Source organism: Embleya sp. NPDC008237, assembly GCF_042956465.1.
Taxonomy (GTDB): domain Bacteria; phylum Actinomycetota; class Actinomycetes; order Streptomycetales; family Streptomycetaceae; genus Embleya.
Window position 1 is genome coordinate 57,672 of the sequence record NZ_JBIBGL010000025.1, and the last position, 53,002, is coordinate 110,673.

46 protein-coding genes, 2 tRNA genes and 1 pseudogene are annotated in these 53,002 nt (G+C 71.0%); 20 read left to right on the plus strand and 29 right to left on the minus strand.

All coding sequences use genetic code 11. The features are described 5' to 3' along the window. Positions 1 to 157: 157 nt before the first annotated feature. The 3 genes from purM to ACFZBU_RS42670 all read right to left on the minus strand — a co-directional run bounded on the left by purM (position 158) and on the right by ACFZBU_RS42670 (position 3,726). Positions 158 to 1,231: a phosphoribosylformylglycinamidine cyclo-ligase gene (gene purM / locus ACFZBU_RS42660; RefSeq protein ID WP_391589176.1), complete on the minus strand. Its 1,074-nt coding sequence runs from the start codon at positions 1,229 to 1,231 to the stop codon at positions 158 to 160. A gap of 112 nt (positions 1,232 to 1,343) precedes the next feature. Further along, positions 1,344 to 2,900 (minus strand): amidophosphoribosyltransferase, encoded by a 1,557-nt coding sequence (gene purF, locus ACFZBU_RS42665; protein ID WP_391589177.1) that lies wholly within the window; start codon positions 2,898 to 2,900, stop codon positions 1,344 to 1,346. A gap of 37 nt (positions 2,901 to 2,937) precedes the next feature. Then, positions 2,938 to 3,726 carry a sterol carrier family protein gene (locus ACFZBU_RS42670; RefSeq protein WP_391589178.1) on the minus strand — a complete coding sequence of 263 codons (789 nt, stop codon included), beginning with the start codon at positions 3,724 to 3,726 and terminating at the stop codon, positions 2,938 to 2,940. A gap of 105 nt (positions 3,727 to 3,831) precedes the next feature. Between ACFZBU_RS42670 and ACFZBU_RS42675 the strand changes: the two genes are divergently transcribed. From ACFZBU_RS42675 to ACFZBU_RS42685, 3 genes are read left to right on the plus strand one after another with little or no spacing between them, the layout of a single operon-like run. Next, the gene (locus tag ACFZBU_RS42675; protein WP_391589179.1) at positions 3,832 to 4,182 is read left to right on the plus strand and encodes a hypothetical protein; all 351 of its coding nucleotides are present in this window, start codon (positions 3,832 to 3,834) and stop codon (positions 4,180 to 4,182) included. Then, on the plus strand, positions 4,167 to 5,048 hold the full coding sequence (locus ACFZBU_RS42680; protein WP_391589180.1) for a hypothetical protein: 882 nt from the start codon (positions 4,167 to 4,169) through the stop codon (positions 5,046 to 5,048). The genes ACFZBU_RS42675 and ACFZBU_RS42680 overlap by 16 nt, the downstream gene beginning before the upstream one ends. A gap of 36 nt (positions 5,049 to 5,084) precedes the next feature. Further along, positions 5,085 to 5,726, plus strand: coding sequence for a hypothetical protein (locus tag ACFZBU_RS42685; protein WP_391589181.1), 642 nt, complete (start codon positions 5,085 to 5,087; stop codon positions 5,724 to 5,726). Between the two features lie 42 nt (positions 5,727 to 5,768). On the opposite strand, the gene purL is transcribed toward ACFZBU_RS42685, so the two are convergent. The 3 genes from purL to purS are packed head-to-tail and all read right to left on the minus strand — an operon-like array spanning position 5,769 to position 8,964. Further along, a complete protein-coding gene (purL, locus tag ACFZBU_RS42690; protein ID WP_391589182.1) occupies positions 5,769 to 8,033 on the minus strand; it encodes a phosphoribosylformylglycinamidine synthase subunit PurL in 2,265 nt (754 codons plus the stop codon). Next, positions 8,033 to 8,710: a phosphoribosylformylglycinamidine synthase subunit PurQ gene (purQ, locus tag ACFZBU_RS42695; protein WP_391589183.1), complete on the minus strand. Its 678-nt coding sequence runs from the start codon at positions 8,708 to 8,710 to the stop codon at positions 8,033 to 8,035. The genes purL and purQ overlap by 1 nt, the downstream gene beginning before the upstream one ends. Further along, the gene (purS, locus tag ACFZBU_RS42700) at positions 8,707 to 8,964 is read right to left on the minus strand and encodes a phosphoribosylformylglycinamidine synthase subunit PurS (protein WP_391589184.1); all 258 of its coding nucleotides are present in this window, start codon (positions 8,962 to 8,964) and stop codon (positions 8,707 to 8,709) included. Before purS ends, purQ begins: the two co-directional genes overlap by 4 nt. 497 nt (positions 8,965 to 9,461) lie before the next feature. Between purS and ACFZBU_RS42705 the strand changes: the two genes are divergently transcribed. The 3 genes from ACFZBU_RS42705 to ACFZBU_RS42715 all read left to right on the plus strand — a co-directional run bounded on the left by ACFZBU_RS42705 (position 9,462) and on the right by ACFZBU_RS42715 (position 10,238). Then, positions 9,462 to 9,788: an Lsr2 family protein gene (locus tag ACFZBU_RS42705; protein WP_126636576.1), complete on the plus strand. Its 327-nt coding sequence runs from the start codon at positions 9,462 to 9,464 to the stop codon at positions 9,786 to 9,788. 211 nt (positions 9,789 to 9,999) lie between these two features. Then, positions 10,000 to 10,071, plus strand: a tRNA-Gly gene (locus tag ACFZBU_RS42710). A 91-nt stretch (positions 10,072 to 10,162) separates the two neighbouring features. After that, a tRNA-Gly gene (locus tag ACFZBU_RS42715) sits at positions 10,163 to 10,238 on the plus strand. Positions 10,239 to 10,400: 162 nt separating this feature from the next. Here the strand turns inward: ACFZBU_RS42715 and ACFZBU_RS42720 are convergent. The 7 genes from ACFZBU_RS42720 to ACFZBU_RS42750 all read right to left on the minus strand — a co-directional run bounded on the left by ACFZBU_RS42720 (position 10,401) and on the right by ACFZBU_RS42750 (position 18,932). Beyond that, positions 10,401 to 11,303 (minus strand): phosphoribosylaminoimidazolesuccinocarboxamide synthase, encoded by a 903-nt coding sequence (locus ACFZBU_RS42720; protein ID WP_391589185.1) that lies wholly within the window; start codon positions 11,301 to 11,303, stop codon positions 10,401 to 10,403. A 117-nt stretch (positions 11,304 to 11,420) separates the two neighbouring features. After that, entirely contained in the window at positions 11,421 to 12,797 is a 1,377-nt protein-coding gene (locus ACFZBU_RS42725) for a hypothetical protein (protein ID WP_391589186.1), read from the minus strand. A 192-nt stretch (positions 12,798 to 12,989) separates the two neighbouring features. Further along, positions 12,990 to 14,270 (minus strand): phosphoribosylamine--glycine ligase, encoded by a 1,281-nt coding sequence (gene purD, locus ACFZBU_RS42730; RefSeq protein WP_391589187.1) that lies wholly within the window; start codon positions 14,268 to 14,270, stop codon positions 12,990 to 12,992. 200 nt (positions 14,271 to 14,470) lie between these two features. Next, on the minus strand, positions 14,471 to 15,073 hold the full coding sequence (locus ACFZBU_RS42735) for a hypothetical protein (RefSeq protein WP_391589188.1): 603 nt from the start codon (positions 15,071 to 15,073) through the stop codon (positions 14,471 to 14,473). A 74-nt stretch (positions 15,074 to 15,147) separates the two neighbouring features. Next, positions 15,148 to 15,870, minus strand: a complete 723-nt coding sequence (locus tag ACFZBU_RS42740; RefSeq protein ID WP_391589189.1) for a GntR family transcriptional regulator — start codon at positions 15,868 to 15,870, stop codon at positions 15,148 to 15,150. Between the two features lie 287 nt (positions 15,871 to 16,157). After that, complete coding sequence (locus ACFZBU_RS42745; RefSeq protein WP_391589190.1) at positions 16,158 to 17,510, minus strand: aspartate aminotransferase family protein; 1,353 nt, start codon at positions 17,508 to 17,510, stop codon at positions 16,158 to 16,160. A gap of 129 nt (positions 17,511 to 17,639) precedes the next feature. Next, positions 17,640 to 18,932 carry an adenylosuccinate synthase gene (locus ACFZBU_RS42750; protein WP_391589191.1) on the minus strand — a complete coding sequence of 431 codons (1,293 nt, stop codon included), beginning with the start codon at positions 18,930 to 18,932 and terminating at the stop codon, positions 17,640 to 17,642. A 124-nt stretch (positions 18,933 to 19,056) separates the two neighbouring features. Between ACFZBU_RS42750 and ACFZBU_RS42755 the strand changes: the two genes are divergently transcribed. Further along, the gene (locus ACFZBU_RS42755) at positions 19,057 to 20,043 is read left to right on the plus strand and encodes a diacylglycerol kinase family protein (RefSeq protein WP_391589192.1); all 987 of its coding nucleotides are present in this window, start codon (positions 19,057 to 19,059) and stop codon (positions 20,041 to 20,043) included. 118 nt (positions 20,044 to 20,161) lie between these two features. Here the strand turns inward: ACFZBU_RS42755 and ACFZBU_RS42760 are convergent, their stop codons facing one another. Further along, positions 20,162 to 20,578: a DUF3151 domain-containing protein gene (locus ACFZBU_RS42760; protein ID WP_391589193.1), complete on the minus strand. Its 417-nt coding sequence runs from the start codon at positions 20,576 to 20,578 to the stop codon at positions 20,162 to 20,164. Positions 20,579 to 20,698: 120 nt separating this feature from the next. Beyond that, entirely contained in the window at positions 20,699 to 21,721 is a 1,023-nt protein-coding gene (gene fbaA, locus ACFZBU_RS42765; protein WP_391589194.1) for a class II fructose-bisphosphate aldolase, read from the minus strand. Positions 21,722 to 22,128: 407 nt separating this feature from the next. On the opposite strand from fbaA, the gene ACFZBU_RS42770 reads away from it, so the two are divergent. Both ACFZBU_RS42770 and ACFZBU_RS42775 read left to right on the plus strand, forming a co-directional pair. After that, positions 22,129 to 22,749, plus strand: coding sequence for a SigE family RNA polymerase sigma factor (locus ACFZBU_RS42770; RefSeq protein WP_391589195.1), 621 nt, complete (start codon positions 22,129 to 22,131; stop codon positions 22,747 to 22,749). Next, positions 22,746 to 23,732 (plus strand): hypothetical protein, encoded by a 987-nt coding sequence (locus ACFZBU_RS42775; protein WP_391589196.1) that lies wholly within the window; start codon positions 22,746 to 22,748, stop codon positions 23,730 to 23,732. Before ACFZBU_RS42770 ends, ACFZBU_RS42775 begins: the two co-directional genes overlap by 4 nt. A gap of 100 nt (positions 23,733 to 23,832) precedes the next feature. Here the strand turns inward: ACFZBU_RS42775 and ACFZBU_RS42780 are convergent, their stop codons facing one another. After that, on the minus strand, positions 23,833 to 25,200 hold the full coding sequence (locus ACFZBU_RS42780) for an FAD-dependent oxidoreductase (protein WP_391589197.1): 1,368 nt from the start codon (positions 25,198 to 25,200) through the stop codon (positions 23,833 to 23,835). A 184-nt stretch (positions 25,201 to 25,384) separates the two neighbouring features. On the opposite strand from ACFZBU_RS42780, the gene ACFZBU_RS42785 reads away from it, so the two are divergent. Continuing rightward, positions 25,385 to 26,056, plus strand: a complete 672-nt coding sequence (locus tag ACFZBU_RS42785) for a DedA family protein (protein WP_391589198.1) — start codon at positions 25,385 to 25,387, stop codon at positions 26,054 to 26,056. Positions 26,057 to 26,644: 588 nt separating this feature from the next. Here ACFZBU_RS42785 and pyrE read toward each other — a convergent pair. The 3 genes from pyrE to murJ all read right to left on the minus strand — a co-directional run bounded on the left by pyrE (position 26,645) and on the right by murJ (position 29,721). Next, complete coding sequence (gene pyrE / locus ACFZBU_RS42790; protein ID WP_391589199.1) at positions 26,645 to 27,184, minus strand: orotate phosphoribosyltransferase; 540 nt, start codon at positions 27,182 to 27,184, stop codon at positions 26,645 to 26,647. Between the two features lie 11 nt (positions 27,185 to 27,195). Further along, positions 27,196 to 27,954 carry a hypothetical protein gene (locus ACFZBU_RS42795; RefSeq protein WP_391589200.1) on the minus strand — a complete coding sequence of 253 codons (759 nt, stop codon included), beginning with the start codon at positions 27,952 to 27,954 and terminating at the stop codon, positions 27,196 to 27,198. An 87-nt stretch (positions 27,955 to 28,041) separates the two neighbouring features. Beyond that, complete coding sequence (murJ, locus tag ACFZBU_RS42800; RefSeq protein WP_391589201.1) at positions 28,042 to 29,721, minus strand: murein biosynthesis integral membrane protein MurJ; 1,680 nt, start codon at positions 29,719 to 29,721, stop codon at positions 28,042 to 28,044. Between the two features lie 309 nt (positions 29,722 to 30,030). On the opposite strand from murJ, the gene ACFZBU_RS42805 reads away from it, so the two are divergent. Further along, complete coding sequence (locus ACFZBU_RS42805) at positions 30,031 to 31,239, plus strand: lipid II:glycine glycyltransferase FemX (RefSeq protein WP_391589202.1); 1,209 nt, start codon at positions 30,031 to 30,033, stop codon at positions 31,237 to 31,239. Positions 31,240 to 31,299: 60 nt separating this feature from the next. On the opposite strand, the gene ACFZBU_RS42810 is transcribed toward ACFZBU_RS42805, so the two are convergent. The 3 genes from ACFZBU_RS42810 to ACFZBU_RS42820 all read right to left on the minus strand — a co-directional run bounded on the left by ACFZBU_RS42810 (position 31,300) and on the right by ACFZBU_RS42820 (position 34,264). Continuing rightward, positions 31,300 to 32,907 (minus strand): polyamine aminopropyltransferase, encoded by a 1,608-nt coding sequence (locus tag ACFZBU_RS42810; protein ID WP_391589203.1) that lies wholly within the window; start codon positions 32,905 to 32,907, stop codon positions 31,300 to 31,302. Between the two features lie 354 nt (positions 32,908 to 33,261). Continuing rightward, positions 33,262 to 33,687: a DUF350 domain-containing protein gene (locus tag ACFZBU_RS42815; RefSeq protein ID WP_391589204.1), complete on the minus strand. Its 426-nt coding sequence runs from the start codon at positions 33,685 to 33,687 to the stop codon at positions 33,262 to 33,264. Positions 33,688 to 33,757: 70 nt separating this feature from the next. Beyond that, the gene (locus ACFZBU_RS42820) at positions 33,758 to 34,264 is read right to left on the minus strand and encodes a DUF2617 family protein (protein ID WP_391589205.1); all 507 of its coding nucleotides are present in this window, start codon (positions 34,262 to 34,264) and stop codon (positions 33,758 to 33,760) included. Between the two features lie 230 nt (positions 34,265 to 34,494). Between ACFZBU_RS42820 and ACFZBU_RS42825 the strand changes: the two genes are divergently transcribed. Further along, positions 34,495 to 35,652 carry a pyridoxal phosphate-dependent aminotransferase gene (locus ACFZBU_RS42825; RefSeq protein WP_391589206.1) on the plus strand — a complete coding sequence of 386 codons (1,158 nt, stop codon included), beginning with the start codon at positions 34,495 to 34,497 and terminating at the stop codon, positions 35,650 to 35,652. A gap of 78 nt (positions 35,653 to 35,730) precedes the next feature. On the opposite strand, the gene ACFZBU_RS42830 is transcribed toward ACFZBU_RS42825, so the two are convergent. Beyond that, on the minus strand, positions 35,731 to 36,222 hold the full coding sequence (locus ACFZBU_RS42830) for a YbjN domain-containing protein (protein WP_391589207.1): 492 nt from the start codon (positions 36,220 to 36,222) through the stop codon (positions 35,731 to 35,733). A gap of 73 nt (positions 36,223 to 36,295) precedes the next feature. Continuing rightward, complete coding sequence (locus ACFZBU_RS42835; RefSeq protein WP_391589208.1) at positions 36,296 to 37,384, minus strand: RNA ligase (ATP); 1,089 nt, start codon at positions 37,382 to 37,384, stop codon at positions 36,296 to 36,298. A gap of 115 nt (positions 37,385 to 37,499) precedes the next feature. Between ACFZBU_RS42835 and ACFZBU_RS42840 the strand changes: the two genes are divergently transcribed. Continuing rightward, on the plus strand, positions 37,500 to 37,862 hold the full coding sequence (locus ACFZBU_RS42840; RefSeq protein ID WP_391589209.1) for a cupin domain-containing protein: 363 nt from the start codon (positions 37,500 to 37,502) through the stop codon (positions 37,860 to 37,862). Between the two features lie 66 nt (positions 37,863 to 37,928). On the opposite strand, the gene ACFZBU_RS42845 is transcribed toward ACFZBU_RS42840, so the two are convergent. The 4 genes from ACFZBU_RS42845 to ACFZBU_RS42860 all read right to left on the minus strand — a co-directional run bounded on the left by ACFZBU_RS42845 (position 37,929) and on the right by ACFZBU_RS42860 (position 41,870). Next, positions 37,929 to 38,879 carry a hypothetical protein gene (locus tag ACFZBU_RS42845; protein ID WP_391589210.1) on the minus strand — a complete coding sequence of 317 codons (951 nt, stop codon included), beginning with the start codon at positions 38,877 to 38,879 and terminating at the stop codon, positions 37,929 to 37,931. A 43-nt stretch (positions 38,880 to 38,922) separates the two neighbouring features. Continuing rightward, the gene (locus ACFZBU_RS42850; protein WP_391589211.1) at positions 38,923 to 39,693 is read right to left on the minus strand and encodes a hypothetical protein; all 771 of its coding nucleotides are present in this window, start codon (positions 39,691 to 39,693) and stop codon (positions 38,923 to 38,925) included. Between the two features lie 147 nt (positions 39,694 to 39,840). Then, complete coding sequence (locus tag ACFZBU_RS42855) at positions 39,841 to 40,815, minus strand: hypothetical protein (RefSeq protein WP_391589212.1); 975 nt, start codon at positions 40,813 to 40,815, stop codon at positions 39,841 to 39,843. After that, the gene (locus ACFZBU_RS42860; protein ID WP_391589213.1) at positions 40,812 to 41,870 is read right to left on the minus strand and encodes a hypothetical protein; all 1,059 of its coding nucleotides are present in this window, start codon (positions 41,868 to 41,870) and stop codon (positions 40,812 to 40,814) included. The genes ACFZBU_RS42855 and ACFZBU_RS42860 overlap by 4 nt, the downstream gene beginning before the upstream one ends. Positions 41,871 to 42,196: 326 nt before the next feature. Here ACFZBU_RS42860 and dnaK point away from each other — a divergent pair, with 326 nt between their 5' ends. The 5 genes from dnaK (at position 42,197) to ACFZBU_RS42885 (ending at position 48,382) form a co-directional block, all read left to right on the plus strand. After that, positions 42,197 to 44,047: a molecular chaperone DnaK gene (dnaK, locus tag ACFZBU_RS42865; RefSeq protein ID WP_391589214.1), complete on the plus strand. Its 1,851-nt coding sequence runs from the start codon at positions 42,197 to 42,199 to the stop codon at positions 44,045 to 44,047. Continuing rightward, positions 44,044 to 44,637, plus strand: a complete 594-nt coding sequence (grpE, locus tag ACFZBU_RS42870; RefSeq protein WP_391589215.1) for a nucleotide exchange factor GrpE — start codon at positions 44,044 to 44,046, stop codon at positions 44,635 to 44,637. Before dnaK ends, grpE begins: the two co-directional genes overlap by 4 nt. Before the next feature lie 121 nt (positions 44,638 to 44,758). Then, positions 44,759 to 45,934: a molecular chaperone DnaJ gene (gene dnaJ / locus ACFZBU_RS42875; RefSeq protein ID WP_391589216.1), complete on the plus strand. Its 1,176-nt coding sequence runs from the start codon at positions 44,759 to 44,761 to the stop codon at positions 45,932 to 45,934. A gap of 1 nt (position 45,935) precedes the next feature. After that, entirely contained in the window at positions 45,936 to 46,409 is a 474-nt protein-coding gene (locus ACFZBU_RS42880; protein ID WP_391589217.1) for a heat shock protein transcriptional repressor HspR, read from the plus strand. Positions 46,410 to 46,552: 143 nt separating this feature from the next. Further along, positions 46,553 to 48,382, plus strand: coding sequence for a TIGR03767 family metallophosphoesterase (locus ACFZBU_RS42885; RefSeq protein ID WP_391589218.1), 1,830 nt, complete (start codon positions 46,553 to 46,555; stop codon positions 48,380 to 48,382). A gap of 72 nt (positions 48,383 to 48,454) precedes the next feature. On the opposite strand, the gene ACFZBU_RS42890 is transcribed toward ACFZBU_RS42885, so the two are convergent. Continuing rightward, the gene (locus ACFZBU_RS42890) at positions 48,455 to 49,120 is read right to left on the minus strand and encodes a nucleoside/nucleotide kinase family protein (RefSeq protein ID WP_391589219.1); all 666 of its coding nucleotides are present in this window, start codon (positions 49,118 to 49,120) and stop codon (positions 48,455 to 48,457) included. A 165-nt stretch (positions 49,121 to 49,285) separates the two neighbouring features. Here ACFZBU_RS42890 and clpB point away from each other — a divergent pair, with 165 nt between their 5' ends. Then, complete coding sequence (gene clpB / locus ACFZBU_RS42895; protein ID WP_391589220.1) at positions 49,286 to 51,907, plus strand: ATP-dependent chaperone ClpB; 2,622 nt, start codon at positions 49,286 to 49,288, stop codon at positions 51,905 to 51,907. A 313-nt stretch (positions 51,908 to 52,220) separates the two neighbouring features. Beyond that, positions 52,221 to 53,002 (plus strand): annotated as a pseudogene (locus ACFZBU_RS42900) (Fe-S oxidoreductase); the annotation flags it as partial.

Here is a 53,002-nt window from a genome sequence, read left to right on the forward strand (position 1 = left end):
CACTTCAGCCGGGGCGCCCGTGCGCTGTGACACCGCCCGGTCCGGGACCGAGTAGGACGACTACTCGACCCCGGGCCGTTTGGCGTGCTCGCGAACGCGCCCACGGGGGCGCCGCCGTCCCGATCCGGGACGACGGCCACCGCCGCGGGTGCCTTCGTCATGCCCGGTGATCGCCGTTCAGTACGGCCCGGCCGGAGCCGGTGACGATGTCGCCGAGGATCCAGGCCGGCACGCCGCGCTCGGCGAGCACCGCCAGCGCCGCGTCGGCCGCCTCCGCGGCGACCACCGCGACCATGCCCACGCCCATGTTCAGCGTCTTCTCCAACTCGGCGCGGGGCACCCGGCCGAGCGCGCCGACCAGGCCGAAGACCGGGGCCGGTGTCCAGGTCGAGCGGTCCAGGCGCGCGTCCAGGTGGGCCGGGAGCACGCGCGCGAGGTTGGCCTCCAGGCCGCCGCCGGTGACGTGCGAGAAGGCGTGCACGTCGGTGCGCCGGGCCATGTCGAGGCAGTCCAGCGAGTAGATCCGGGTCGGTTCGAGCAGTTCCTCGCCGAGTGTGCGGCCCAGTTCCGGGACGTCCCGGTCCAGGCTCCAGCCGGCGAGCGTGAAGAACACGTGCCGGGCCAGCGAGTAACCGTTCGAGTGCAGACCGGAGGCGGCCATCGCGATCACCACGTCGCCTGCGCGCACCCGCTCCGCGCCGAGCAGGCCGTCGGCCTCCACGACCCCGGTGCCGGCGCCCGCGACGTCGTACTCGTTCGGGTCGAGCAGGCCGGGGTGCTCGGCCGTCTCGCCGCCGACCAGCGCGCAGCCGGCCAGTACGCAGCCCTCGGCGATGCCCTTGACGATCGCCGCGATGCGCTCGGGGACGACCTTGCCGGTGGCGATGTAGTCGGTCATGAACAGCGGCTCGGCGCCGCACACGACCAGGTCGTCGACGACCATGCCGACCAGGTCGTGGCCGATCGTGTCGTGCTTGTCCATCGCCTGCGCGATGGCGACCTTGGTTCCCACCCCGTCCGTCGCGGTGGCCAGCAGGGGGCGTTCGTACCGCTTGAACGCGGACACGTCGAACAGGCCCGCGAAGCCGCCCAGGCCGCCGACGACCTCGGGCCGGGTGGCCTTGCCGACCCATTGCTTCATGAGTTCGACGGCGCGATCACCGGCCTCGATGTCGACGCCGGCCGCGGCGTAGGTCGCGGTGCTGGGGGTGGGGGTGGACTGGTCGCTCACGGCGGCGGCCCTTTCGGGTCGGGTCGGTGGATCTCCTCGGACACCCCGCCGCGCCCCCGGGTGGGGGACACGACGCGGCGATCCGAAGAAGAGAACTCGGGGACTCGGCTGATCAGGGACGGCGGAGCGCGTCCTCGGCCCCGCCGCCGCCGAGGAGGGCCTGCACGCCGTCCACGTCGGTGCGGACGGTCTGCTCGATGCCTTCGAGGAGGTGCTTGCCCAGCCGCTCGGGGTCGGGCAGTTCGATCGGGTATTCCCCGTCGAAGCAGGCCCGGCACAGCCGGTCCTTGGGGATGGTGGTCGCCTCGACCATCGCGTCGATCGAGATGTAGGCGAGCGAGTCGGCCCCGAGGGACTTGGCGATCTCGTCGACCGAGAGACCGTTGGCGATCAGCTCGGCCCGGGTGGCGAAGTCGATGCCGAAGAAGCACGGCCACTTCACCGGCGGCGAGGAGATCCGCACGTGCACCTCGGCCGCGCCGGCCTCGCGCAACATGCGCACCAGCGCACGCTGGGTGTTGCCGCGCACGATCGAGTCGTCGACGACGACCAGTCGCTTGCCCTGGATGACCTCGCGCAGCGGATTGAGCTTGAGCCGGATGCCCAGCTGCCGGATGGTCTGGCTGGGCTGGATGAAGGTCCGACCCACGTAGGAGTTCTTGACCAGGCCGTTTCCGTACGGAATGCCGGACTGCTCGGCGTAGCCGATCGCGGCCGGGGTGCCCGATTCCGGGGTCGGCATGACCAGGTCGGCGTCGACCGGGAACTCCTGGGCCAGCCGGCGGCCCATCTCGACCCGGGACGCGTAGACGCCGCGGCCGGCGATCGTGGTGTCCGGGCGGGCCAGGTAGACGTATTCGAAGACGCAGCCCTTGGGCTTGGCCTCGGCGAAGCGTCGGGTGCGCAGGCCGTGCTCGTCGACCGCGATCAACTCGCCCGGCTCGATCTCGCGAATGAACGAGGCGCCGACGATGTCCAGGGCGGCGGTCTCGCTCGCGACCACCCAGCCGCGTTCCAGCCGACCGAGCACGAGGGGCCGGATGCCCTGGGGATCGCGCGCGGCGTAGAGCGTGGTCTCGTCCATGAAGACCAGCGAGAAGGCGCCCTTGACCTCGGGCAACACCTGCATCGCGGTCTGTTCCAGGGACAGGTCCGGGCTGCCGGCCAGGAGCGTGGTCAGCAGATCGGTGTCGCTGCTGGCCTCGATCCGGCCCTGGTAGGGATGGTTCGATTCGCCGCGATCGGGGCCCTGCTCGGCGACCAGACGGGACAGCTCACCCGTGTTGGTGAGGTTTCCGTTGTGGCCGAGCGCGATGCTGCCGGTCGCGGTGGCCCGGAAGGTCGGCTGGGCGTTCTCCCAGACCGACGAACCGGTGGTCGAGTAGCGGGCATGGCCGACGGCCATGTGCCCGCGAAGCGAGCCCAGGGTGGTTTCGTCGAAGACCTGGGAGACCAGGCCCATGTCCTTGAAGACCAGGATCTGGGATCCGTTGCTCACAGCTATGCCGGCGGATTCCGTTCCGCGGTGCTGCAATGCGTAGAGACCGAAGTAGGTGAGTTTTGCGACCTCTTCGCCGGGGGCCCAAACGCCGAAGACGCCGCAGGCATCCTGCGGGCCCTTCTCGCCGGGGAAGAGATCGTGGTTGAGTCGTCCATCGCCACGTGGCACGTGATCGAGTCTACGACAGCGCCGGATCCGTCGCGGTTCACCCCATCAGTGGCAGGTTTCCGGACAAGTCGCTGCGTTCGCCACTGGCCAGCACCCGGCCGTCCTCGACCGCGTCCGCCCAGGTCAGGCGGCCGGTGGCGAGGCGGATCCAGGTCCTTGGGTCGGTCTCGACCACGTTGGGCGGAACGCCCCGAGTGTGCCGGGGGCCTGTGACGCACTGCACTACGGCGAACGGCGGGACGCGGACCTCGACCGAGTGCCCGGGCGCCCGGGTCGCCAGCGCGTCGGCCAGCGCCCGCACCACGGTGCCCAGCGCCTGCCGGTCGTGCGGGAACGGTTCGCCGATGGCGCGTTCGAGGTCGTCCGCGTGCACGACGCCTTCGATCAGGCGGGTCACGAGCATGTCGGCGACGCGCATCGGACCGATCCGGGTGACGGTGACCCGGGTGTCCGGGACGCCGTCGAGGGCGGCGATCGCGGCGTCCGCGTAGTCGGCGGGGGTGTGGCCGGCCTCGGCCATCTCGTCGGCGATGGAGGAGACCACGGCGGCGTAGGCGGAGGTGCCGTTCGCCCACTGTTCGACGGTGATCACCGGGCCGGTCGGGGCGGGCTCGGCGAGCCAACGCGGTACCGCCTGGATGCTCGCGGCCAGGTGTCCGACCAGGTTGGCGGTGGACCAGCCGGTCAGGCCGGAGGGAGCGGCCAGTTGGGCCGGGGTCAGCCGGGCCGTGACGTCCACGATCGCGCGCCACTGCGCGATCAGCGCGGCACGCACCTTGACCGGGTCGACCTTGCGAGGGCGGGGGGCGGCGGGACGGCTCGTCATGGGTGCAGATTAGAGCGCGCGACCGAGCGCGGGTAGCCGATTCGTTTCTGCACAGATTCGGCTCCGGGCCGCCCGGGCCGACCGCCGAATCGTGACGCTGGGCCCATGAGCAATTACGGGGATCCCGGCCGGGTCGACACGATCGCGGCCGAGTTGGCGGCGGCGAGCGAGCGGGTGCGGCCCGGGCCGATCATCGCGACCGATTGGCAGGGCGGCGCGGCGGACGCCTTCGCGGTCCGCGCGCAGACGTGGCGGCGGGAGTGCGCGGCGACGGAGCCGGCCGTGCTCGCCGTGGTCGAGGCGCTGCGGGCGCACGCGGCCGCGATGCGGGCCGCGCTCGCCCGGATCGCGGCCAACGAGCGGGCCGCCCGGGAGGCGGCCGGGGCCGGCCCGCACGAGCGGTTTCCGGCCGACGGCAGCGCGGCCTGGCTGGACGAACGGTGGGCACCGCGGTGACCGCCGGGTTCACCGCGACGCCGGGTGCGCTGGTGGCCCTCGCGGGCCGGTTGCGGGCGGTCGCCGGCGAGATGTGGGCGCTGCGCGAGCGCGTCGCGGCCGTCGACGTGGCGACGAGTCGGCCGCTGGCTCCGCAGACCTTCGAGGCGGTGCGCGCCCGGCTGCGCGAGGCGGTGGAGACGCTGGATCGGGCCGAGCGCACCGGGGTGGACCTGGCCGGCCGGCTGGTCGAGAACGCGCGGGCGTACGCGGAGGTGGACGAGGTCGCGGCGACCCGACTGCTCGACCTGGCCGCGCCGGCCACCGCTCCGCCGCCGGCCGCCGCCTCGGTCCGCGTCGCCGAGCCGCCGTTCGCGCTGCCCGAGGCGTACGACGGACCGGTCACGGTCCGGCCGATCGGTCGCGGCGCGGGCATCGCCCGGGTCACACCGGTCGCATCGGCCCCACCCGTGGCACCGGTCACCCCGGCGGCCCCGGACGGGGACGAGATCGTGGCCCGCGCGAAGCGGTGGGCCGACCTGCGGCTGGGCTACAGCATGAGCGGGCTGCACGACGGCTACCGCACGGACTGCTCGGGGCTGGTCTCGATGGCCTGGGGGCTGTCGCCGCCGGGGCTGACCACGGTGACCCTGCCGGAGGTGTCCCACCCGATCGGCCGGGACGACCTGCGGCCCGGCGACATCCTGCTGAACCCCGCGCCGGGGGCGGCCGGACACACGCTGATCTTCGCGGGCTGGGCGGATGCGGCGCACACGACCTACTTCGCGTACGAGGAGAGCGCCTCGAAGGGCGCGCACCACGCCACCGTGCCCTACCCGTACTGGCCCGGCCACGGTACGTTCCGGCCGTACCGGTTGGGGACGTAGTGGCCGCGGGCGCACCGCGGGGCGGGGGGTGGGGCGATGCGCCTCGGGACGAGGTCCGGCACGCACGTGGGCACGGGCCCCGCCGCCGCACGGCGCCCGGTCCGCGTCGCGGTGATCGTGCGCAGGACGCTACTGCTGGGATCGGCCCTCGTGGCGTTGCCCACGTGGCGGATCGCGGCGGCCAACCCGTGGAACCTGGACGTGTTCGACCGAGGGATCCTGATCGGCGGGGTGGTTCCGGCCGCGTTCGGATTCTGCCTGATCGGGATCGAGGTCGCGCTCACGTTCCGCGGCTTCTTGGTCCGCGTGGCGGCACTCGGCCTCGCGTTCGTGGCCGGGCTGGTGATGGCCCTCGGCGCCGTGGTCGCCGTGCTCACCCGGGACGACCGCCCGGCCGGAGAGGTCGTGGCGGTATCGCCGGACGGCCGGATTCGGGCGGTGCGGGTGGACGAAGCGGCCTCGTACACGATCGAACCGAACTACGACCTGGACATTCGCCTCAGTGCCGGGCTGAACCGGAGCACGAGCATCCTGCGCCAGTGCGAGAGCCGCAGGGCAACGATCACGAGCGTGCGCTTCCTCGACAACCGCACGCTGGAGTACACCCCGTCGCGGGGGGCGCCGGTGCGCGTGAGCTTCGATCGGAACCTGAACACCGAGGAGCGGAAGTGCCCGTGAGGGGTGCACGAGGCACCCCGCACGGGCACAGGATGTCGCCGATCAGCCGAACAGACCCTCGAGGGTCCCCTCGTGGGCGGTGCGCACCTCGCTCAGCGCCACCGTGAAGTGGCCCTGGAAGTCGAGCGTGTCGCCGTCGACCACGCCGATCCGGGCGCACGGCAGACCGCGCACCTTGCACATGTCGCTGAAGCGCAGTTCCTCGCTCCGCGGCACCGCGACGATCGCCCGGCCCGCCGACTCGCTGAACAGCGCGACCGTCGGGTCGAGGTTCTCGGCCAGCACGACCCGGGCACCGTGGCCACCGGCCAGGCACGCCTCGACCAGCGCCTGGGCCAGGCCGCCGTCGGCGAGGTCGTGCGCGGCGTCGATCATGCCGTCCCGCGAACCCGCGATCAGGATCTCGGCGAGCAGCCGCTCGCGCTCCAGGTCGACCCTCGGCGGCAGGCCGCCGAGGTGGTCGTGGGCCACCTGGGCCCAGGCCGAGCCGGAGAGCTCCTCGTGCGTGTCGCCCAGGAGCAGGATGATCTGCCCCTCCTCGGCGAAGCCGATCGGCGTGCGCCGCTCGACGTCGTCGATCACGCCCAGCACGCCGACCACCGGCGTCGGGTGGATCGCCGTCTCGCCGGTCTGGTTGTAGAACGACACGTTGCCGCCGGTCACCGGCGTGCCCAGGACCTGACACGCGTCCGCGAGACCACGCGTGGTCTCGGCGAACTGCCACATCACCGCCGGGTCCTCGGGCGAGCCGAAGTTCAGGCAGTCGGTGACGGCCAGCGGCTTGGCACCGGTGGTGGCCACGTTGCGGTAGGCCTCGGCCAGCGCGAGCTGTGCGCCGGCGTACGGGTCCAGCTTGCAGAAGCGGCCGTTGCCGTCGGTGGCGAGCGCGACGCCCAGGCCGGTCTCCTCGTCGATCCGGACCATGCCGGAGTCCTCCGGCTGGGCCAGCACGGTGTTGCCGAGCACGTACCGGTCGTACTGCGCGGTGACCCACGACTTGTCCGCCAGGTTCGGCGACGCGACGACCTTCAGCAGGGTGGCCTTGAGCTCCTCGGCCGTGCCCGGGCGCGGCAGCCGCTCGGCGGCGTCCGCCTGGAGGGTGTCCTGCCACTGCGGGCGGGCGTACGGGCGCTCGTAGACGGGGCCCTCGTGCGCGACCGTGCGCGGCGGCACGTCGACGATCTGCTCGCCGTGCCAGTAGATCTCCAGCCGCTCGCCCTCGGTGACCTCGCCGACGACGGTGGCGATCACGTCCCACTTGTCGCAGATCTCCATGAAGCGGGCCACGTGGGCCGGCTCCACGACCGCGCACATGCGCTCCTGCGACTCGCTCATCAGGATCTCTTCGGGCGAGAGCGTGTGGTCGCGCAGCGGAACGGTGTCCAGCTCGACCCGCATGCCGCCGGAGCCGGCCGAGGCCAGCTCGGAGGTGGCGCAGGACAGGCCCGCGCCGCCGAGGTCCTGGATGCCCGCGACCAGGTGCTCGCGGAACAGCTCCAGGGTGCACTCGATCAGCAGCTTCTCCTGGAACGGGTCGCCGACCTGGACGGCCGGGCGCTTGGCCGGGCCGGACCCGCCACCATCGTTTTCGGTGAAGGTCTCCGAGGCCAGGACCGAGACGCCGCCGATTCCGTCGCCGCCGGTGCGGGCGCCGTACAGGATCACCAGGTTGCCCGCGCCGGACGCCTGCGCGAGGTGGATGTCCTCGTGCTTCATCACGCCCACGCACAGGGCGTTGACCAGCGGGTTGCCCTGGTAACAGGGGTCGAAGACGATCTCGCCGCCGATGTTGGGCAGGCCCAGGCAGTTGCCGTAGCCGCCGATGCCCGCGACCACGCCGGGCAGCACGCGCCGGGTGTCGGGGTGCTCGGCCGCACCGAACCGCAGCGGGTCCATCACCGCGACCGGGCGGGCGCCCATCGCCAGGATGTCGCGCACGATGCCACCGATGCCGGTCGCGGCGCCCTGGTAGGGCTCCACGTAGGAGGGGTGGTTGTGCGACTCGACCTTGAAGGTCACCGCGTAGCCCTGGCCGACGTCGACGACGCCGGCGTTCTCGCCGATGCCCACGAGCATCGCGTCGTTCTCGGGCATCTTGTCGCCGAACTGGCGCAGGTGCACCTTGCTCGACTTGTACGAGCAGTGCTCGGACCACATCACCGAGTACATCGCCAGTTCGGACGAGGTCGGCCGGCGGCCGAGGATCTCCCGGATGCGCGCGTACTCGTCCGGCTTGAGGCCGAGTTCGGCGAAGGGCTGCTCGACCTCGGGGTGGTCGAGCGCGTTCTTGACGGTGTCCAGGCTCATCAGGCGTTCACCAGGCGCTTCAGGATCGAGGTGAAGAACGGGAGGCCCTCGGTCGTCGGACCGGTCAGCGGCTCGACCGCGTGCTCGGGGTGCGGCATCAGACCGACCACGTTTCCGGCGGCGTTGCTGATACCGGCGATGTCGCGACGCGATCCGTTCGGGTTGACGTCGAGGTATCGCGCGATCACGCGGCCCTCGGCCTCCAACATGTCCAGGGTGCGCTCGTCGGCGACGAAACCGCCTTCACCGTTCTTGAGCGGAACGGTGATCTCCTGCCCCTGCGCGAAGTCCGACGTCCATGCGCTGGACACGTTCTCGATGCGCAACTTTTGGTCACGGCAGATGAAGTGCAGGTGGTCGTTGCGGGTGAGCGCGCCCGGCAGCAGGTGGGATTCGCAAAGAATTTGGAAACCGTTGCAGATGCCCAATACCGGAAGGCCGGCCTGTGCCTGCTCGATCACCGATTCCATGACCGGCGAGAAGCGCGAGATCGCGCCGCAACGCAGGTAGTCGCCGTACGAGAATCCACCGGGCAGGACGACCGCGTCGACCTGCTGGAGGTTCTTGTCCTTGTGCCACAGGGCGACCGGCTCGGCACCGGCGATACGCACCGCGCGCCGGGCGTCGCGGTCGTCGAGCGAGCCGGGGAAGGTGACGACGCCGACGCGGATCGTCACTTCCCCTCCTCCGCCTCGACGCGGACCACGAAGTCCTCGATCACGGTGTTGGCGAGGAACGACTCGGCGGCTTCGCGGATGCGGGCGAGGGCGGCCTCGTCGACCGGTCCCTCCAGCTCCAGTTCGAAACGCTTGCCTTGGCGGACGTCGGTGATTCCGTCGAATCCCAGACGCGGCAGCGCGCGCTGCACGGCCTGTCCCTGGGGGTCGAGGATTTCCGGCTTGAGCATGACGTCGACGACGACGCGTGCCACAGGCACTCCCACTGTGATGGTTCGGGCCGGTCCGTATCCGGGATACGGGGGTTCGGACCCTGCTGCTGGATCGGGTCGGTCGACGCCGGGACCCGATGGATCGGCGGTATCAGGGTACCGGCCGCCTCCGGGGGACCGCCCCGACGCCAAGTTATCCACAGCTTTGGGGTTGTCCACAGGCAGGTTCGGCAGGTCTCGATGTTAATAAATCGTCTCGAAACGGGCAATGTGCCCTACCCCGCCCCACTCGACCGCGGATGCGGCCGAATGTTGTCCACAGGCTGTGGATGCCTGCTCGGCCGACGGACGGACACGCCCACCCGCGCGCGGCGAGAGGAATATCTCGCGTATCGTGAAAACGAATCGCCGACCGGTAAATTAGCGCCTACCGAACCGAAGAACAGCGGACCACACCGCAACGGTTCGCGTTTAGCGCTTAGAATCGGCAATGTAGTTTTGTTTTTCGCCTCGGTGCTATCACCCGAGAGGACACCGCCATGGCCCAGCGTGTAGTCGTCAGCCTGCACGACGACATCGACGGAAGCGAGGCCACGGAAACCATCCGTTTCGGCCTCGACGGCAAGTCGTATGAAATCGACCTTTCGGAAGAGCACGTTCAGCAGATGCGGGATGCCCTGGCTCCTTATCTCGCGGTCGCGCGGCGAACCGCGCGCACGGGAAAGCCGTTCCGTCAGACCACCGTCACCTCCGACCCGGCGGCGGTGCGGGCCTGGGCCCGAGCACGCGGCATGGACGTGCCCGCCCGCGGGCGCATCCCGGCTCGCGTGTACGCGGAATTCGAGGCCGCCAACACCGCCAACTGACGGCACCACCCTCCCGGCATCCGGCGCGATCCACGTCCGGCCGGGCCTTCCGGCCCCCGTCCTGCGCCAGTCGGCAGGACGGGGATCGGGACCCCACGGAAGAACTTTTCCGGCAAAGCCGGACATCTGTAGCGATCCGACTCCGGAGCGTACTTGGCACCTCCCGGGGTCCTATAGAGTTCTCTTGCACCCGGGAAACCGGGGAACACACGCAGGCGTAGCTCAGTGGTAGAGCGCCCCCTTTCCAAGGGGGAGACGCAGTGTTCGATTCCTGTCGCCTGCTCTGCTCGACCCCTCGAACCGAGGTTGGTGGCAACCACCTCCGCGGATCGGGTAGGGTTGGGACACAACGCGGGGCCGAAACCCCGAGTCGTGCGGACGTGGCTCAGTTGGTAGAGCATCACCTTGCCAAGGTGAGGGTCGCGAGTTCGAATCTCGTCGTCCGCTCCATGAGAAGGCCGGATCACCCAGGTGATCCGGCCTTCTTGCTGTGCGCATACGGCAGCTCCCGGGCCCGCGGGGCCGGGCATCCGGATGCCCGGCCCCGCGGGTGTGCCGGGACACGACACCGCCGGGCCCCGGCAGGAGCCCGGCGGTGATCGGGTGCGGTGCTCAGGCCCAGCGGCGGCCGGTCAGTCGCTCGTACGCCTCGACGTACTTCTCGTGCGTACGCCGGACGACCTCCTCGGGCAGGGCCGGCGGCGGGCTGTCCGCCGCGCGGTCCCAGCCGGAGTCGGGCGAGGCCAGCCAGTCGCGCACGTACTGCTTGTCGAAGGACGGTTGGGCGTGCCCGGGCTCCCATTCGTCGGCGGGCCAAAAGCGCGACGAGTCGGGCGTGAGCACCTCGTCGGCCAGCACGAGCCGGCCCTCCGGGTCGAGGCCGAACTCGAACTTGGTGTCGGCCAGGATGATCCCGCGCTCGCGGGCGATGTCCCGGGCCCGGCCGTAGACGGCCAGCGTGGCCTGGCGCAGCGTGGTGGCCAGCTCGGCGCCGTGGTGCTCGACGACGTAGTCGTACGACACGTTCTCGTCATGCTCGCCGACCTCGGCCTTGGTGGCCGGGGTGAAGATCGGCGCGGGCAGTTCGGAGCCGTCGGTCAGGCCCTCGGGCAGCGCGATCCCGCATACCGTGCGCGCCTCGCGGTATTCCACCAGGCCGGAACCGGCCAGGTAGCCGCGCGCGACGCACTCGACCGGCACCATGTCCAGGCGCCGGCACACCAGCGCACGGCCGGCCCAGTCGGCGGGGGCACCGGCCGGGACCTCGGTGGAGATCACGTGGTTGGGATACAGGTCCGCGAGCAGTTCGAACCACCACAGCGACATGCTGGTGAGGATCCGACCCTTCTCCGGGATCTCCGGGTCCAGGACCCAGTCGAAGGCCGACATCCGGTTGCTCGCCACCATCACGAGGTTGCCGTCGGTGTCGGTGTACAGATCACGCACCTTGCCGGTGTGGATGTGGGTCAGGCCGGGAACCTCGACCGGCTCGGGCTTGGTGACGAATCCGCTCACTGAAACCAGCACTTTCTCGGGTCGTGGGCTCGCCGCTTCTGCGCCGGGGCGAGGCGAGCCGAGTCTTTCACGACCCCCGTCGGGGCCGGAATGTGCCGGCCCACCGCCGGACACGGCCTACGCGGCGGAGCCGCCCGGGTGGACCGGTTCCCGGGTGGGGATGCCGATGCGGGCCAGCCACGTGCGCAGCGGGGCGTCGTTGCCCTCGTCGACGGCGCGGGTGATCAGGGTCGCCAGGTCGACCGCCCGGCCGGCTCCGTCGACCAGGACCGGGCCGTCCAGCCAGTCCACCGCCGGCCGCATCCGGCCGGTGTCCAGGGCCGCGCACGCGACCACCGCGAACAGGTGGTCGGCGGCCCTGCGCCGGCCCTCGTCCGGGTCCCGGCGCAGCCCCGCCAGGGCGTCGTCGACCGGGGCCGCGAAGGCCGCTGCCCGGGCCCGCCAGACCGGCTCGATGACCGCCTGCGGGTAGTCCGCCCAGCGGACCGGGTCCGGGGTCGGGTTGTCCGCGAAGATGCCCGCCGCCAGGCGGGAGATCTCGCCGTCCATGGCGTCCGGGTCGGTGAGCAGGTCGCTGGCGGGCCGCTCGGTCAGGCGCGCACCGAACGCGTTCGCGAGCTTGTCCCGCCGGGACAGCTCGGTCAGTGCCGACACCACACCCGCCATCAGCGCGTCCGGCCGCCGCCCGATCGTCCAGGCGGGGGCCGCGAGGCGGGTCAGCAGCCGGTCCCAGCCCGCGTAGGCCAGACCGACCTGTTCGTGCGCGGCGGCCCGCAGCTCCGGCTCCAGCGGGATGGCCAGGGCCGCCGCGCCGACCGCGATCTCGCGTTCCATCAGCTCGGCGTGGCCCTGGCACAGGCCCAGCAGTTGGCGGGCGAACGCGCGGGAGACGCGGCGGGCCGGGCGCAGCGGGAGCGGGCCCAGTGAGCGGCGCACGTCGGCGACGGCGTCCAGCCTGCGCACCCAGCGCCGCGCACCCGCGACGGCCGGTTCGGCCGATGCCTCGGTGCCCGCCACGACCGGGGCGAGCAGGGCGCGCAGTTCACCCTCTCGCAGCCACCACAGGAACGGTGCGCCGATCACCAGCACGGTGCGCCGGGCCCGTCGGGGGTCGGGCTCCAGCCAGCTGTCGCATTCGGGGCACAGTCGGATGCCGTCCGGCATCGGAACGTGCAGCTCCTCGGCCAGTTCGCGGACCATCGTGTGCAGCTCGGGGGCGTCCCGCGCGCTCAGCGTGATCGCCGGGACGCCGGTCCTGCGTACCAGCGCGAGATCGAGCGCGACCCAGGCGAGCACGGCCACCAGGGCCACCGCCGAGGCGGCGAGCAGCGTTCCCGGCGCACTCGCGCCGAATGTGCGCGAGGCGCCGTACAGCAGCAGGCCGGCGGCCGTAAGCGCGGCAAGGACGGCGCCGTTGCGCACCCACAGCACCGCGCGCGCCCGCGCGCGCGCCTCGGCCAACGCCAGTGGTTCGGCCGACTCGCCCACACGCATCGCCCTCATCCGATCCTGGATCCGGGGATCACTCGTCCGGGTCGTCGGTCACGACCCGCGGTGCTCGCACGATAATGCGACGAGTTCGGGTGTTCAGCCCCTTCGGGCCGAACACCATCCCTGCGAGTGAGATCCGGGGCCGGACGGCTGTGTGTGTTCGAGCCGACCGGTGACGACTGCAAACGGCCGAATTCAGCTGTTCGCGACCCCGCCGGCGACGCTGATCTCGCCCCGGATCGCCTTGGCCGCGATGTCGGTGCGGTGGTGCGAGCCGGGCAGGCCGATCAGCGCGACGCCCTCGTACGCACGTTCGCATGCCTGTTCCAGGGTCGCCCCGGTGCCGATCACCGAGAGTACCCGGCCGCCGGAGGACAACACGTCGCCGGCCTCGCCGCGGCGGGTGCCGCCGTGCAGGACGTAGGTGTGCGGGAGCTTGGCCACCTCGGCCAGGCCCTTGATCGGGTCGCCGGTGCGCGGGGTGGCCGGGTAGTTCTCCGCGGCGATCACGACGGTCACCGCCGCGCCCTCGTGCCAGCGCAGCGGCTCCAGCTCGCCCAGGCGGCCGGTGGCGGACGCGTGCAGCACGCCCGCCAGCGGGGTGGCCAGGCTCGCCAGCACGACCTGGGTCTCCGGGTCGCCGAAGCGGCAGTTGTACTCGATCACGCGCGGGCCGCGCGAGGTCAGCGCCAGGCCGATGAACAGCACGCCGGAGAACGGGGTGCCGCGGCGGCGCATCTCGTCCACGGTGGGCTGGGCGACGGTGCGCACCAGGTCTTCGGTCAGGCCCTCGGGGGCCCACGGGAGCGGGGTGTAGGCGCCCATGCCGCCGGTGTTGGGGCCGGCGTCCTGGTCGCCGACCCGCTTGAAGTCCTGGGCGGGCTGCAGGGCCACCACGTCGTTGCCGTCGCACAGCACGAACAGCGAGACCTCGGGGCCGTCCAGGAACTCCTCGATCACCACGCGGTCGCAGGACGCGGCGTGCGCGCGGGCGGCCTCGATGTCGTCGGTGACCACGACACCCTTGCCGGCGGCCAGGCCGTCGTCCTTGACCACGTAGGGCGGCCCGAACGCGTCCAGCGCGTGGTCGGCCTCCTCGGGGGTGGTGCACACGTAGCTGCGCGCGGTGGGCACGCCGGCCGCGGCCATCACCTCCTTGGCGAACGCCTTGGAGCCTTCCAGCCGGGCGGCGGTGCCGGACGGGCCGAAGCAGTCGATGCCGCGGGCGCGCACGGCGTCCGCGACACCGGCGACCAGCGGCGCCTCGGGGCCGACGACGACGAGGTCGACGCCGAGCCGTTGCGCGAGGTCGGCCACGTCCCCGGCGTTGAGGGCGTCGACCTGGCGCAGCTCGGCCACCTGGGCGATGCCGGCGTTGCCGGGCGCGCAGTAGACGGCGGAGACCGCGGAGTCGAGGGAGAGCGAGCGGCACAGCGCGTGCTCACGGGCACCGCTGCCAATCACGAGGACCTTCACACCGGCAGCCTAGTGCCGTGCGCCGGCAGGGTTTGACCCGGCGCGGTGTCCGGTGCGGTGCCTCGGTGTGCCGCCGGAACGTTCTCGTACCGGAGTACTCGGACGTTTCGGCGGTGCGGCGAGGGGCCGTGCCGGGCGCCGCGCCCGGGGTGAACCCTGCCGGCGCACGGCACCGGTGGGGTGCGGCACGAGCACCGAACTCAGGCGAAGACCACCATCGCGCCCAGGGTCACGCTCTCCTGCGCCGCGGCGTACAGGGTCGCCCACACGAAGCGCTCGCGGGCGAACGGCGCTCCGTCGTAGGTGGGCGTGGGTCGGGGCGGGTCGAGCAGGTCCACCCCGATGTAGGGGGCGAGGTCCTCCAGCTCGCGCAGCATGCCCAGGCTGGAGCCCAGCGGCCCGCCGTCCTCGGGCAGCGGGTCGTCCATCAGCGGCTGCGGGAAGTCGATCGGCAGGTAGGCGCCCGCGTGGTCGTAGTGCCAGACCAGGTGGGAGAACTGGGCGGCGGCCTCGAAGGTCTCCAGGAGCCGGTCGTAGTCCTCGCCCAGCCGCTCCACCGGGGTGACCGGGAACCCCGTGCGGTGCAGCAGATAGGCGCGGCGCAGGTAGTGCAGCGATTCGTGGTCGAACGCGCCGGCCAACCGCACCTCTGCGGTGCCCGGCTGCCACGTGCGCACCGGCACGGCAGGCAAGCCGTTGCCGACGAGCGCGGCGTCGTAGGCGGCCAATTCGTCGCGGAACGGATTCTCCGGGTTGTGACACAGCGCGTCCACCAGCGGAACGAGCCAGACGTCGCAATCCACGGTGCAGCTCCCGGTCTTGTCGGTGCGGGTGGCGGGTCAGGGCGCCACCGTACCGTCCTGGGGCGGGGCGATCGTCAGCGCGCGTCCGCGAGTTCGCGGGCGAGCCGGCGGCCCACCGAGGTGTAGTCGCGCATCAGGGCCATCGCCGCCTCCGCGTCGCGTCGCGCGACCTTGTCGGCGAGTTCGCGGTAGCGGCCCCAGCCCGACGCGGTCGGCGGGGCGTCGCGCAGGTAGGGAACGATGTACATCCAGGCCTGGACCCGGAGCACGGCGAGCACGTCCGCCAGTCGGCGATTGCCGCTCCAGCGCCCGAGTTCGGCGAAGAAGCGGCGATCGAGCAGGGCCACCTCGGACACGTCGCCGTTCCATCGCGCGGCGTCGAGCCGATCGCCGAGCGCACACAGCGCGGGCATCGCCTCCTCCGGCGCGGTGCGCGCGACCCGGCCGATCAGCGGGACGCCGAGCAGTCGACGGGACTCGACGATCTCGGCGAAGTCGGTCCAGGTGAAGGTGCACACCTGGAAGCCGCGGTGGTGGCCGCCGAGCAGCAGGCCCTGCGCGGCCAGTTGGATCAGCGCCTCCCGTACCGGAGTTGCCGAGACGCCGAAGCGTTGCGCGGTCTCGTTGACGGTGAGCGAGGTACCGGCGGCGAGCCGCCCGGTCACCAGGTCGTCACTGAGCACCTCGGCGATCTCCTGGCGCAGGCTGGTTCGCCGCAACGGGGCGCCTGCGCCGATGGGATCGGCCGAGCCGAAAAGCAGGCCGCCGTCTAAAACACTGCCCTGTGCCGACTGCACGCGGTCTCTTCCCGCCGGCCGTCGGCGCCGTCGCGCCGACGGGCATCCGTCCGATCAAGTCGATCGCGTCGATCATATGAACGGATATCCGATTTGGGGAACAACGTGCCCATCCGATTTCGCCCGCGACGTCGGGAGTTCGACCGCCGGATCCGCGAACGACCGGCCCGCGGAGGCGGAAAGAGCCGTACCCGCACCGGTCGGGGTGCGGGTACGGCTCGTTGCGAAGCTCCGAGCGGGACCGCCCGAACCGGTCGGGCGGATCCTCAGGAGGGGTCAGCGGGTGCTCACGCGCAGAAGGCGTCCGCGACGGTCAGCGCCTCGTCCAGGATGGCCAGGCCCTCCTTGACCTCGCCCTCGGTGCTCGTGCACGGCGGCACCACGTGGGTGCGGTTCATGTTGACGAACGGCCACAGGCCGCGGGCCTTGCACGCCGCGGTGAACTCGTTCATCGGCTGCGCGGCCGGGCCGGCGGCGTTGTAGGCGACCAGCGGCTCGCGGGTCTCCTTGTTCCTGACCAACTCGATCGCCCAGAACACGCCGAGGCCGCGGACCTCGCCGACGCTCGGGTGCCGCTCGGCCATCGCGCGCAGTTCGGGGCCGATCACGCTCTCGCCGAGCCACTTGGCGTTCTCGACGATCTTCTCCTCGCGCATCGCGGTGATCGTCGCGACGGCGGCGGCGCACGCGAGCGGGTGACCGGAGTAGGTCAGGCCGCCGGGGAAGGGGCGCTCGCGGAAGGTCTCGAAGATGCGGTCGGAGATGATCACGCCGCCGAGCGGGACGTATCCGGAGTTGACGCCCTTCGCGAAGGTGATCAGGTCCGGGGTGATGCCCCAGTTGTCCACCGCGAACCACGCACCGGTGCGGCCGAAGCCGGCCATCACCTCGTCGGCGATGAAGATGATCCCGTACTTGTCGCACAGCGCCCGGACCCCGGCAAGGTAGCCGGCCGGCGGCACCAGGATGCCGGCGGTGCCGACCACGGTCTCCAGCACGATCGCGGCGATCGTCTGGGCACCCTCGAACACGATGGTGTTCTCCAGGTGCGCCAGCGCGCGCTCGCACTCCTGCGCCTCGCCGTCGGCGTGGAAGGCGGAGCGGTAGGCGTAGGGGCCCCAGAAGTGCACGATGCCGGACACGCCGGTCTCGTTCGGCCAGCGGCGCGGGTCGCCGGTCAGCGCGATCGCGTTGGCGGTGGCGCCGTGGTACGAGCGGTAGGTGGAGAGCACCTTGTGCCGGCCGGTGTGCAGGCGCGCCATCCGGATCGCGTTCTCGTTCGCCTCGGCGCCGCCGTTGGTGAAGAAGACTCGGTCGAGGTCGCCGGGCGCGAGCTCGGTGATCAGCCGGGCGGCCTCGCTGCGGGCGTCGTTGGCGAAGGCCGGCTGGATCATGCACAGCTTGTCGGCCTGCGCCTTGATCGCCGCGACGACCTTGGGGTGCTGGTGGCCGATGTTGGTGTTGACCAGCTGGGACGCGAAGTCGAGGTATCGGTTGCCGTCGTAGTCCCAGAAGTAGGAACCTTCGGCACCCGCGACCGCCAGCGGGCTGATGAGCCCCTGTGCGGACCAGGAGTGGAAGACGTGGGCGCGGTCGGCGTCGTAGACGGCCTTCCCGGCCGCCGGGTCCAGAGTGCTCATGCGGCCACCCTACGGCCGGACAAACGCCGCTCCACCCGTCAGGTTGTCAACGATCACGGGGCCCGGCCGACAGTGTGTCGGCCGGGCCCCGCATCGTGTCCTCGGCCCCTGCGAGCCGCCGCCTGCCCGCTACTTGCCGCGGAGCAGGCTGTTGATCTCGATGGTCTGCGTGCGGCCGGGGCCGACGCCGATCGCCGAGATCGGCGCGCCGGACATCTCCTCCAGGGCGCGGACGTACGCCTGCGCGTTCTTCGGCAGATCGTCGAAGCTCTGCGCGCCGGTGATGTCCTCGGTCCAGCCGGGGAGCTTCTCGTAGATCGGCTTCGCGTGGTGGAAGTCGGTCTGCGACATCGGCAGTTCGTCGTGCCGCACGCCGTCGATGTCGTACGCGACGCAGACCGGGATCTCCTCCCAGCCGGTCAGCACGTCCAGCTTGGTCAGGAAGAAGTCGGTGAGCCCGTTGACCCGGGTCGCATAGCGCGCGATGACCGCGTCGAACCAGCCGCAGCGCCGGTCGCGACCGGTGGTCACCCCGCGCTCGTGGCCGATCCGGCGCAGCGCCTCGCCGTCCTCGTCGAAGAGTTCGGTCGGGAACGGTCCGGCACCCACGCGCGTGGTGTACGCCTTGAGGATGCCGATCACGCCGGTGATCTTGGTCGGACCGATGCCCGATCCCGCGCACGCGCCGCCCGCGGTCGGGTTGGAGGACGTGACGAACGGATAGGTGCCGTGGTCCACGTCCAGCAGCGTGCCCTGGCCGCCTTCGAGCAGGACGACCTTGCCCTGGTCCAGGGCCCGGTTCAGGACCAGCGTGGTGTCGGCGACGTACGGCTTGAGCTGCTCGGCGTAGCCGAGGTATTCCTCGACCACCTCCTCGACCCGCAGCTCGCGGCGGTTGTACATCTTGACCAGCATCTGGTTCTTGTCCGACAGCGCGCTCTCGACCTTCTGGGTCAGGATGCCGACGTCGAACAGGTCCTGGACGCGGATCCCGACCCGGTTGATCTTGTCGGCGTAGGCCGGGCCGATGCCGCGCCCGGTGGTGCCGATCCTGCGCTTGCCGAGGAACCGTTCCGTCACCTTGTCGAGAGTGCGGTGGTACGGCGTGATCAGGTGCGCATTGCCCGAGATGAGCAACTTGGAGGTATCGATGCCGCGTTCGACCAGGGTGCTGATCTCGTGGAGCAGCACCCCCGGGTCGACCACGACACCGTTGCCGATGACGGGCGTGCACTCGGGCGTGAGGATGCCGGAGGGCAACAGGTGGAGGGCGTACTTCTGATCGCCGATGACAACGGTATGGCCGGCATTGTTGCCGCCCTGGTACCGGACCACGTAGTCGACGGATCCGCCGAGCAGGTCGGTAGCCTTCCCCTTGCCCTCGTCTCCCCATTGGGCGCCGACGAGTACGAGTGCGGGCATGAGGCGTACACCCCTTCCAGGCGGGGCATGTTTGACAACGGGAGCCCCGGACGGTCCAAGCCCCTTGACGCGGTGCGCGGCAAGGGGCTCTTGCGGGGAGAGGTTACCTGAGGAAGGACGACCGGTGTCGGCCGAGCGCTCGCTGCTCGTGATCACGGACCCTGCGGCTCGCTCGGCGGACGGCGAATCCGTCCGGGTCGCGCTCGATGTTCTGCGGGCCTGCGCCCCCAGCAAGATCGTCATTCCCACGGACACCGCCGACCTGCAACGCGCACTCGCGCGGCGGGGCCGTCGGCGTGTCGTGGTGATCGGCGGGGATGCCGGAGTGCACGCCGTGGCGCGGTTACTGGATCGCGCGGGCGAGCTCGGCGACACGCCCCTGGGCATCGTCCCGGTGGACACCGGACGCGGCCACGGACTGGCCGAGGCACTGGGCCTGCCGGCCGAGCCCGCCAAGGCCGCACGGGTGGCCCTGGGCGAGAACGAACGTTCCTTCGACCTGATGTCGGACGATCTGGGCGGGCTCGCGCTGCGCTCGGTCCGGATCGGTCACGGCGTGCGCTCGACCCGTTCGGCGCCGGCACGGCCGACGCTCGGGCGCGGCTGGCGCATGCTGGTCGACCACGCCGTGCGGACCGTGTCGAGCACCGTCGGCGCGGCGGTGGGGCCCTCGGGTCACCGGCTGCGGATCGAGGCGGACGGGTGTGTCGTTGCCGACATGGATCGGCCGGTGTTGTCCGTGCATCTGGGTTGCGACGGCTCGGTGACACCGGGGCCGAAGATGACGGAAGTCACGTCGAACGGGTCCGACGGCACCGATGGAATGAACGGGACGAACCGGACGAACGGTGCCAATGGCGCACACGCCCTCCAGGACGCGGACGTCGCGGACGGCGTCGGTACGGCGAGTGTGATGATCACCGGGCATCCGGGAGCCGCCCGGTTCGGCGCGGCCCAGGCCCGTGACGCACTGGTGCAGTTGCGCGCACACGAAATCACGGTGTGCGGTCGCGACTTCACCTACGCGGCCGACGGCATGGCGACCGGACCGGTCCGTCTGCGCACCTGGACGGTGCGCCCGACCGGATGGCGGCTGTTCGTACCGGCGTAGCCGCACACCGCAGCCGCGGGCAACCGGCTTCCGGGACCGCGGCCGAAACGCCGGCCGGGCCGAAAACATTCGGCCCGGCCGGCCTTCGAGGCCACCTCGGCCGCAGGCCGGGTCCGACTCAGCCTTCGAGCGCGTCGGCACCGGCCGGGCTGCTGTCCCGCAGGAAGATCGTGCAGCGCGAGTACTCCTCCTCCTCGCCGATGGCCCCCGCCGCCCGCGCCAGCGCATGCAGCGAGCGCAGGAAGCCGCGGTTCGGCTCGTGCTCCCACGGCACCGGGCCGTGGCCGCGCCAGCCGGAGCGGCGCAGTGCGTCCAGGCCGCGGTGGTAGCCGACCCGGGCGTAGGCGTAGGACTCGATCACGTTGCCCTTGGCGAACGCGTCGTCGGCCAGGTCGGCCCACGCGAGCGAGAAGGTCGGGAACTTCGCGGCCACCTCGGCCGGCGGCACTCCGTCCACGAGCAGCGCCAGCGGCTCGGATTCCTCGGGCAGATAGGTGGGGTCGGGTCCGCCGAAAAGGTTCTGATCGATGGTCATGGTCCCCATGATTGCCCATCACGGCCGATCGCCCGTCACGACGCGAAGCCCGCGACCTCGTGGTCGCGGGCTTCGACGGGACGGGTGCGGCCCGGCGCCTGCTGCTCGAGCCGGGGCCCGCTACTTGAGCCGGGTGCCCGCGGAGCGCAGGTCCTGGCAGGCCACGACCACGCGGTCGGCCATCCCGGTCTCCGCCGCCTTGCCGTACGAACGCGGGTCGTACAGCTTCTTGTTGCCGACCTCGCCGTCCACCTTGAGCACGCCGTCGTAGTTGCGCAGCATGTGGTCCACGACCGGGCGGGTGAAGGCGTACTGGGTGTCGGTGTCGACGTTCATCTTGACCACGCCGTAGTCGAGCGCCTCGCGGATCTCCTCCAGGAGCGAGCCCGAGCCGCCGTGGAAGACCAGGTCGAACGGCTTCTCCCGGCCGTACTTGGCGGCGACCGCGTCCTGGATGTCCTTGAGGATGCTCGGACGCAGCTTGACGTTGCCCGGCTTGTACACGCCGTGCACGTTGCCGAACGTCGCGGCCAGCATGTAGCGGCCCTTCTCGCCCAGGCCGATCGCCTCGACCGTCTCCAGCGCGTCGGCCGGGGTCGTGTAGAGCTTGTCGTTGATCTCGTTGTCGACGCCGTCCTCCTCGCCGCCGACGACGCCGATCTCCAGCTCCATGATGATCCGCGCGGCGGCGCACTTGGCGATCAGCTCACGGGCGATCTCGAGGTTCTCGTCGAGCGGCACGGCCGAGCCGTCCCACATGTGCGACTGGAACAGCGGGTCCCGACCCTTGGCCACGCGCTCGGCCGAGATGTCGATCAGCGGGCGCATGAACCCGTCGAGCTTGTCCTTGGGGCAGTGGTCGGTGTGCAGGGCGATGTTCACCGAGTACTTCTCCGCGACCACCTTCGCGTACTCGGCGAACGCGACCGAGCCCACGACCATGTCCTTGACGGTGGTGCCGGACAGGAACTCCGCGCCGCCCGTGGACACCTGGACGATGCCGTCGCTCTCCGCCTCGGCGAAGCCGCGCAGCGCGGCGTTCAGGGTCTGGGACGAGGTCACGTTGATCGCCGGGTAGGCGAATCGACCGGCCTTCGCCCGGTCGAGCATCTCGGCGTAGACCTCGGGAGTTGCGATGGGCATGCGTCTGCTCCTCGTTGCTCAGCCAAGCGGTGATATGAGGGTTTTCGGACACGGACGGCCGTATCCCCGCTTGCCGCCCATCCTGGCAGACCGCTCCGGACGACACCGCATCCCGTCCTCCCCGTTCGGGGGAGCGAATGCAATATCTGACGAAGCGTCAGGTCGATGCGGCCGGGCCGCACCGGGCTCTGGGGATACCCGCGGGGAGCGGCACCGGCCTTCGCGGCGCCCTGGTCGCGGTTCGTCCTCGGTTCTTTGTCCACAGCCTCCCCAGTGGTCGCGTTCGTCATGCACACCCGGAACTTCGGGTGGACACGCAACCTGTCGGCCCCCGGGACGTCACCAGGACACAGGCTGTGCACGGAGGGTGGGGGCGGTCTCATGACAGCGAAGGGGGCGGCGGGGCTGTGGCGCTGCTGAGCATGCCGGCATTCGGGGGCGACCAGTCGTCCGGCTCTCCGTCGGAGAACGCGACGGCGCCGGAGGCACCACGTCGGTCGCGATTTCGAATCCTGCGCGGCGGCGGGGAACCGCCGGCCCGCCCGACGTTGACCGAGCTGTATCACGCCCAACGGCTCGGCATGGTCCGGCTGTCCATCCTGCTCGTCGACGACCTCGGCACCGCGGAGGATGTCGTCCAGGACGCCTTCACCGCGCTGTACCGGCGCTTCGGCGAGGAACTGGAGGACGTCGACAACGCGCTGGCCTACCTGCGCACCTCGGTGGTCAACCTCTCCCGCTCGGTACTGCGCCGCCGGCGTACCGCCCGTGCCTACGTGCCCCCGCACGAACCCGACGCCTCCTCGCCCGAGGACGCGGTGGTCCTGTCCGAGGAGCACCTGCGGGTGCTCGGGGCGGTGCAGCGTCTGGCTCCGCGACAGCGCGAAGTGCTGGTGCTGCGTTATTGGTCCGATATGACGGAGGCCCAGATAGCCGAGACCCTCGGGCTTTCCCGTGGAGCGGTGAAGTCCACGGCAAGCCGTGCCATCGACGCCCTCGAAAAACTCATGAAGGACGAACAGTCGTGACCGAACGCGATGCGCGCGACGAATCGATGGAGGATCTGCTGCGCGCGGCCCTGGCCTCGCGCGCGGACTCAGTCACGCTCGGCTCGCTGCGACCGCCGGGCCCGCCCACGTCGAACGAGGATCGCCGGAGTCGGGTCGGGAGGATCGGCATCCCGCTCGCGGTGCTGGCCGCCGTGGCCGCGGCCTTCGGCGGGGTGTCCCTGATCGGCGCGCCGGAGCACACCGCGGGTGCGCCCGCGAACCGGCCGATGTCGGTGAGCGCACTGCCGACCACCCCGGAGCCCACCGCGGTGTCCCTGGCGCCGCCGCTCGCGGCGACGTCGCCGAGTGCGCCCGGGACCACGGCTCCCCCGTCGGTGCCGGACTCGGAGCCGCCGGACGAGAGCACTCCGTCGAGGACGCCCCCGACGCGCGCCGGCACGCCGAGCGTGCCGACGAGCACCCGGCCGCCGAGCAAGTCCTTCGGGGCGCAGGCGATCAGGGTCGCCGTGCCGTCCGGGTGGCGTGACCGGCCCGGCACTCCCCTGAGCGACGGCACGCTTTCCAGCCGCTGCTTCTCCGCGCCCGTGACGGGGGACGTCAAGTACCCCTGCGATCTCGACTCCGCGCGGATCCTGGTCGGCCGGGTCGGCGATCCGGACGTGTGGAGCTACGCGAAACTGCTGGACGTCTCCGCGTACAACTACGCCACTCAGCCGTTGTGCGCGAAGGATGGGCACCTGTTCCCGATGGACAGCACGGAGACGATCACTCCCGAGGTGGTGACCCGGGAGAAGCGCACGGTCGGTGGGCACGGCGCGGAGTATCGCGTGGTCTCGGTGACCTGCAAGGGCGGTCAGGACTTCAGGGTGCGCACCTGGTCGATGCCGGATCTGGGCATCGAGATCTTCGCGACCAGTGCCGGGCCGAAGGCGGACACCGACATCGACCACGTGGTCGCGTCCGTGGACCTGTCGGGCTTCAAGCCCCGCACGACCGGCTGATCCACGCCGCCGACCGGACAAGACCACACCGCACCCACGGCACGCACCGGCGGCGGCGCGTGCCGTGGGAATGTGCCGTGCGTGCGTGCCGTGGGGGTGGTCAGTGGCCCTCGGCCACCTTCTGGGCCGCCTTCCTGGCCGCGACCAGGATCGGGTCCCACACCGGCGAGAACGGCGGCGCGTAGCCGAGGTCCAGGGAGGTCATCTCCTCGACCGACATCCGGTGGGTGAGCGCGACCGCCGCGGTGTCGATCCGCTTCGCGGCGCCGTCCCGGCCGACGATCTGCACGCCCAGGAGCCGACCGGTGATCCGCTCCGCGATCATCTTGACCTTCATCGACCGCGCGCCCGGGTAGTAGCCGGCCCGGCCGGTGGACTCGATGGTCGCGCTCACGAACTCGTAGCCCGCGGCCGCCGCGTCCTTCTCGCGCAGCCCGGTCCGGCCGATCTCCAGGTCGCAGACCTTGCTCACGGCGGTGCCGACCACGCCGGGGAAGGTCGCGTAGTCGCCGCCGATGTTGGTGCCGATCACCCGGCCGTGCTTGTTCGCGTGGGTGCCGAGGGCGATGTGTTGGCGCCGACCGGAGACCAGGTTGAGCACCTCGACGCAGTCCCCGCCCGCCCAGATGCCGTCCGCGGTGACCCGCATCCGCAGGTCGGTGCACAGACCACCGCTCGCACCCAGCGGCAGGCCCGCCTCGCGGGCCAGTTCGGTGGCGGGACGCACACCCAGGCCGAGCACCACGATGTCCGCGGGAAAGCGGCCGTCGGCGGTCAGCACGGCACTCGCGCGACCGTCCACCACCTCGATCCCCAGCACCTCGGTCTCGGTCACCACCTCGATGCCCAGACCCTCCATGGCCTCCTGGACCAGCGCGCCCATGTCCGGGTCGAGCGTGGACATCGGGTGCGCCGAGCGGTCCACGACGGTGACCCGCAGGCCCTTGCGGACCATCGCCTCGGCCATCTCGATGCCGATGTAGCCGCCGCCGATCACCACCGCCGTACGGTGCTCGGGAGCCAGCCACCCGGTCAGCTCGCGGGCGTCCTCCAGCGTCTGCACGCCGTACACGCCGGGCGCGTCGATGCCCGGCAGCGGCGGCCGGATCGGCACCGCGCCGGTGGCGAGCACGAGTTGGTCGAAGCCGATCCGGTCGGCCCGTCCGGTGGCCAGGTCGCGGACCGCGATCTCGCGCCGATCCAGGTCGAGCCCCTCGGCCTCGACCCCCATCCGCAGGTCTATCCCGCGCTTGCGGTGCTCCTGTGGCGTGCGCGCGATCAGCGCGTCCGGGCCGTCCACCTCGCCGGACACCAGATACGGGATGCCGCACGCGGAGTACGAGGAGAACCGGCCGCGCTCGACCACGACGATCTCCAGGTCGTCCTCGGCGCGCCGGCGCCGGGCCTGGGACGCCGCACTCATTCCGGCGGCGTCGCCGCCGATCACCACCAGCCGCTCGATGCCCACGTGCTACCCCTGACTCTGTGTGCGTGCGTGTGTCCGTGTGTGCCCGGGCGCGGGCGTCCGCCCACACCGTTCGTCGTCGGCCCGGCCCACGATTCCCGCCGGCAAGGTCCCGACCCGGTAATGATGCGCGGTTCGGGACGGGGACGGGTGACGAGGCACGCTTCGCGCGGACTACCCTCCAGAGGTGGAATTCCAAGCTGTCAACGTCCTCGACGCGACGTCCCTCATCTCGACGTTCGGACTCATCGGCATCCTCGCGATCATCTTCGCGGAGACGGGTCTGCTGGTCGGGTTCTTCTTCCCCGGCGACTCGATGCTGTTCCTGGCCGGCGTCGCCGCGTCCTCGTCGGCGGAAGAGATCGTCGGCACGTCCATCTCGCTTCCCTGGTTGCTCCTGGGCGCACCGCTGTGCGCGATCGCCGGCGCCCAACTCGGCCACTTCCTCGGCGCCCGGTTCGGCACGAAGATGTTCAACAAACCGGACTCCAAGCTGTTCAAGGCCGAGTACGTGACCAAGGCCGAGGAGTACTTCGAGAAGTTCGGCCCGGCCAAGGCGGTGCTGCTCGCCCGGTTCATCCCGATCGTCCGCACCTTCCTGAACCCCGTCGCCGGCGTCCTGGAGATGCCCGCGCGGACGTTCTTCCTGTGGAACGTCATCGGCGGCCTGGTGTGGACCGACGGAATCATCCTGCTCGGCTACAAACTGGGCGACACGATCGGCAGCAGTATCGACAAGTACCTGCTGCCGGGGGTGTTCGTCATCGTGCTGATCTCGTTGCTGCCGATCATCATCGAGGTCATTCGCAGCAAGCGGGAGGCGAAGCGCGAAGCGGCGTCATCGTCGTCGAGTAACTGAACACATACGCTGCGAAGCGGTGGTGCACCAATGGTGCACCACCGCTTTTCGTTGTCCGCGCCGACGCCTCGATCGGCCGAATTGAAATGCTCGGGCGTGCAACCTTTTCGCGTCGCCGTGCGTCGGGCCGGCGCACGACTATTACCCGGGGACGAAAACACCCTGCCCCCGGACGGGGACCGGGAGCAGGGTGGCTTTCGATGCGGCGTCCGCCCTCGGGTGGGACGCCGCTCCCGCGGGGCACGAGGCGCCGCAGGAGACCCGGACACGCTACGGGAGCGATACCGGCGGTGGTGTTGGCCGCCGGGTCGGACGGGGAACCGACCCGGCGGCCCGAGGGGAAAGGGCAGGGGTGCTCACGTCCTGTTCGGCGCGAATTGACTCGGCCGCGGGATCGCGGCGAGTGCGCAGGACGACATACACGACGAATTCATACTTCCCCCCCGGGAAGTCCGGTCGGCGGATGCGCCGACGTCGGAACCGGGTCCGACAATATCCGAGACCGCGAAAAAAGCAACGGCCGCTCCGTGAATGCGCAAGGCATCACACGGTGCGGCCGTCGGTGGAATGGCTCCGCGGGGATTTGATTCAGTTCAGTTCGAGGTCTTCCAGGTGGTAGGCGACCCGGTACTCCAGGCCGGCCTTTTCCACCGTCGGCGCGGCCCCGCGCTCGACGATCACCGCGACCGCCACGACCTCGGCGCCGGCCTCGCGCAGCGCCTCGACCGCGGTCAGCACCGAGCCGCCGGTGGTGGAGGTGTCCTCGACGGCCAGGACCCGGCGACCCTTGACGTCCGGACCCTCGATGCGGCGCTGGAGGCCGTGCGCCTTTCCGGCCTTGCGCACCACGAATGCGTCCAGCTTGCGCCCCTGCGCGGCGGCGGCGTGCAGCATCGCCACGGCGACCGGGTCGGCGCCCAGGGTGAGCCCGCCGACCGCGTCGAACTCCAGATCCGACGTGAGTTCCAGCATGACCCGGCCGACCAGCGGCGCGGCCTCGCCGTCCAGGGTGATCCGGCGCAGGTCGACGTAGTAGTCCGCCTCCCGGCCGGAGGAGAGGACGACCTTGCCGTGCACGACGGCCTTGGTCTTGATCTGGTCGAGGAGCGCATCGCGGTCGGAATTCATGGCACCGGAGCCTAACCGGCGCGACGGCGGCGTACGTGGACCAGACGCCAGACGAGCAGCGCGCCGAGCGCGGGCACCAGTACCCGGACCGCGCGCCGCGCGGCACGACCGGTGCCGTGGCCGGCCTCGGACCACAGATCCGGCTCGGCGTCGACCGCGGCCGGCCGCGGCGCCGGCGGTTGCGGCTGCCGGGGCCGGGCCTGCGGCGTCGCGAATGGGTCCGCGATCGGCTCGACCGGCTCGAACGGGGTGTCCGCCGCCGGCACCGGGGCCAATTCGTCGGCCAGCGCCGCGGCGAACAGGTCGGCGGCTCGGGCGAATGCGGCGGCCGGGCGCGCCGGGTCGCGCACGGCCGCCGCCGCATCGTCGGCGTCGGTCGGCTCCGGCGGGTCGGCGAACACGATCCGGGTCTCGCCCGGCCCGTCCTGCTCGTCAGCCGCCAGGTCGTACAGCCGCACGGTGAACTCCGCGGCGAACCGGCCCGCGCCATCGCCGTCGCCGTCCGCGCCCTCGGTGGCCTCGGTGCCCGCCACGCTCGCCACCAGCGCCAGCGGCTCGACCGCGTCCGCGAGCCGCAGCCTGCCGCGATACGTGACCGTGTCGGCGCCGACCCGCAACCGCCACCGACCGATCAGCTCGACCCCCTCGGCATCCACCCGGGCCGGCTCGTCCAACAGCAGGCCGGGCACGCATTGGGCCAGTCGTTCGGCATCGTGGAAGGTGTCCCAGACCGATCGGACCGGGATCGGCACGACGACTTCGTACTGCATCCGTTCTCCCCGTTCATGGCAGCGGACGGTGCTCGACCGGCGCGCCCGTGGACCGACCCGTGCGGTCGGCGGCTACCGCCCACCCCATCACACCCGCCGGTGCCGCCCGGTCGGCGCGTCGGGGTCGATCACCCGCGGCGTCGTGCCGGGATCGGGAGCCGGGATCGGCGGCCCCTCGGGCAACCGCAACCGGCGTGCCCGCGGGTAGGCGACCGGCACCACCAGCCCCGCGAACAGCACCGCGGCACCCGCCAACGCGACGGCCGCGCCCGACGGCCCGGAGCCGAGTGCGTGCGTACACCAGCGGGCGAACAGCCACGAGCCGCCCGCCGCGCCGGCGGAGACGATCGCCAGGCCCAGGTGGGTACGCGCCACCCGGATCGTGTCCAGGCCGCGCAGCCGCCGGCGCAGCACCAGGGCCAGCCATACCAGGCCGATCAGCTGGGCGAGGCCGTACCCGGCGGCCATCCCGGTGACCGCCCACTCGGCGGGCAGCGTCCAATAGGCCACCAGCGAGAACAGCGCCCCGGCCGCGGTCATCGCGACATTGGCCCAGAACGGCGTGCGGGCGTCCTGGACCGCGTACAGCCCGCGCTGGATCAGGTATTGCGCCGAATACGCGATCAACCCGGGCGCGAACGCGGTCAGCATCAGCCCCATCGCGCGGGTGTCCGCCTCGGTGGTCACCCCGTGCTGGAAGACCAGCGCCGTCACCTGCGGGCCCAGCGCCAGGAACAGGAACGACACCGGCACGATCACCAGCGCGTTCAGCCGCAGGCCCCGGGAGATCAACTCGCGTACCTGCGCCGGGTGTCCGTCCGCCGCGGCCCGGCTGATCCGGGGCATCAGCATGGTCACGATCGACACGGTGACCACGCCGTGCGGGACGATCCACAACAACTGGGCGTTGGCGTAGGCGGTATAGCCCACGCCGTGGCCGAGCCCGGACTCGACCGCCTTGTCGGAGACCTCGACCGCGAGCCGGGTGACCAGCCAGTACCCCAGTTGGGAGACGCCGACCATGGCGACCGCCCAGCCGGCCATCCGCAGCGGCGTGCCGAGGCCGTGCCCGCGCCAGTCGAAACGTGGCCGCCAGCGCACCCCTGCGGCGCGCAGATACGGCACCAGCGCGGCGGCCTGCACCACGATCCCCAGCGTGGTGCCCAGGCCGAGCAGGCGGGTCTGCGCGGGGGTGATGCCCGCCGCGTCCCGGACGTCGTGCGCGACCAGCAGGAAGGACCCGAAGACCGCGATCACCACGATGTTGTTCAGGATCGGCGTCCAGGCCATCGGCCCGAACCGGCCGCGGGCGTTGAGCACTTCGCCGACCAGGGCGAACACGCCGTAGAAGAGGATCTGCGGCAGGCACATCCGGGCCAGTGCGATGGTCAGTTCGCGCTGCGCGCCGGCGTAGTCCGCGTACGCCGACACGATCGCGGGTGCGGCGAGCACGCCCGCGACGGTGAGCACGAGCAACACGCAGCCGACCGCGGTCAGCAGCCGGTCGGTGTAGCCGGCTCCGCCGTCCGCGTCGCGCCGGGCGGCGCGCACCAGTTGCGGCACCAGCACCGAGTTGAGCGCGCCGCCGACGAGCAGGATGTAGAGGATGTTGGGCACCGTGTTCGCGACGTTGTACCCGTCCGCGAACAACCCCGTGCCCAGCGCCGCGACCACCGTCGCGCTGCGCGCGAAGCCGGTCAGCCGGGACACCGCGGAGCCCAGCGCCAGGCTCGCACCACCGCGCAACACCGAGCGGCCGGCGCGCACGGCCTCGCCCCCTTCGGCCGGACCGCGGGCGGGCGCCCGCGAGCGTGCCGACCGTGCGGCGGGTGTCCCGGACGCGCCGTCTCGGCTCTCCTCGTGAGCGTGCCTGCCCTGCGGCGGCGCCGAGACGACATGGCTCACAAACGGCTCCGATTCGGCCTCGATCGGGGTTCGCGACATGCTCCCCCGTTGTCTGAGTCCTCGGGAGGCCACTTCCGTTGCATCCGAATTTCTTGGTGACGAAACCCGCTGCCACGGGCTCTTACAGGAAGCGGGGCTCCCCGCATCCCTCCGTCCCCGAGGAGACGTCCCGTGGTCACGCTGCTCCCGGCGCCGCCCGCGCGCTCGAACGTTCCCGCCGCGGCACCCACCGCGCCCGCCGCCGGCACCCTCGCCTCCGCCGTGCCGGGCGATCCGAGGCTGAGGGTCGCCCGACTGACGTCCGACGCGCACCTGGCCCATCTGGACGGACGCGGCGACGCGGGCTTCCTGCAATACCCGTCCTGGGCCGTGGTCAAGGAAGGTTGGCGCAGCGAGGGGATCGGCTGGTACGACGCGAACGGGGTGGTGGTCGGGTCGGCCCTGGTGCTGTACCGCAAGATGCCCAAGGTGCCGTACTGGTTCGCCTACCTACCCGAGGGCCCGGTGATCGACTGGACCGATCCGAATCCGGAGCGCTGGCTCACCCCGCTGATCGAACTCCTGCGCAGGCGGAACGTGTTCACCGTGCGGATGGGTCCACCGCTGGCGCACCGGCGGTGGCAGGCGCAGACGGTCAAGGACGCGGTCAGGCACGGTCTCAAGCACCTGGACCGGGTCACCCCCGACGAGATCGACCCGCTCGGCGCCACCGTCGCACTGCGGCTGGGCGACCTGGGCTGGCGTACATCCGGCGACGGCGCGGACGCACAGCCCCGGTACACCTTCGAGTTGCCCTTCGAGAACCGACCGCTGGACCGGATCCGGGCGGGCTTCAACCAGGAGTGGAAGCGGGCGATCACCAAGGCGGGCAAGTCCGGCGTGGACATCACCGTGGGCGGCTACGAGGACCTGCCCGCGTTCTTCGAGTTGCTCCAGGTCACCGAGCGCCGCAACGGCTTCCGACTGGGCCGCGAACTTCCCTACTACGAACGGCAGTTCCGCGCCCTCAACACCGAGTCGGCGGGCCGGATGAAGCTCTACCTGGCCCGCTTCGAGGACCGACTGCTCGCCGCGCACACGCTGATCAGCGCGGGCTCGCGGGTGTGGTACCAGACCGGCGCGTCCACCGACCACGGGCGCGGGGTGCGCCCCAGCCACGCCCTCCAGTGGCGGATGATCCAGGACGTGCACGAACGCGGCGTGCCGGTCTACGACATGCGCGGGGTCAGCCCGGTGATCGACCCGGACGACCGGCTGTTCGGCGTGCTGCGCTGGAAGCTGGGTACCAACGGGCGGGTCGTGGAGAACCTGGGCGAATGGGAGTACCCGGTGGTGCCGGCGCTGCACAAGGCGTTCCGGGCGTACATGTCGATCCGCTGAGCACCGGACGAGGGCTGTACGAGGGCTGCGGGAGGGCCGGATCGGCCGTACGCGGGCTGTTCACCCGCGCGCGTAGTCGGCGATGCGCGGGTTGGTCAGGGTGGACGGCGGCACGTCCACGCGCGCCTCGTGCGGCGGGAACCAGACGGCCCGGACCAGTCGGTCGGCGGCCAGGAACGGCACCACGGTCGGGTCCGGCGCGTCGTCGGCGGCCCGCAACCCGGTGCCGGCGGCGAGCGCGGCGAGGACGAAGCCGCGATCTGCCGGGCCCGGCACGGTGACCCGGTACGGCACCGTGCGCAGGCCCGCGGCGCGCAGGCCGGCCTCCGCGCACCAGTAGGCGCGCGGGTGTGCGTCCGGTGCGGGCGCGTGCACCACGATCCGGCCGGCCGGGCGCAGCACGGTCCGGGTCAGGCCGTAGAACTCCTGCGTGTACAGCCGCGCGGCTGCGCCCGTGGCGGGCCCCGGCAGGTCGGCCACGACCACGTCGAAGCGCTCCGCGGCGGCCCGCACCCACGCGAAGGCGTCGGCGCCGACGACGCGCACACGCGGATCGGCGAACGCGTCGCCGGCCGGCGCACGCAGCGCCGGATCGGTGCGCGCGGGCGCGGTCTCGGCCACACGTGCCACCACGAGCACCACCTCGCGCACGGCCGGGTAGCGCAGCACCTCGCGCAGCGCCAGCCCGTCGCCGCCGCCGAGCACGAGCACCCGCTCGTGCCGACCGGCCATCGCGGGGTGCACGAGCGCCTGTGCGGCCTCGCTCGCCCCCGGGGCCGCCACCCGCCGTTCGCCGTCCACGTACAACTCGGGGCCGGCTCCCGTGTGGGTGAGCACCACGCCCTCCCGCGCGGACACCACGTCCCCGTCGAAGAGCGCGTCGCGCGCGGCCCGTTCGAAGGCGGGAGTGTACAGCCAGGTGCCGGCCAGCAGCGCGAGCACCGCGCCCGCCGACGCATACATCCCCACCCGCAGCCGAAGCCGCAGATCGGTGCGGAACAGCCACAGGACCACGAGTGCGCCCGCGATCGCGTTGACCACGCCCGCGAGCAGCACGGTGCGCAGTTGGCCCAGGTGCGGCAGCAGCAGGAACGGGAAGAGCAGCCCGCCGATCAGCGCGCCCACGTAGTCGGCCGCGAACAGGTCGGCCACCGCACTGCCCGCCTCCTGTGGACGGATCCGCTGCACCAGCGTCATCAGCAGCGGAATCTCGGCCCCGATCAGCAGCCCGAGCACGGCCGAGACGGCGATCATCGGCCAGCGGTAGACGTCGTACCAGGCGAAGGCGGCGTACAACCCGGTCGCGCACATCCCGCCGCACGCCGCGAGCAGGATCTCGGCGGCGATGAACGCCGCCGCGGCCCGGCGCGCGAGCGGCTTGGCGGCCAGCGCACCGACACCCATCGCGAAGACCATCACCGAGAGCACGATCGAGGTCTCCACGACCGGGTCGCCGCCGAGCGTGCCGCCGAGCGCGGCCAGCGCGAGTTCGTAGACCAGCCCACACGCCGCGCAGACCAGTACGGCGATCAGGACCACGAACCGCGCCGGCCCGGGCGCGATCGCGGCCGGGCGCGGCCGGGCCGCGGACACGCGCGCGATGGTCGCGGCGCGCGGTGCGGGGGAGTTCACCCCGAGCACGGTAGGCGCGAAGCACCCGGGCGGCATCGAACGCGCCGACGGTTCACCCGAACCGGCGAGTGCGGGGGGCGGGGCCGGGGCCGAGGCCGGGAGGCGGAGGCAGGGCCGGGGGCAGGGCGGTGCCGGGCCCGGGAGCAGAGCCCGGAGCCCGGAACCGAGGCCGGGCCGGCGCCGGAGGCGGAACCGGAAGCCGGAACCGAGGCCGGGCCGGAGCCCGGAGGCGAAACCGGAGCCGAGGCCGGAGCAGGCACACGATCATGGACGCGACGCCGACCCCGCCCCGGTACGAAGGCGGGCCGACCCGGGCCGGCCCCCGCCCCGCCGGGTCGGGTCAGGCCGGGCCGACCCGAGCCGGGCCGACCCCCACCCCGCCCCGCCGGCTCAGGCAATGCATGCCGACACGATCGCGGCGATCGCGATCTGCGAGGATGCGGTGACCCACACGCACGGGTGCGGTTCGCGTTCGACCACGGTGGCGCCGAGTCGGCCCGGGGTGACCAGGTCGATCACCAGGAAGGCGATGGCCATCAGGATCAGCCCGGAGACGCCGAACATCGCCGTGGAGGCGAGGCCCTTGCCGAACTCGTCGTAGGTGGTCGCGATCGCCGTGGTGACGATCATGCCCACGCCCAGCAGCGCCGAGGAGAGCACCAGGGCCGCGTTGCGATTGCGTTCGATCCAGATCTGCCGGCCGAGGTTGCCGGGGGTCAGCACGTCCACGAGCACGAAGCCGAGGACCATGAGCACGATGCCCACTCCCCCGTACGCGAACGCGTAGCCGACACCCTCCGCAAGGTCCTTGAACATGGCCGCCGTCCCCCATCGTCGTCGGATCATCTGATGGGGCGTCATTGTGTCGGATCGACTCGTGCGATCGTCACATCGCGCGACTCCGAGTGTTCACGATCCGGCATTCCTGCGGATAGGTGTGCCAGGTGGACCAGACCGCGCCGGCCCCGCACCGCTCGACCACCATCGCGGTGACCGCGTGCGGCAGCCCCGGATAGTCGCCGACCAGGCCGTACTCGTGCTCGCTCGCCAGGGTGACGATCTCGCGCACCCGCGCGACGAACGCCGTGTCCTCCAGCCGCTGGGTCAGCGCGGTGAACTCGTACTCCCACCGGCCGAGCCGGGTGGCCGCCCGGGCGGGCAGCGGGGTGGCCACGCCCGGCACGCACGCGACGGTCTCCGACACCGACTCGCCCTCCCCCCGGCCGGGGCCGATCAGCATCTGATGCGACGCGCCCAGCAGCCGCAGCTCCAGCTTCAGCCCTCCGAGTTCGACGGTGCGCTCGGCCAGCGCGGGAAGCGGCGGCAGGCCCAGGCACCAGCCGAGGTCGTCCGCACGGGTGTCGGTGTACGTGGTGGTGAGTGTGGCGTGCATCTCGCGCTCATCTGTCCGGGCAACGGGGAAGACCCCACGGGAGGCTCCCGGGGGCGACAATCGGCTGCAAACCAGGGGACATGACTCACGGTAGGCGCCCGAAGCCACAGCGTCGTCACCCGTAAAGGTGAAAGGCATTGACACGAATGGGTGAAGGGCACCCTGTGGGCAGCCCCGACCGGCACGCGAGGATGGGCGGGTAGACCGAACCCCGCGAAGGAGCCGTACGGATGAACCGACCGCTGCTGGCCCGACACCTGGACGGCCTGGGCACCACGATCTTCGCCGAGATGTCCGCCCTCGCGCGCACCACCGGCGCGATCAACCTCGGCCAGGGCTTTCCCGACACCGACGGCCCGGCGGAGGTGATCGAGGTCGCGGTCGCCGCCATGCGCGACGGTGCGAATCAGTACCCGCCGGGCGACGGCATCCCCGACCTACGCCTGGCCGTGGCCGAGCACCGGCAGCGCTTCTACGGGCAGACCTTCGACCCCGACTCCGAGGTGCTGATCACCACCGGAGCCACCGAGGCGATCGCCGCGGCCCTGCTCGCGCTGCTGGAGCCGGGCGACGAGGTGGTCGCCCTCGAACCGTTCTACGACTCGTACGCGGCCTGCATCGCGATGGCCGGCGCACGCCGGGTCGGCGTCACCCTGCGCCCCCCGCACTTCCGGCCGGACCCGGCCGAGCTGCGCGCGGCGATCACCGACCGCACCCGGGTGATCATGCTCAACAGCCCGCACAACCCGACGGGCACCGTGCTCACCCGGGCCGAACTGGAGACGATCGCCGAGATCGCGATCGAACACGACCTGATCGTGGTCACCGACGAGGTGTACGAACACCTCGTCTACACCGGCGAGCACATCCCGATCTCCACCCTGCCGGGCATGCGCGAGCGCACCGTCACCATCTCCTCGGCGGGCAAGACCTTCTCGTTCACCGGCTGGAAGATCGGCTGGGTGTGCGCACCGCGAGAGCTGATCGCGGCGGTGCGCACCACCAAGCAGTTCCTGACCTACACCTCGGGCGCGCCGTTCCAACCCGCCATCGCGCACGCGCTGCGCCTGCCGGACGAGTACTTCAGCGGGCTACGCGAGGACCTGCGCCACAAGCGCGACCTGCTCGGCGGCGGTCTGCGCGCGGCCGGGCTGACCGTGTACGAGCCGCAGGGGACCTACTTCACCACCACCGACATCACCGCACTCGGCTACGCGGACGGCCTGGACTTCTGCCGCCGGCTACCGGAGCTGCGCGGTGTGGTCGCGATCCCGGAGGTGGTCTTCTTCGACGACGTCGAGGTCGGCCGGCCCCTGGTGCGGTTCGCCTTCTGCAAGCGCGTCGAGGTGCTGGAGGAGGCGGCCAAGCGGCTCGCGGCGACCGGCTGAGCCGAACCCGTGGCCGGGCACCGGCGGATGTGTGGGGGCGGGCCGCCCCCACACAACACGACACGACACGCGTGGCGACTACGCCTCGCCGTCGGCCGCCGGCTTGTCCTCGGGGCCGTACTGCTCGTTGATCCAGTTCCCGAACGAGATGCACGTGCTGATCCACGCGCGCGTGGTGAACACGAACAGCTCGCGGTTGATGCCGGGCTCGCAGTCGAGCTGGGCCTCGCCGATCAGCCGCAGCTTGCCCTCGTGCTCGTGCGTGTAGACCTTGGGCCAGAAGAACTGGCGGTGCCACTCGTCGAGCAGCTCCAGCATCCGCGGCCGCTCGGCGGGGTCGAACTCACGGTCCAGGAACATCCGGACCGTGAAGATCTCGTGCTTGTCCCCGCGCAGCATGAAGTAGACGCGGAAGCCGTCCCAAGGCGCGCAGACGTCACCTTCCTCGTCGGTGAAATGGTTCACCTGAAGCTCGTCGAGGACCTGGTTGATCAGCTCCGCCGACGGCTTGACGACCGGTGCGGCCGGAACGAAGGTCGACCTCGGAAGCGAGGACGGGTCGATGCTCATGAAGGATCCTCTCCAGACGTATGGACGCCATCCTCTCTCATTCGGCCCAGACCGGTGGGCCACGACCGAGCCCCTATTCGTACTCGGTACCACCCTTTCGGGTCAGGTAGGCCGCGGAGACGATCTTGCCGATCGCACGACCGCCGACCACGTCGCTGTACCGCTCCCTGGCCGGGCGCACCACGAGCCCCTCACGCAGGTGCGCGGCCGTGCCCGAGACGCTCTCCCGGCCCTCGGCCAGGGCCAGCAGCGCGGCCTCGTCGTAGGGCCCGGCGTACAGCGTCGGCACCACCGGCAGCACGGTCTCCAGGCCGGCGAGCAGCTCGGCCAGCTGCTCGGCGTCCACCCGGCGCACCGCCCCGGCGGCGTCCGCGAGCGCGACGTCGAAGACCGCGTAACCCGGCAGCTCCGAACGGCCCTGCGCGCCGTACCCCAGGTCCTGCACGCCCTGCCCGAACACCTCGCCGAACACACCCACCCGGGCCGCGCCGAAGCGCGCGGCCAGCTCCGCGGCGGCCTCGGGCAGCCGGTGTGCGAGCACGCTGCGCCAGTAGAGGTTGTGCTCGTCCCGGGCCAGCGCCTGCGACCTGGCGCCGAAGCCCTTGGAGGACACGAAGCTCTCGCCGGTGTCGGCCACGTAGGTGTACAGGCACGCGGTCCCGTGGATCTTCTCGGTCGCCACCACCGGCTCGCCGGCCGTGAACAGCGCGGGATAGCGCCGCACGTTCTCGACGTCGACCCACGGCAGCAGCTCGGCCGCGGGCACGATCTCGCCGCTCATGTGCACGGGGATCGGCGGCACCCACTTGACGATGCCGAGCAGCTCGGCGAAGTCCTTGTCGTCGGCGAGCGCGGCCGCCAGGTCCAGGCCGACCAACGCCGCCGGCCGGCACACGATGCCCTGCGAGAGCTCGCCGCGCAGCCGGATCGCCCGGACCCGGTTCTTCGCCGACCCCGCGAGCCGCCCGGTGAGCCCGAGCTCCTCGATCAGCGGATCCGGCAGCACCGCCTGCTCCGGGATGTACACCGCGACGTCACCGGTGACGTAGGCCCCCTTGGCCACGACGGCGCGGTACAGCCCGACCTGGGCCAGTTCCAGCGCGTCCGCGTTCGGGTGTGCGTGTACGACCAACCGCTCGGCCGTGACCCTGAGTGTGGACATGAGGCGCCCCTTCCCCCGTGCTCGCTTCGGGGTGAATCCCCGTGCACCCCACGGTCCCAAGCACCCGGGCGGGGCGGCCAACGATTTACCGGCGCCCTGGGACAGGATGGGACTCATGCCGAACTTCATCGAGAAGCCGACGGTTGTCGAGGCCGCCGGCAACATCCCCAAGACCATTCGCGAGTTCGTCGGCCGGGTGAACACCGGCGACGAGGCGCTCAGCATCGCGCACATGACCAGCCCGGGCGGCTGGGAGGAGCCGGGCCAGCGCCCCGAGTTCGACGAGTACACGGTCGTCCTGCGCGGCGTGCTGACCGTCGAGTTCGAGGGTGGCGTCCAGGAGGTCACGGCCGGCCAGGCCATCCACACCGCCGCCGGCGAATGGGTGCGCTACAGCACCAGGGGCACCGAGGGCGCCGACTACATCGCCGTCTGCCTCCCGGGCTTCACACCGAACACCGTGCACCGCGACGAGTAGGGCACGGGTCGCGGCCCGGCGGGTGGCGATCGCCGCGACCCGCCGGGGTGTCGGAGTGCGATCGGGTCAGATCTTGGCGGTGATGGTCGACACGAACTTCGGCAGCAGTTCGCTCTGCCATCCGTTCCAGGGCCGGTCGGTGCCCTCCTTGGTGAGGCTGCCCGAACCGTCGATCTGAAGGGCGTACTGCCCCTTGCGCATCCGCAACGTGTTGCTCGAGTAGTAGGCGTCGTCGGCGCCCCCGGCGGTGCCGAGCGCCTTGAAGTCGGACGCGACCCGCTGCGCGCTGTTCTTGCCGAGGTCCCAGTTGTAGTCGAGCTCCTTGGGAGCGTCGATGTTGTTGATCTGGATGGTCAGCTTGATCACGTTGCTGTAGCCGAAGCCGCGCTTGGAGGTCATCGTGTAGAGGCAGGTCGTGCTGCGCACCGCCGGCCCCCGGGACGCGTAGGAACCGGCAGCCTTGGCGGTGCCCTGTTCCTCCTGGGTGAGCACCTCGGGGATGACCTTGGCGATCTCGTCCGGCCTGATCAGGTCGCACACGTCCGGCCAGGTGGACATGTCGGTCGCGACCGGCGCGAACTTGCCGCCGCTCTTGGGCGCGGGCGGCGCCTCGGGGCGCGAGGCGGCCTTGGACGCCGCCACGCTCGGAGTGCCGGCGACCGCGTTCGGGTCGAAGCTCTCCAGTTTGCGGACGCTCTCCGTGGGCGGCAGCTTGACCGCTTCGTTCTTCTTGCCGTCCGTGCCGTTGATCAGCAGCGCGGCGATCACCGTCGCCGCCGTGCCGGCCGCGAGCACGGCCAGCCAACTGATGACCTGCTTGCGGCGGTTGGGCCGCGGCGGCTCGGGTGGATACGGCGGCGGGTAACCGGGCGCCCCGTAGCCGGGCGGCGGCCCGTACTGCCCCGGCCCGCCGTACTGGCCGGGCGGCGGCTGCTGGCCGTACCCGCCCTGCGGCGGGTAGCCGGGCCCCTGGCCGGGGTATTGGCCGGAGTTCGGGCTGTTGTACTGGCCGGTCATCGAGTGCTCCCGTGGTGACGAACCGTCGAGGGACGACGGCGAATCAGTCGTCCGTCATCTTGATGTTGAGGACGCGCACCAGGGCCGGTCCGGCCTTCTTCGTCCAGGTGTCGGGTGCTTCGTCGGCGCCCGAGGAGTCCTTGGTCTTCGCGCTGACCTCCAGGACCACGTAGTAGCCGGGCGAGTCCGGCTTGGCGCCCTGCTTGTACAGGTTCAGCTTGCCGTTCTGGCGGAACGCGTCCTGGACGAACAGCTTGTTCGCGAGGTCCTCGAAGCCGGAGTACGGGGCCGCGTCCGCCTTGGCCTTCTCGTACACGTCCTTGACCGGCGCGGCATCGCCGATCGCCTTGATCGTCATGGTGAGCTTGCCCGGCGTCGCGGCGTCCTGGAGGTTGGGCAGCTTGATCTGCACGGTGCACTCGGTGTTCCGGGGCGCCTTCGCGCCCTTGCGGCCCTGCCGCGAGCCCACGATGCTCGCGTCCGGGACCGCGTTCTGGATCTCCTTGTCGGAGAGCATCGTGCACGCGTCCGGCCATGTGCCGGTGTCCCCGGACGCCCGGAACTTGGCACCGTCGGTGAACGCCACCCCGGGCGGCGGGGTGTATCCGTCGGGGAACGCGACGCCGTTCTCCGCGACCGGCTTGTCGCCCTTGTCGTTCTTCTTGTTGATCTCGTCGACGATGTACGAGGCCGCGACCGTGGCCAGCACGCCGCCGATCACCACGCCGAGCCAGCCCAGGATCGGCTTCAACTTGCTCCGACGCGGCGGCTCGTGCGGCGGCATCGGTCCGCCGGGGTACGGCTGTTGGTACATCCCGGGCTGACCGTACGGCGGCTGCTGCTGGTGCGGCCCGCCGTAGTGGTTCCCCCCTGGGTTCCCGATTCGTACCATCCCCGTACCCCTCCTGATGCCTGATCCGATGCGCTGTCGCCGTTGCTGCCCTACCGCGTGTACCGCGGGTTACATCCGTGCCACGAGGTAGCCGACGAGCGTCGGCCCGTACTGCTTGACGGCGTCGTCGCTCGGCAGCCTCGCCCCACCCGGACCGTCCAGTCCGCTGGACATGTACAACTCCACGAAGTACGGGCCCTTGTGGAAGTAGATGTAGGAGTCGTCGCGGAACGCGTCGTCGGTGCCCAGCTTCGTGCCCAACTCCTCGAACGTGCCGAACGGCTTGCGCCCGTGGTTCTTCTTGGTGTCGCCGTAGTGGCCCTTCGCGATCGCCGGCGTGCTCACCTCGTGGAGTGTGAGCTCGATCTTGGCGTACGTCGGATACTTCGGATTGTTCGGGTCGGGTACATCGAGGTCGAACCTGCACTGGTTGTCGGCCGCGCCCGGGAAGTCGTACTTGACCGAAACGGTCGTGTCCGGCTTCCTGGTCTTGACCGTGGCGCCCTTGACGACCTTGCCGAGCTGCGCGTCCGAGAACATGTCGCACGCCTTCGGCCAGGTCTTGCCGTCGTTGGTCGCGTTGAATTTTGGCCCGGCGTCGGCCGGCGGCGCTGCGGGGAAAACCATCGGGCGATCCGCCGGCGCCGCGCTCTCGCCGGGCGGGCTGCTCTTGCCGCCGCCGGAGGCCCCCGGCGCCGCGGGGCCGGCCGAGGTCGGGCCGGGCTTGGCGGTGTCCGCGTCGTCGTCCTTGTTCAGCAGCACGAAGCCGCCGACGCCCGCCCCGATCAGGACGACCGCGACCGCGGCCCACAGCGCGACCCGGTTGTTCCGGCGCGGCGGCGTGGGCTGCCCGTACGGGTGGCCGTGCGGTCCGTACGGCCCCGGCGGCGGGTAGCCGGGCGGCTGCGGCGGATGGCCCTGTTGCTGCGGATAGCCCTGCTGCTGCGGGAAGGCCGGCTGCTGCTGCGGGTGTTGCGGGTACTGCCCGGGTTGGCCGTGGCCGCCGCCGTGCTGCCCGGGGCCCTGCGGCCAACCCCCGCTCACAGCTTCTGCCCGACGACTGCGGCCACGGTCGGACCGTACTGACGCGCCATGGTGTTCCCCTTGAGCGGGTTGCCCTGCGAGTCCTCGATCTGGGCGTCCACGGTGACCCAGACCCGGAACCCGTTCTTGGAGATCTGCACCGTGCGGTTGTCGCGGAACGCCCCGTCCACGCCGAGCTTGGCGGCCGGGATGTCGTCGTACTGGTCGGGGTATGCCTTGGTGGCCGTCTCCGCCTGCGTCTTCTCCTTGGCGAAGGAGGTCTTCTCGTCGGCCGACGGCTTGAAGCCGTAGGTGGTGATGTTGATCTTCGCGGGGTAGTCCGAGGACTGCAGGTTCGGCAGGTCGAGCAGGATGTCGCACTCGTTGTCGTTGACGGCCTTGCCGAACATGTTCGAGTACCGACCCATGAAGCTCTTGCGCTCGCGGATCGTGGCCTCGGGGATGACCGTCTTGATCTCTTCGTCGGTCAGCAGGTCACAGGCCTTGGGCCAGGTCTTCGGGTCGACCGAGAGATTGGCGAACTTGGGCCCGGTGATCGCGGGCAGCGTGTCCGGGATCTTCAGCGTGTTGGTGATGTCGGCCTTCTTGGGCCCGGTCGCTGCGGTGTTCTGCGGGGCGGCGGACTTGCCGGTGACGATCGGCGCGGCCGTGGTCTTCTGCGCGGCCGGGTCCTTCTTGTCGGTCGGGTCGTCGAAGCCGACCAGCGCGACCACGACGGACGCGACGATCGCGCCGGTGACACCGACGATCCAGGTGCCGATCACCTTCTTGCTGCGGCCCCCACGCGGCGGCCGGCCGTTCGGGTCCAGCTGGATCGGGTTCTGCCCGTACTGCTGGTAGTGCCCGTACTGGCTGTACTGCGGGTACGGATAGCCGGCGGGCTCCTGGAAGCCGCCCTGCTGTTGCTGCTGCTGCGGAAAGCCGCCGGGCGGCGGGTACCCACCCTGCTGCGGATAGCCACCCTGCGGCGGGCCCGGCTGTCCCTGCTGTCCCGGTTGTCCCGGCGGGCCGGGTGGCATCGGCGGCACAGGCGGATAGCCCTGACCATCGCTCATCGGGAGGTCCCCCTCGGATCTCGGCTTTCGCCTGGCGTTTGCTTGCAGGCATCAGGCGCGGAGACATGCTGCCATGCGCATGGAGGGGCCGCAGAGGTCAAGGGTGTCGTTTGTGGCGACATTCACCTGAATAAGTCTCCGGGGGCGCACAACGTTTCGATGACACCAAGCGTCCCGATCATGAGATCGCCCCTCCGGAGTCCGCCCCTCACAGCTCGCGAGGCACTAAAGTTGAGTCGGGAATACTCAAGCGATTTGACCGGTTGCACCCGACGGCTCATCCTTGAGCGACAACCACTCAACTCTTTCCGTGGAGGAACCGAATCATGGCACGTGCGGTCGGTATCGACCTCGGTACGACGAACTCCGTCGTCAGCGTTCTGGAAGGCGGCGAGTCGACCGTCATCACCAACGCGGAGGGGTCGCGGACCACACCGTCCGTGGTTGCCTTCGCGAAGAACGGTGAGGTTCTGGTCGGCGAGGTGGCCAAGCGTCAGGCCGTCACCAACGTCGACCGGACCATCCGGTCCGTCAAGCGCCACATGGGGACCACGTGGTCCGTGGCGATCGACGACAAGAAGTACACCGCGCAGGAGATCAGCTCCCGCATCCTGATGAAGCTCAAGCGCGACGCCGAGGCCTACCTCGGCGAGAAGGTCACCGACGCGGTCATCACCGTGCCGGCGTACTTCAACGACGCCGAGCGGCAGTCCACCAAGGAGGCCGGCGAGATCGCCGGTCTGAACGTGCTGCGCATCGTCAACGAGCCCACCGCGGCGGCGCTGGCGTACGGCCTGGACAAGGCCGACGAGCAGACCATCCTCGTCTTCGACCTCGGCGGCGGCACGTTCGACGTGTCGCTCCTGGAGATCGGCGACGGCGTGGTCGAGGTCAAGGCCACCAACGGTGACAACCACCTCGGCGGCGACGACTGGGACCAGCGGGTCATGGACCACCTGGTCAAGCAGTTCCAGAACGCGCACGGCGTGGACCTGTCCAAGGACAAGATGGCCCTCCAGCGCCTGCGCGAGGCGGCGGAGAAGGCCAAGATCGAGCTGTCCTCCTCGATGGAGACCTCGATCAACCTGCCCTACATCACGGCCTCGGCCGAGGGCCCGCTGCACCTGGACGAGAAGCTCACCCGCGCCCAGTTCCAGCAGCTGACGCAGGACCTGCTCGACCGCACCAAGGTGCCGTTCCAGAAGGTCATCGAGGACGCGGGCATCCCGCTCTCGGCGATCGACCACATCGTCCTGGTCGGCGGTTCGACCCGGATGCCGGCCGTGGCCGACGTGGTGCGCGAGCTCACCGGCGGCAAGGAGCCCAACAAGGGCGTCAACCCGGACGAGGTCGTGGCCGTCGGTGCCGCGCTCCAGGCCGGTGTGCTCAAGGGTGAGGTCAAGGACGTCCTGCTGCTGGACGTGACGCCGCTGTCTCTCGGTATCGAGACCAAGGGCGGCATCATGACCAAGCTGATCGAGCGCAACACCACGATCCCGACCAAGCGTTCGGAGATCTTCACCACGGCCGAGGACAACCAGCCGTCGGTGCAGATCCAGGTGTTCCAGGGCGAGCGCGAGATCGCCGCCTACAACAAGAAGCTCGGCATGTTCGAGCTGACCGGCCTGCCGCCGGCCCCGCGCGGGCTGCCGCAGATCGAGGTCACCTTCGACATCGACGCCAACGGCATCGTGCACGTGTCCGCCAAGGACCTGGGCACGGGCAAGGAGCAGTCGATGACCATCACCGGCGGCTCCGGCCTGCCGAAGGACGACATCGACCGGATGATGCGCGAGGCGGAGGCGCACGCGGAGGAGGACCACCAGCGCCGCGAGGCCGCGGAGACCCGCAACCAGGCCGAGCAACTGGTGTACACCACCGAGAAGTTCATCAAGGACAACAGCGACAAGGTCCCGGCCGACGTGAAGACCGAGGTGGAGACCTCGCTCACCGAGCTGAAGGACGCCCTCAAGGGCGAGGACCTGGCCGCGATCCGCGACGCCGCGGAGAAGGTCAGCACCACGAGCCAGAAGCTGGGCACCGCGATGTACGCGAACTCCCAGCCCGGCGCCGAGGGTGCGGCCGGTTCGACCGGCGACGCCGCGGGCAACACTGCCGACGACGACGTCGTGGACGCCGAGATCGTCGACGAGGACCGTAAGGGCGGTGCTGCGTGACCGAAGGGACCGGCTCGAACCACGGCGCCGTCCCGGGCGACGCCCAAGAGACAGAGCCGAAGCCGGAAACCGGGACCGCCGCCTCGGCGGCGGCCCCGGCCCCCGGGGCGGCCGAGGCCGCCGAGCTGCGCAACCAGCTCGGCGAGCGCACGGCCGACCTGCAGCGGCTCCAGGCCGAGTACGCGAACTACCGCAAGCGCGTCGAGCGGGACCGCAACGTGGCGGGCGAACTGGCCGCCATCAAGGTGCTGAGCGAACTGCTCCCGGTGCTCGACGACATCGGCCGGGCCCGTGACCACGGCGAACTGGCGGGCGGCTTCAAGTCGGTCGCCGAGTCGCTGGAGTCGATCGTGGCCAAGATGGGGCTGCAGAGCTTCGGTTCCAAGGGCGACCCGTTCGACCCCACGGTGCACGAGGCGTTGCTGCACTCGTACGCGACCGATGTCACCGAGCCCACGTGCGTGGAGATCCTGCAGCCCGGCTACCAGGTCGGCGAACGGATCATCCGCCCGGCGCGGGTGGCGGTCGCGGAGCCCACGGCGGACGCCGAAGGCGGTCCGGAGGAGTCGGGCGAAGCGGCCGGCAGCTGAACCGTCACCGGGAACCAGACGACGAGAAGCGGAGAGGAGGGACGCCGATGCGCGGGTGGAGTGAATCCGGAAACGGGCGCTCGGAGCACGAGGGCACCCCGACCCGATCGGCGAGGGGCGCATGAGTACGAAGGACTACCTGGAGAAGGACTACTACAAGGTGCTCGGCGTCCCCAAGGACGCCGGCACCGCCGAGATCAAGAAGGCCTACCGCAAGCTCGCCGTCGAGTTCCACCCGGACAAGAACAAGGGTGACACCAGGGCCGAGGAACGGTTCAAGGAGATCTCGGAAGCCTACGACGTGCTCGCCGACGAGAAGCGGCGCAAGGAGTACGACGAGGCGCGGACGCTGTTCGGCAGCGGGGGCGGCTTCCGCGGCCCCGGCGGCGGGCCGGGCGGCGCCGGCGGCTTCCCCTTCGACCTCGGCGACATCTTCGGCGGCCAGCAGCAGGGCGGTGCGGGCGGCACCGGCGGGCTGGGCGACATCTTCGGCGGCCTGTTCGGCGGCGGTCGCCAGACCGGACGCCAGCAGCCGCGGCGCGGCTCGGACGTGGAGTCCGAGGTCACCCTCGGCTTCGCGGACGCGGTCGACGGTGCGACCGTACCGATCCGACTGACCAGCTCCGAGGCGTGTCGGCACTGCAACGGCACGGGCGCGGCCGCGGGCACCACCCCGCGGATGTGTCCGACCTGCGCGGGCTCCGGCAACGTGAGTCGACCGCAGGGCGGCTTCGGCTTCTCCGAGCCGTGCCGCGACTGCAAGGGCCGCGGACTGCTGGTGGACGACCCGTGCATCGTGTGCAACGGCAGTGGCCGGGCCAAGAGTTCGCGCACGATGCAGGTGCGGATCCCGGCCGGGGTCCAGGACGGCCAGCGGATCCGGCTCAAGGGCAAGGGGGCTCCCGGCGAGCGCGGCGGCCCCTCCGGCGACCTCTACGTCGTGGTACATGTCAAGGCGCACGCCGTATTCGGTCGCAAGGGCGACAACCTCACCGTCACCGTGCCGGTCACCTTCCCGGAGGCCGCGCTCGGGGCGGAGGTCACCGTGCCCACCCTGGGCGGCGTCCCGGTCACGCTCAAGCTCCCCGCGGGCACGGGCAACGGCCGGACACTGCGCGTCCGCGGGCGTGGTGCGGCACGCAAGGACGGCACTCGGGGCGACCTCCTGGTCACCATCGAGGTGACGGTCCCGCAGCAGCTGAACGACAAGGCGCGCGAGGCGCTGGAGGCGTTCCGCGAGGCGACCGTCGCGCACGATCCCCGAGCCGATCTGTTGGACGCGGCGAAGGGGGCATGACATGCGACCGGGCGGCTTGGGCGGCGACGGCGGCATCGGCGGGCGGCGTGGCTACGAGATCGACGAGACCTCTCCGGTCTACGTGATCTCGGTGGCCGCACAACTGTCCGGCCTGCATCCGCAGACGCTGCGCCAATACGACCGACTCGGCCTGGTCTCGCCGGACCGCACGGCCGGTCGCGGGCGCCGCTATTCCGCCCGCGACATCGTGCAGTTGCGCGAGGTGCAGCGGCTCTCCCAGGAGGCCGGCATCAACCTCGCCGGGATCAAGCGCATCCTGGAGCTGGAGAACCAGGTGCTCGCGCTGCACATGCGCGTGGCCGAGTTGGAGCACGCGCTGCACGAGGCGACGGACGCGAGTGCCCGCCGCGAGGCGGCCGTTCACGCGTCCTACCGGCGCGACCTGGTCCCGGTCCGGCCGCAGGCGGGCACCGCGCTCGTGGTCTGGAAGCCCAGGCGCGGGCGTACCGACTGACCGACGGGCCGGTGGCACCGACCGGCCGGGGATACACCGGGGGCGTGGCTTCGGCCGCGCCCCTCGTTCGTGCGTGCGGCGGGCTGCGGCCCGCTCGCGAGCATTCCTTGATGCCGCTCGATACGCGTCAGTAGGGTCGCCGCATGAAGCCGAATCGTCGGGACGTCCTGAAGTACTCGGCCGCGAGTGCGGCACTGCTCGGAGCGGCGGCGTGCACCGACGCCAAGGACGAGCCGGACAAGAAGTCGAGCGATGCGCCCAAGTCCGGCGCCCCGACCGGGGGCGGCCCGGCAGGCACGGCCGGCACCACGCTGGAGCGCACCCTGGTGCTCGGCCCGCCCGGCGCGGGCGGCTACCGCAAGGTGGTCGCCGGTCCCGGCGAACCGCACCTGCTGCGCGCGGAGTTGGCCCCCGGTGCCGGACCCGGCATCAAGGCCGAGAGCCAACCGCTGGTCGCCTTCACCCAGTTGACGGACATACATATCCAGGACTCGCAGTCGACCGCGCGGGTGGACTTCCTGGATCGGCACAGCGACAAGGACCAGCCGTTCGCGAAGCTGCTGCCGTTCCAGTCGTCGCACCGCCCGCAGGAGGTGCTGACCGCACAGATCGCCGAGGCGATGGTGCGGTCGCTGAACCGGATCGGCAAGGGCCCGGCGCTCGGCCAACCGCTGGCCTTCACCATATGCACGGGCGACAACACCGACAACATCCAGTTCAACGAGCTGCGCTGGTACATCGACGTGCTGGACGGCGGCAAGAAGGTCACCCCGGACTCGGGCGACCGGAACAAGTACGAGGGCCCGATGGACGCGGTCGCGTACCACGAGCGCTACTGGCACCCGGACGGCACGCCGACCGGGCAGAAGGACGACGTGCCCCGGCGCGACTACGGCTTCCCCACCGTGCCGGGCCTGCTCGACGCCTGCCGGCGTCCGTTCGAGGCGACCGGCCTGAAGACCCCCTGGTACACCGCGTACGGCAACCACGACGGCCTGGTCCAGGGCAACCTGCCGGTCACCGAGTTGCTGGCCAAGGTCGCGGTCGGCGACGAGAAGGTGCTCGACATATCGGCGGGCCAGACCATCGTCTCGCTCGCCCTCGGGCTGCAGAACGGCAAGCCGGACGCGCTCGCCGCGCTGCTGGCGGGCCCCAAGCGCAAGGTCACCCCCGACCCGGACCGCCGGCTGATCGACCGCGCGGAGACGATCAAGGAGCACTTCAACACCACCGGCCTGCCCAAGGGCCACGGCTTCACCCAGGCGAACCTGGACGCCAAGACCGCGTACTACAGCTTCGACCAGGGGCGGGTGCGCTGCCTGGTCCTGGACACGGTGAACCAGTACGGCCTGGACTCCGGCTGCCTGGACCCGACCCAGTTCGCCTGGCTCCAGGACCACCTGGTCAAGGGCAGTTCCAGCTACCTGGACGAGCAGGGCAAGGTGGTCCAGGGCACCGGTAAGGACATGCTGTTCGTGCTGTTCAGCCACCACACGATCGACACGCTGGTGAACAAGACGGTGCCCTCGGGGCAACCCGCCCGGATCCTGGGCCCGCAGGTGCTGGCGCTGCTGCTGCGCTTCCCGAACGTGGTGCTGTGGGTCAACGGGCACACCCACGACAACAACGTGAAGCCCTACCCGCGACCGGCCGGCAGCGCCGTCCCCGGCGGCTTCTGGGAGATCAACACCGCGTCGCACATCGACTGGCCCTCGCAGGCGCGGATCGTGGAGATCGGCGACAACAAGAACGGCACGCTCTCCATCTACGGCACCATCGTCGACTCTGCCGGGCCGGAGTCCAACGGCGGCAAGCTGGACGACCCGGTCGCCCTGGCCGCACTCGCCCGCGAACTCGCGGGCAACGACTGGCAGGAGCGCGACCGCCCCGACCCCAAGGTGGACGGCCGCCGCGGTCGACTGGAGGACCGCAACGTGGAACTGCTGGTGCCGACGCCGGCGTGGCTCACCTAGGCTCCGTCCGGCCCGGGCGCCGCGGTCGGCCGGCCGGGTCGTCGCACCCAGCCGGCCGGTGCGGGTGCGGAGTCACCACACCACCGTCACCACCCGCGCGCAGCGGGATTTGGAGCGCTTGACCAGTTCGCCGTTGGGCCGATCACTGCCCGCGACCCAGGCCATCGCCTCGCCGGGGCTGCGCCCGCCCCGGCGCTGGCGCCTGGTCAACCGCTCGTCGCGGACCCGGTCCGAGGCATGCACGTACCAGACCTCGGTCATCAGGCGGTAGGCGTCGGTCCAGCCGGGGGCGTCCAGCGCAAGGTAGTTGCCCTCGGTCACCACGATCCGGGTGCCGGGTCGGACCACGTGCCGGGCGGCCACCGGCTCGTGCAGCGTGCGGTCGTAGTCCGGCACGTACACGTCCCGGTCCACCTCGTGCACCACGCGCGCCAGCGTGGTCGCGTAGCCCCACACGTCGAAGGTGTCCACCGCGCCCTTGCGGTGCAACCGGCCGATCCGCTTGAGCTGCGCGTTCGACAGGTGGAAGCCGTCGAGTGGCACGTAGGCGGCGGTGCCGGCGCCGACCCGCTGCTCGATCGCGCGCACCAGGCGACCGGCGAGGGTGGACTTGCCGGCGCCCGGTGGACCGGCGAGGCCGAGCACGACACGGTCGGCGTCGGGCGCCGCCGGAATCAGCCGTACAGCCGCATCCGCAAGCGCGTCGAGCGTTTCGAGGGCACCGGACACATCTGGCATGTCCGCAGTCTAGGCATCCGCAGCGACACACGGTTGAGTGGAATAGACTCAACTTAGTTGTGGTTCTCACAGTCAACGAACCGTTCGGGTGCGGTGGACACGCGGCACGGACGGGATGATGGCCGTGACAGCGCGTGCCCGAAGCGAAGGAGTCGCACACCTCACATGGATGCACAGAAGCTCACCACCAAGGCCCAAGAGGCCCTTTCGGTCGCCATCCGCAAGGCTTCCGCGGCGGGACACCCCCAGGTGGAGCCCGCGCATCTGCTGCTCGCCCTGCTCGAACAGCCCGAGGGGATCGCGGTCCCGCTGCTCGGCGCGGCCGGTGTGGACGTACCGCTCCTGAAGGTCGCGGCGGGCCAGATCGCGGATCGCCTGCCGAGCGCGTCCGGATCGACGGTGGCCGCGCCGCAGCTCGCCCGCGAGACGATGCTCGCGCTGGACGAGGCGGAGAAGCAGGCCGACAAGCTCGGCGACACCTTCGTGTCCACCGAGCACGTCCTGGTCGGCCTCGCATCCGGCCGCTCCGGTCCGGTCGCCGACGCGCTGCGCGAGGCGGGCGCCACCCCGCAGGCACTGCTCGACTCCTTCAAGGCGGTGCGCGGCAGCGCCCGGGTCACCTCGCAGGACCCGGAGAGCACCTACCAGGCACTGGAGAAGTACGGTCGCGACCTGACCGAGGAGGCCCGCAACGGCAAGCTCGACCCGGTCATCGGCCGCGACTCGGAGATCCGCCGGGTGGTCCAGGTGTTGTCCCGCCGGACCAAGAACAACCCGGTACTGATCGGTGAACCCGGCGTCGGCAAGACCGCCGTCGTGGAGGGCCTGGCCCGCCGGATCGTGGCCGGCGACGTACCCGAGTCGCTGCGCGACAAGCGACTGATCGCGCTCGACCTCGGTGCGATGGTCGCGGGCGCGAAGTACCGCGGCGAGTTCGAGGAACGGCTCAAGGCGGTGCTGAACGAGATCAAGTCCAGCGACGGCCAGGTCGTCACCTTCATCGACGAGCTGCACACCGTGGTGGGCGCCGGCGCCACCGGCGACAGTTCGATGGACGCGGGCAACATGCTCAAGCCGATGCTCGCGCGCGGCGAACTGCGCCTGGTCGGCGCGACCACGCTGGACGAGTACCGCAAGCACATCGAGAAGGACCCCGCGCTGGAGCGCCGGTTCCAGCAGGTGTTCGTGGGCGAGCCCAGCGTCGAGGACACCATCGCGATCCTGCGCGGACTCAAGAGCCGGTACGAGGCACACCACAAGGTGCAGATCGCCGACTCCGCCCTGGTCGCCGCGGCCACCCTCTCCGACCGCTACATCACCGCGCGCTTCCTTCCCGACAAGGCGATCGACCTGGTCGACGAGGCGGCCTCGCGGCTGCGCATGGAGATCGACTCCTCCCCCGTCGAGATCGACGAGCTGCAGCGCTCGGTCGACCGGCTGCGGATGGAGGAGATGGCGCTGGCCAAGGAGACCGACGCGGCCAGCCGGGATCGGCTGGAGCGGCTGCGCAAGGACCTCGCGGACAAGCAGGAGCAGCTCAGCGGCCTGACCGCGCGGTGGCAGCAGGAGAAGGCCGGCCTGAACCGGGTCGGTGAACTCAAGGAGCGCCTGGACGCCGCCCGCGGCGAGGCCGAGCGGGCCCAGCGGGACGGCGACTTCGAGACCGCCTCCAAGCTGATGTACGGGCAGATCCCGACCCTGGAGCGCGAGCTGGCCGAGGCCGCGGCGACCGAGGGGGACCGGGGCACGGACGGCACCGCGATGGTCAAGGAGGAGGTCGGCCCGGACGACGTGGCCGACGTGGTCTCGTCCTGGACCGGCATCCCCTCGGGCCGACTGCTCGAAGGCGAGCGCGGCAAGCTGCTGCGGATGGAGGACGAGCTGGGTCGCCGACTGATCGGCCAGAAGGCCGCCGTGGCGACGGTGTCCGACGCGGTTCGCCGGGCCCGCTCCGGCATCGCCGACCCGGACCGCCCGACCGGCTCGTTCCTGTTCCTGGGCCCGACCGGCGTGGGCAAGACCGAGCTGGCCAAGTCGCTCGCCGACTTCCTCTTCGACGACGAGCGCGCGATGGTGCGGATCGACATGTCGGAGTACGCGGAGAAGCACTCGGTCGCCCGCCTGGTCGGTGCGCCGCCCGGCTACGTGGGCTACGAGGAGGGCGGCCAGCTGACGGAGGCGGTGCGCCGTCGGCCGTACTCGGTCGTGCTGCTGGACGAGGTGGAGAAGGCCCACCCCGAGGTCTTCGACGTCCTGCTCCAGGTGCTCGACGACGGACGGCTGACCGACGGCCAGGGCCGCACGGTGGACTTCCGCAACGTGGTGCTGATCCTGACCTCGAACCTGGGGTCGCAGTACCTGGTCGACCCGGCGCTGTCGCGCGAACAGCAGCAGAACATGGTGATGGACGTGGTGCGCAACGCGTTCAAGCCCGAGTTCCTCAACCGGCTCGACGACATCGTGCTCTTCGACGCGCTCGGCACGGCGGAGCTCGCGCACATCGTCGGACTCCAAGTCGACCGGCTCGGCGCCCGGCTCAAGGACCGCCGGATCACCCTGACGGTGACCGACGCGGCCCGCGAGTGGCTCGCGCTGACCGGATACGACCCGGCGTACGGCGCTCGGCCGCTGCGTCGGCTGATCCAGACCGCGATCGGCGACAAGCTGGCCCGAGCGCTGCTCGCGGGCGAGGTCGGCGACGGGGACACGGTCCTGGTCGACCTGGACGGGGCGAGCGACACGCTGGTCGTGCAGCCGCGGAAGCAGGAGGCGGCGAAGACGGTCTGATCGACGTCATGGCGCCGGGACCCGTTGCGGGTTCCGGCGCTTTGGTGGTTCGGAGTTCGGTGGTTCGGCTTGTCGGTCCGGTGCTTTGGTGCTCGGTGAGCTTCGGCGTGGTGGTCGGGCGACACGAGTGGTAAGACAAGATCACCTAGGGTCGGATCAAGCGGACAAAAGCTGCAAAGCCGGTAGCGTCCAGCGTGACGGATATCATCGACCCAGTGGATAAGTTACCAGTGGGTAAGATGCCCGCACGGCCGTACGCTGTCGGCCGATACACGCCCCGGAAGGGACGTCCCACCGGAGGAGCCGAACACCCATGCAGCTCGCAGCGATCGTGATCTCGCTGGTCACCTTGGTGGTCGGCGCCGCGCTCGCGGCGCGCGCCGTCGCACACATCTACCGTTTCGTCCAGGTCGGTCAGCCGGACGGCAGCCGAACCGGACAGCCCGCGCAGCGCACCGCGACCCTCGGCCGGGAGTTCCTCGGCCACACCCGCATGCTCAAGTGGGGCGTCGTCGGCGTGGCCCACTGGTTCGTGGCCGTCGGCTTCCTGACCCTCGGCCTGACCATCGTCACCGCGATCGTCCAACTCTTCGACGCCCACTGGGTGTTCCCGCTCATCGGCGACTGGTTGCCGTACGAACTCTTCACCGAGTTCATCGCACTGGCCACATTCGTCGGCATCGTGGTGCTGATGGTCATCCGGCAGCTGAGTCTGCCCTCGCGCCCGGGCCGCAAGTCGCGGTTCGCGGGCTCGGTGTCGTGGCAGGCGTACTACGTCGAGTGGACCATCCTGGTGATCGGCCTCGCGATCCTGACGCTGCGCGCCCTGGAGGCCGCCCTGCTGGGGGTGGACCACTACGAGGCGGGCTTCTTCGCGTCTTACCCGCTGAGCCTGGCGTTCCAGGACCTGAGCGAGTCCACGCTGGAGAACCTGGTCTACCTGACCGCGATGATCAAGCTCACCGCCACCGGCGCGTGGGCCGTGACGATCGGCCTGAACCCGAGCATGGGTGTGGCGTGGCATCGTTTTCTGGCGTTCTTCAACATCTACTTCAAGCGTGAGGCGGATGGTGGGGTTGCGTTGGGTGCGTTGCA

Excerpts from the sequence above, each read along its gene's own strand:
- ACFZBU_RS42670 (WP_391589178.1), bottom strand. The coding sequence starts at position 3,726 with ATGACGAGCCGTCCCGCCGCCCCCCGCCCTCGCAAGGTCGACCCGGTC.
- ACFZBU_RS42675 (WP_391589179.1), top strand. The coding sequence starts at position 3,832 with ATGAGCAATTACGGGGATCCCGGCCGGGTCGACACGATCGCGGCCGAG.
- ACFZBU_RS42685 (WP_391589181.1), top strand. The coding sequence starts at position 5,085 with ATGCGCCTCGGGACGAGGTCCGGCACGCACGTGGGCACGGGCCCCGCC.
- purL (WP_391589182.1), bottom strand. The coding sequence starts at position 8,033 with ATGAGCCTGGACACCGTCAAGAACGCGCTCGACCACCCCGAGGTCGAG.
- ACFZBU_RS42705 (WP_126636576.1), top strand. The coding sequence starts at position 9,462 with ATGGCCCAGCGTGTAGTCGTCAGCCTGCACGACGACATCGACGGAAGC.
- ACFZBU_RS42725 (WP_391589186.1), bottom strand. The coding sequence starts at position 12,797 with ATGCGTGTGGGCGAGTCGGCCGAACCACTGGCGTTGGCCGAGGCGCGC.
- ACFZBU_RS42745 (WP_391589190.1), bottom strand. The coding sequence starts at position 17,510 with ATGAGCACTCTGGACCCGGCGGCCGGGAAGGCCGTCTACGACGCCGAC.
- ACFZBU_RS42750 (WP_391589191.1), bottom strand. The coding sequence starts at position 18,932 with ATGCCCGCACTCGTACTCGTCGGCGCCCAATGGGGAGACGAGGGCAAG.
- ACFZBU_RS42760 (WP_391589193.1), bottom strand. The coding sequence starts at position 20,578 with ATGACCATCGATCAGAACCTTTTCGGCGGACCCGACCCCACCTATCTG.
- fbaA (WP_391589194.1), bottom strand. The coding sequence starts at position 21,721 with ATGCCCATCGCAACTCCCGAGGTCTACGCCGAGATGCTCGACCGGGCG.
- pyrE (WP_391589199.1), bottom strand. The coding sequence starts at position 27,184 with ATGAATTCCGACCGCGATGCGCTCCTCGACCAGATCAAGACCAAGGCC.
- ACFZBU_RS42795 (WP_391589200.1), bottom strand. The coding sequence starts at position 27,954 with ATGCAGTACGAAGTCGTCGTGCCGATCCCGGTCCGATCGGTCTGGGAC.
- ACFZBU_RS42810 (WP_391589203.1), bottom strand. The coding sequence starts at position 32,907 with ATGCCGCCCGGGTGCTTCGCGCCTACCGTGCTCGGGGTGAACTCCCCC.
- ACFZBU_RS42815 (WP_391589204.1), bottom strand. The coding sequence starts at position 33,687 with ATGTTCAAGGACCTTGCGGAGGGTGTCGGCTACGCGTTCGCGTACGGG.
- ACFZBU_RS42820 (WP_391589205.1), bottom strand. The coding sequence starts at position 34,264 with ATGCACGCCACACTCACCACCACGTACACCGACACCCGTGCGGACGAC.
- ACFZBU_RS42825 (WP_391589206.1), top strand. The coding sequence starts at position 34,495 with ATGAACCGACCGCTGCTGGCCCGACACCTGGACGGCCTGGGCACCACG.
- ACFZBU_RS42830 (WP_391589207.1), bottom strand. The coding sequence starts at position 36,222 with ATGAGCATCGACCCGTCCTCGCTTCCGAGGTCGACCTTCGTTCCGGCC.
- ACFZBU_RS42835 (WP_391589208.1), bottom strand. The coding sequence starts at position 37,384 with ATGTCCACACTCAGGGTCACGGCCGAGCGGTTGGTCGTACACGCACAC.
- ACFZBU_RS42840 (WP_391589209.1), top strand. The coding sequence starts at position 37,500 with ATGCCGAACTTCATCGAGAAGCCGACGGTTGTCGAGGCCGCCGGCAAC.
- ACFZBU_RS42845 (WP_391589210.1), bottom strand. The coding sequence starts at position 38,879 with ATGACCGGCCAGTACAACAGCCCGAACTCCGGCCAATACCCCGGCCAG.
- ACFZBU_RS42850 (WP_391589211.1), bottom strand. The coding sequence starts at position 39,693 with ATGTACCAACAGCCGTACCCCGGCGGACCGATGCCGCCGCACGAGCCG.
- ACFZBU_RS42860 (WP_391589213.1), bottom strand. The coding sequence starts at position 41,870 with ATGAGCGATGGTCAGGGCTATCCGCCTGTGCCGCCGATGCCACCCGGC.
- dnaK (WP_391589214.1), top strand. The coding sequence starts at position 42,197 with ATGGCACGTGCGGTCGGTATCGACCTCGGTACGACGAACTCCGTCGTC.
- dnaJ (WP_391589216.1), top strand. The coding sequence starts at position 44,759 with ATGAGTACGAAGGACTACCTGGAGAAGGACTACTACAAGGTGCTCGGC.
- ACFZBU_RS42880 (WP_391589217.1), top strand. The coding sequence starts at position 45,936 with ATGCGACCGGGCGGCTTGGGCGGCGACGGCGGCATCGGCGGGCGGCGT.
- ACFZBU_RS42885 (WP_391589218.1), top strand. The coding sequence starts at position 46,553 with ATGAAGCCGAATCGTCGGGACGTCCTGAAGTACTCGGCCGCGAGTGCG.
- ACFZBU_RS42890 (WP_391589219.1), bottom strand. The coding sequence starts at position 49,120 with ATGCCAGATGTGTCCGGTGCCCTCGAAACGCTCGACGCGCTTGCGGAT.
- clpB (WP_391589220.1), top strand. The coding sequence starts at position 49,286 with ATGGATGCACAGAAGCTCACCACCAAGGCCCAAGAGGCCCTTTCGGTC.